We start from the raw sequence: 40,640 nt of genomic DNA, 5'->3' as shown, positions 1-40,640 counted from the left end.
TAGGGATGCACCACCATCGCCCGCGTCGCCGCCTGCCATTCGGCGGCGCGCGCCGCCGCATCGGCATAGGCCCCCGGTACCACCTGCAAATCGGCCCCTTGGGCGCGGATGAGGGCAATCTTGGCAGGGCCAGCAATCTCGGGCACGTAGATCCGCGCGCGGTGGCCAAGCCGCGCCGCCGCATAGGCCACCGCCGCGCCATGATTGCCCCCCGAGGCGGCAACGATCCCCGCCTCCGGCACCGTCGCCTGCAACAGCGTGTTGAACGCGCCGCGCGCCTTGAAACTGCCGGTGTGCTGCATCTGCTCCAGTTTGAGCGCGACAGAGAATCCCCCCAACTCGACCTGCATCACCGGCGTGCGCCGCACATGCGCGGCAATGCGCCCCCCCGCCTCAGAAATCCACCTCTGCCATCCCATCGCTCACACCTCTTTGGCTTTTCTTGATCGGCCAAACCCTATACTCCTGAAATCCAAGACCCAAGCAAGGATCGCCCGCAATGAAAGACGACCGCCTCAGCCAGTTCCGCGATGCCGGTTCCGACCGGTCCACCGCCGAACAGGTGCCTGATACGCCCCAGACCCGCGCCCCGGCCTATCGTCTGGCCTTTGCCGATCCCGATTTCATGTGCCGCGACGAATTGCGCCCCGTGCGGCTGCAACTCGAACTCCTAAAGCCCGAAATGGCCCTGAACGAGCACGGCATCCAGAGCACCGTCGTGCTCTTTGGTGGCGCACGCATTCCCGAACCGTCGCAAAAGCACACGGCGCGCACCAAGACGCTCGCTGATCTCTCGTCCTATTACGACGAGGCCCGCAAATTCGCGCGGCTGATGACGGAAAAATCCATGGCCGCCGACGGGCGCGACTATGTCATTGCCACCGGCGGCGGACCGGGGGTGATGGAGGCGGGCAATCGCGGCGCGGCGGATGCGGGCGGCGCCTCGATCGGCCTCAATATCGTGCTGCCGCATGAACAGGCCCCGAATGAATATGTCACCCCCGGCCTTTGTTTCAACTTTCACTATTTCGCCATCCGCAAGATGCATTTCCTGATGCGTGCCCGCGCCATCTGCGTCTTTCCCGGCGGGTTCGGCACGCTCGATGAGATGTTCGAGGCGCTGACCCTCATTCAGACCGACAGGATGAAGCGCGTGCCCTTCCTGCTCTTCGGTGCCGCCTTCTGGCAAACCATCATCAATTGGGCGGCGCTCTCCGAGGCCGGCACGATCAGCGCCGAGGATCTCGAGCTCTTCCAATTCGTCGAAACGGCGGATGAGGCCATGCAGATCATCAACGATTGGCCCCAAGGCTGAGAGGCCAAAGCCGCATGTGTGCTTTTTCTTGGCGCAAATACTCAAGTCGCGCCGCCGCCCCGCAGAGCGGCGGTGCCCCTCAGATGATCTCATCCTCGTCAAACAGCGCCGCCGCCTCAAGATGGGCGCTGATCCCCTCAGCCGCGGCCTCGGCGCGCGGCGTCTCCGCCACATGGCAGAGCGCATCGCCCTCATAGACCACCGGCAGGTTGGTGCGCCCGATGATGATGCCGGTCACATCGGCCACCACCTCAGTCTCAACATCGCCAAAGGCATTGGCCACCGCCCCCAGCACGGTGCCCGGCTGCACCGCATCGCCCACCGCCAGATAGCCCCGGAACAGCCCGCCACGCGGCGCGCGATACCAGCGCGAGCGCGCGGCGCGGATCGGCACACCGCGTGCACGCGGCACGCCCTTGGCGCCAATCATGCCCAGATGCTGCATCACCCGCAGGATACCGCTCACCCCCGCCCGCGCCGCGAATTCGTCAAACCGGAGCCCCTCGCCCCCCTCGTAGAGCAGCACGTCAACACCCGCCTGCTCGGCAGCCATCCGAAGCGAGCCCTCGCGCAGCTTCGACTCCATCATCACCGGCGCACCAAAGGCACGGCCCAACTCCTCCAGCCGCGCATTGCCCGGCGTCAGCCGGATTTGCGGCAGGTTGGTGCGGTGAATCGCCGCCGAATGCAGGTCGATCCCCACATCGGCCCGCCGCACCACCTGATCCATGAAAATATGCGCCAGTTGCGAGGCCATCGAGCCTTCGCTCACCCCCGGAAACACCCGGTTGAGATCGCGCCGGTCTGGCAAATAACGCTTGTGATTGAGAAACCCAAAGGTGTTGACGATGGGCACAGCCAGGAGCGTGCCCGCCATCGAGCTGAGCGGTGCCGCCTTGAGCAGGCGGCGCATGATCTCGACCCCGATCACCTCATCGCCGTGAATCGCCGCCGACACAAACAGAACCGGCCCGCCGCGCCGCCCATGGATCACCTCAACCGAGAGATTGACCGGCGTATGATTAGAGAGCGTGCTCACAGGGATATCGACCCGCGCCCGTGTGCCCGACTCAACGGACACTCCACCGATCTCAAAGGGTTTTCGCCGCGCCATGGCATCCTCGTTTTCTCTGATGCCAAGGCTTAGGCAAATCACGTCAGCCTGTCCATGGGGCTTGCAGACCTGCGCGGCTCTGGTCTTTGCGCGGGATGCATGGCACATCGCTCCGCAACGTCGCCAAGCCGAGAGGCCCCCAATGACCACCGCCCTGCATGACGCACGCCTCCGGGCCGTCTGCGCCGCCGTGCGCGACACGGGCGCGCGCACGCTCCTTGATCTGGGCTGCGGCGCAGGCGATCTCATCCTGCGTCTGGCGCGCTTGCCGGACCTCTCCCGCCTGACCGGGATCGACATTGATCTGGCCTCGCTGCGCGCGGCACAGGCGCGGCTGGCGGACCTGCCCCCCGAGGCCCGCGCCAAGGTGCAACTGGCGCAGGCCTCGATGACCGCCGCGCATCCCAATCTGCGTGGCTATGACTGCGCCTGCCTCGTTGAAACCATCGAACACCTGCCGCTTGGCGATCTCAACCGGCTGGAACACGCGCTCTTTGCCGATATGCGCCCCGGCCATGTGATCGTGACCACGCCCAATGCGGAGTTCAATCCGGTGCTGGGCGTGCCCGCGCACCGCTTTCGCCATCCGGGGCATCATTTCGAATGGCACCGCGCGCGGTTCGCAGGCTGGGCCGAAGGCGTGGCGGCACGCCACGGCTACACAGTCACCCGCCATGACATCGGCGAGACCCACCCCGCCTTGGGCGGGGCAAGCCAGATGGCGGTGTTTGCGCGGCTGGGGTGAGGGAGAATCATGAGCTATATCCGAGCGAGAAGCCGCGCGGTGCCCGTCCGCCGGGTGGGCACTGAAACGGCCCCGGCAAGCACTTAATTCCTGCCAAACACGTCCGCGTTTTCAGGAGACTGAAACGTCGCAAAAGCGCCCGCCCGGTGGGGCGGACGGGCGCTGCGCGGCGGCGCTACCGCGCCTTGATTCCGCGCGGGGGATGCTTGGGGCCAAGCTCAGTCAAAGACCAAACTACCCCTTCAAACTGGTCTTTCTCAGATACGGCAACACCTTCTCAAAGCTGCCGAACTTGGCCTCCGCATCGGCATCGCTCAGGCTGGCCGGGATGATCACATCCTGCCCCACGGTCCAATCCGCCGGTGTCGCCACGCCATTGCGCGACGTGGTCTGGAGCGCATCGAGCGCGCGCAGCACTTCCGCGAAATTGCGCCCCACGGTCATCGGATAGGTCATGCTCAGCTTCAACTGCTTGTCCGGCCCGATGATAAAGACCGAGCGCACCGTGGCACTGTCATTGGGCGTGCGCCCATCGGGCAGATAGGCCTCGGCGGGCAGCATGTCGAAGGCCTTGGACACCTCCAGCCCCGCATCGGCGATGATCGGGAACCGCGCGGCACTGCCGCCCACCTTCTCGATGTCGCCCTTCCACTTGCGATGGTCCTCGACCCCGTCCACCGAGACGCCGATCACCTTGCACCCGCGTTTCTCCCATTCTTCGGCCAAGCGCGCCACAGCGCCAAATTCGGTGGTGCAGACAGGGGTGAAATCCTTAGGGTGAGAGAACAGAATCGCCCAACTGTCACCAATCCAGTCATGCAGTGATATCGTGCCCAAATCGGTCTCTACGGTCAAATCCGGGATCACATCATTGATACGAAGGCCCATAGCAGCATCCTTTCTCGTGTTGTTTCAGTCGTCGGCGGCAATTTGATCAAATTACGGCCTCCGCTAGTTTCCAACCTTGCAGGTCGGCATCACCCCTGACAGAGTGCCGCCAAATCACTGGAGGTCAATACCATGATCGAGAAACGTCAATTCTACATCAATGGCGCTTGGGTCAATCCCCTCGCGGCAAAAGATCACAAGGTTATCAATCCCTCGACCGAAGAGCCCTGCGCGGTGATCTCTTTGGGCGGTCAGGCCGACACCGACGCCGCCGTCGCCGCCGCCAAGGCGGCCTTTCCGGCGTGGATGGCCAGACCACCCGCGGACCGCATTGCCTATGCGGAGAAAATTCTCGAGGCCTACAAGGCCCGCGCCGAGGACATGGCACAGGCCATCAGCCTCGAAATGGGCGCGCCCATCGACATGGCCCGCGAACAGCAGGTCGGCGCCGGAAGCTGGCACATCGCCAATTTCATCACCGCCGCCCGCGATTTCGCCTTTGACGAACCGCTTGGCGATCACGCGCCGAATGACCGCATCATTCACGAGGCGGTGGGCGTTGTCGGCATGATCACCCCGTGGAACTGGCCGATGAATCAGGTCACGCTCAAGGTGATCGCGGGTCTCGTGGCCGGTTGCACCATGATCCTGAAACCGTCTGAGGAATCACCGCTCAATGCCGTGATCTTTGCCGAGATCGTCGATGCGGCCGGCCTGCCCAAGGGCGTGTTCAACCTCGTCAACGGCGATGGCGTGGGCGTCGGCAGCCAACTGACCGCGCATCCCGATGTCGACATGATCAGCTTTACCGGCTCGTCGCGCGCCGGGCGCATCATCTCCAAATCCGCCGCCGACACGCTCAAACGTGTGAGCCTTGAATTGGGCGGCAAGGGGGCCAACCTGATCTTTGCCGATGCCGATGCCAAGGCGGTCAAGCGCGGCGTGATCCGCTGCATGAACAACACCGGCCAATCGTGCAACGCGCCGACCCGGATGCTGGTGCAGCGCGAGATTTACGACTCTGCGGTCGAGATTGCCGCCGAGGCCGCAAACGCGATCACCGTCGGTTCCGCCCAAGAGGCCGGTCGCCACATTGGCCCGGTGGTCAATGAGGTGCAGTTCAACAAGATTCAGGACCTCATCCAACAGGGCATCGACGAAGGCGCGCGGCTGGTTGCAGGCGGCACCGGGCGTCCGGACGGGCTCAACCGGGGCTTCTATGTGAAACCCACGGTCTTTGCCGATGTCACCAATGAGATGACCATCGCGCGCGAGGAAATCTTTGGCCCGGTCCTGTCGATCATCCCCTTTGATACCGAAGAGGACGGCATCCGCATCGCCAATGACACGCCTTACGGCCTCACCAACTATGTGCAGACCGGCGATCCGGCACGGGCAAACCGACTGGCGCGCAGCTTGCGCTCGGGCATGGTGGAAATGAACGGCCAATCGCGCGGCGCCGGCTCGCCCTTTGGCGGCATGAAACAATCGGGCCACGGGCGCGAGGGCGGCAAATGGGGCATCGAGGATTTCCTCGAGGTCAAATCCGTCTCGGGCTGGACCCCCGGCGCCTGACCGCGTGACCGGGCGCGCGTTCGTCTTGCACCTGCCGCGCGCCAGTGCGCGGCGCGAGGCGGCGCGCGCCCTTCTCGCCTCCTGCGGGCTGGAGGGCGAAATCTGGTCCGCCGTCGATGGATCGAGCCTGTCGTCCAACGAGCTTTCCGCGACGGTCGGAGCGGGCATTTTCGCGCCCCCTTATCCCTTCGCGCTCAAAACCAGCCAGATCGGCTGCTTTCTCAGCCATCGCCAGATCTGGGCCGAGATTGTCCGGCGTGATCTCGACTATGGGCTGATCTTCGAGGATGACGCGGCGATTGATCCCGTGGTTTTCGCGCGCGCTCTCGCTCTGGCGCGGGCGCAGATCGACGATCTGGGTTACATCCAGTTCCAGACGCAAGCCCTGCGCGGACCTGCGCGACTGATCGACACCAATGGCGGCTGCGCGCTCAGCCTGCCCTTGGTCAGCGGGCTGCGCAGCACGGCGCAGATGGTCGGTCGTGACGCCGCCGCCCATCTGCTCAGCCTGACCGAGACCTTCGACCGCCCGGTTGATTGCCTGATCCAGAGCCATTGGCACACGCGCCTGCGCCCCGCCGGGATTTACCCCTCGGGCGTATCCCGCAACGCCGAGACGGTCGAGCGAAAGCCCCCGCTCACACAGATCTGGGCGCGCTACCTCTACCGCCGCGCCATCCGCCGCGCCGCACGTCACAGCCCAGCCCCGATGACGGGCGGCCTCGTGTGATCTGCCTGCCTATTCCGCCGCACATCGCCCGGGATTGTTGGGGTGGGTTGTCCAGTTGGCATATTCCTCCCGCACCACCTCGCCAGTGCGCGGATCGACCATACCCGCCGCCATTCGCTCCATCGTGATGCAGCCCTCGATCGGGCAGACATTGACGCAGAGGTTGCAGGCGACGCACTCGTCATCCTTGACGGTAAAAACCCGATCCTCGGACATCGCAATCGCCTGATGACTGGTATCCTCGCAGGCGGCATAGCAGCGCCCGCAGTTGATGCAGTCGTCCTGATTGATCTTGGCCTTGGTCACGTAATTGAGGTTGAGGTCCTTCCAGTTGACCACATTCGGCACGGCGCGCCCGACCAGTTGGTCAACAGAGGTAAAGCCCTTGTCATCCATATATTGCGACAGGCCCGAGATCATTTCCTGCACGATCTTGAACCCATAGGTCATCGCCGCCGTGCAGACCTGAACATTGCCCGCGCCTAGCGCCATGAATTCCGCCGCATCGCGCCAAGTGGTGACACCGCCAATGCCGCTGATCGGCAGGCCCGCCGTGGCGGGATCGCGCGCAATCTCGGCCACCATATTCAGCGCGATGGGCTTCACCGCAGGCCCGCAATAGCCGCCATGCGCGCCCCGCCCGTCAATCGTGGGCTCAGGCGCAAAGAGATCAAGATCGACGCTCGTGATCGAATTGATCGTGTTGATCAGGCTCACGGCATCGGCGCCGCCTTCCTTGGCGGCCTGCGCGGGCTTGCGGATATCGGTGATATTGGGGGTCAATTTCACGATCACCGGCAGGTTCGAGTGCTTCTTGCACCAATAGGCCACCTGCCCCACATATTCCGGCACCTGCCCCACGGCGCTGCCCATACCGCGCTCGCTCATGCCATGCGGACAGCCAAAATTCAGCTCGACCCCATCGCATCCCGTATCCTCGACCCGCTGCAATATCTCGCGCCAGGCGTCCTCGTTCACCGGCACCATCAGGCTCGCAATCAGCGCACGATCCGGCCAATCGCGCTTGACCCGGCGCATCTCTTCCAGGTTCACCTCCAACGGGCGATCCGTGATCAACTCGATATTGTTGAGGCCCAGCAGACGCCGGTCAGCGCCATAAATCGCCCCATAGCGCGGCCCGTTCACATTGACCACCGGCGGTCCCGCCTCACCCAGTGTCTTCCAGACCACGCCGCCCCACCCCGCCTCAAACGCGCGGCGCACGTTGTATTCCTTGTCCGTCGGCGGAGCCGAGGCCAGCCAAAACGGATTGGGTGACGTGATGCCGATGAAGTTGGTTGTCAGGTCCGCCATGGCTCAGCCCTCCGCCATCAAGGTTGCGTGGATGTCTTCAGCAGCGTCACGGCCTTCGGCCACCGCCGTCACGGTCAGGTCATCGCCCCCCGCCGCACAATCGCCCCCGGCCCAGACGCCAGGCAGAGAGGTGCGCCCGCGGTCTGAAACGGCGATCTTGCGCCCATCGAGCGCGGGCAGATCGGCCCCTTCGAGCGCCTGACCTATCGCCTTGAACACCTGATCGGCGGCAAGGCGAAACCGCTCGCCCGTGGGCCTCAGATCATCATCGCTATATTCAAACTCGACCTCGCGCACCGCGCCATTGCCATGCACCGCGATGGGCGTGGCATTGGTCACGATCCGCACGCCCTTTGAGGCGGCCAAATCCTGTTCATAGCGGCTGGCATTCATCCGGTCGCGTCCACGCCGGTACACCAGCGTGACATTGAGCGCGCCCAAGAGTTTGGCCTGCACGGCGGCATCCACCGCCGTCATGCCGCCGCCGATCACCACCACATCACGTCCCACCGGCAGGCGGCTCAGATCCTCGGCCTGCCGCAACTCCGCAATGAAATCCACCGCGTCACGCATCCCCTCGCGATCCTCGCCTGCGAGGCCCAGCGCATTGACCCCGCCCAGCCCAATCGCCAGGAACACCGCATCGTGGTCCTGGCGCAACTGATCCAAGGCAATCTCGCGCCCCAGACGCTGCCCCGTGGCCAGAGTGATCCCGCCGATCTGCATCAGCCAGTCGACCTCACGCGCCGCGAAACTGTCGGTGCTCTTGTACGCCGCGATGCCGAATTCATTAAGACCACCGGGCTTGGCGCGCCCATCATAGAGCGTCACGTCATGGCCCTTCATCGCCAGACGGTGCGCACAGGCCAGACCCGCAGGCCCCGCCCCCACTACCGCGACACGCCGCCCTGTCGGCGCGGCACGGCGAAAGGGATGCACGCCCTTGTCCATCAGCCTATCCGTGGCATAGCGCTGCAACCGCCCGATCAGCACCGGCTGCCCCTCGGCTGCCTCACGCACACAGGCCTCTTCGCACAGCGTTTCCGTGGGGCAAACGCGCGCGCACATGCCGCCAAGGATGTTCTGGCTGAGGATCGTCTTGGCCGCCGCCTCGGGCGTGCCGGTGGCGATCTGCCGGATAAAGAGCGGGATGTCGATCGAGGTGGGGCAGGCGGTGATGCAGGGCGCATCATGGCAGAAATAGCAGCGATCCGCCGCCACCAGCGCCTCGTGATCATCAAGCGGGGGATGCAGATCGGTGAAATTGCCCTGCAAGGCGGCGGCATCAATCCGGCCTGCGACGATACCGGGGGCGAGTTGGCGATCTCTCATGGCGTTCTCCGGTCAAGGATGGCTGAGGATCAGTATTCCACGATTCTAAATTTTATCAATTGGTAAAATTTATGACAGACTGAAAAACCTGCGCCGCCGCAAGATACGGTGCGAGCCGATTAAAATTTCGGCAGACGCGCTGCAAGCCACGCAGAACCGTTACCCCAACGCGGGCCTATTCCCACTCCAATTCCGTAAAGGCCGCCGTCACGTTGCGTTTGTGAAAGAGGTCAAAGAGCGCCCAGCGTCCCGCCTCGCCTTGACCGACCGTCTCAATCGCCTCACCCAACCGCAACCCCTGCGACACCGCCGCGCGCGTCTCGTCGCGCAAAACCTCCAGATAGCGCCGCAGATCAGCCGCCCCCTCGGGCCACTCCAGAACCGGCCCGCCATGCCCCGGCACGATGCGCGCGGGTTCCGGCATCCCCATCGCCTCCAGCACGCGCAACCACCCCAGCACCGAGCCATCCAAGGCCGGGCTATGCGCGTCAAACACCAGATCCCCAGTGAAAAGCGTCGCCGTTTTCCGGTCGAACACCGTCACATCGCTCTCGCTATGCGCTGTTTCCCACGCCACCAGATCCAGCACGCGGCCCCCCAGATCGACCTCGGCACGCTCACCGATCCCCTCGCCCACCTCCGGCACCCGGCTACCGATGAACCCCGCTCCCATGAGCCGCGCAAAGGCGGTCTCATAGGTCTCGGCCCGCGCCGCAAGCGCCTGCCCCAGCTTGCGATGCCCGACGATCTGCGCGCCCGCCTCAACCATGACCGCAGCCCCCATCACATGATCGGGGTGCATATGCGTCAGGATCATATGCGTGATCGGTTTGTCCGTGACCTGCCGCACCGCCAGATAAACCGCCTCGCCAACCGCGCGGCTGCCTCCGGCGTCAATCACCGCGACGCTGTCATCCCCGATAATGAATCCGATATTGGCGACATCGCCCAGATTGTCCGGCGTCACATCTTCCACCTGCCCGCGATGCACATAGACGCCCGGCGCGGCCTCCTCGAACACACGCCCGCTCTCGGGCCGCGCCACGCAGTCAAACGCACTCGCCCGCAGCGCGGCGCCCCAGTCCGGCGCGATCTCCTCGGCCCGCGCCATGGCCTGCGCACAATCCACCGCACCCACCGGCAAAAGCCGCGTCTCGCACGTCTCGGGGTTGGCCACCAGACAGAGGCTCAGCACGATCTCGAACATCTCGGAGCCCTCGCAAAACTGCTACCAAAGGTTGATACAATTTGCGCGGGATCTGTGCTATTGTCCAATGGTGCGAGTATGCCCGATCCGGAGGTGCCGATGACCCGATTTCCCCTGACCGCCCTTTGCCTGAGCCTCACGCTCGGGACCGCCGCGCTGGCCGAAGAGCGGCGCAATCCGCTACAGGATGGCGAGACATGGGACTATCTGCGCGCCGACATTCTCGACGCAGGCAAGGCGCTCAGCCCCGGTGCGATCTTTGCGGTCGATGCGCCCTACCGCGCCCATGACGCGGCCACCGTGCCCGTGGTCGTCACCCAAACCGATCAGAGCGTGGGGCCGATCACCACGCTCAAACTCGTGGTCGATGAAAACCCGGCCCCGCTTGCCGCCGAAATCACCTTTGGCCCCGCCATGGCCCCGCTCAGCTTTGAGACACGCGTGCGGGTCAATGCCTATTCCAACCTGCGCGTCGTCGCCGAAACTGCCAGCGCCAGCTATATCGACGGGCGTTTCGTCAAGGCCGCCGGGGGCTGTGCCGCCCCCGCCACACGCGATCCCGAGGTGGCGCTTGCCCATATGGGTGAAATGCGCCTGCGCCATTTCGATACCGCCCCGGTACAGATCGGCAGCCGCCGCGACGCGCAACTGATGATCCGCCACCCCAATTACTCGGGCCTGCAACGCGACCAGATCACCCAGCTCTTTGTGCCTGCGCATTTCATTCAGGATCTGACCGTCTGGCAAGGGGACGAGATGCTCTTTTCCCTGACAGGCGGCATTTCGATTTCCGAGGATCCGGTGTTCCGCTTCAGCTATACCGACAACGGCACGCCGGATCTGCGCATTCGGGCCGAGGATACCGAGGGCAATGTGTTTGAAGACCTGCTGCCCAAGGCCGGCGCGTCCTGATCCGCGTCACTTGAAACAGACGATCTCGGCCTCCGCCTGCGCCCGGCGCAGCTCGGCGACAATGCCCTCGCTCACTGGCCCCGCCTTGAACATCGACATCCGCTCGCCATTGCCCTGACGCAGCGCCAGAACTGTCTCAGCCGACACATAATCCTTATACGGCAGGATCGCCGCAATCTCGTCGATGGAACAGGCGCAGCGCCGCAACATCTCGCGCGTATTGCCATTCGCCGCCATGCAGCCAAAGACATAATCCGCCCGCACCTCAGTGGGATAATCGTTGAGTTGCTCCGCCACGCTCTGCGCCAGCCCCATGCCGGGCAAGAGACACAGCAGGACCGCCAGAGACCTCATTCCACAGCCTCCCTCAACGTCAGCGTCGAGGTGAAATAGCGCCCGCCAGTGTCACGCTCCGGCGTCTCGGCGCGCATCGAATGATACCAGCCTGGCACGGCTTCTGAGACATCGAACACCACGCGCAATTCGGAAAACGGCCCCAGCCGCGCGGCATTCTCATCGCCGACAAAGGGCGCCAGCACCACCTCCTGCGCGGCATGGCTCTCCCCGGCCCAACTCACCTCTACCGGTGCAATCCCCACCGGTGCCAAAAGCGACTCCTTGATCCGGTTGCGGATATAGAATGTGCTGCCCCCTGTCGCCTGCGCCAGATCGCGCACCAGCCGTTCGAGAAAGAACATCGCCATCGGATTGCCCACGCTCGCGTCAAACCCCGCCACCGGCTGTTGCCCCGCGTCCAGAACATGCATCAGCTGCGCGGTGCCGCCCTCTTCGATCCGCAGCTCATAGGCCTGCGCCCCCTGTGTCTCGGGTGGCGTGGCCTCATTCACCGTCTCGCTCTGATAGTGCAGCGCATCGCCCGGCGCAAAGGCCGCCAGCGTGCCGGTGCGAAAGATAAGGTCATACCCCTCATGCGCCGTGCCCGCCACGACCGGTGCCGACGCCAGCATCAGGCTCAGAAAAATCCCTGTCACGCCCCGCATCAGGCCCGCAACCGTGCCCCGCCCAGCGGCTGGCAGGACCAGCGCGCAATGCGCCATCTTGGATGTGTCGACGCCCATCTGCTCAACTCCGGAATTGCCTCAGCCATGCATCTTTGCGCGCTTCGGTCAGTATATTGGAACGCCCGCTCCTCACAGACCTCTGGTTGACGCGCCAGACAGGCCACAAACAACAGCTCGATCATGGTCATTCTCCCGCATTCTGACGAGGGCCCCCGCCATATGCTCAGATATGATCTCAGTGTCACTCAGGTCCAGCCCCGGACACAACCCTTTCATCCTTGGATTGCACTAAAGTCGTAGGGCTCTACGACCATGCCAAAGTTGACATGTGCGGGATCGGAATATCTAATCACCCTATCTGCACTGATCTAAGAGGAGGATAGACTATGGCATGGAGCAAGCCGGTTCTGCGTGAACTGAACTGCGGAATGGAAATCAACATGTACGGCCCCGCCGAAGAAGGCGACGGCGTCCTGTTCTAAACGACCCGTTCGGCTGCAGCGAGGTAACAGGTGTTTAAGGCTCTGATACTGGGTGCTGCGGCCGGCGGCGGTCTGCCACAGTGGAACTGTGGCTGCGAGAATTGCAATCTCGCCCGTTCGGGGCATATCCCTGCCTCGACCCAATCCTCGCTGGCCGTCACCATGGACGGCGCATCTTGGGTGATCCTCAACGCCTCCCCCGACATTCTCGCCCAGATTGCCGCCAATCCGGCGCTGCATCCGCGTAGCCTGCGCGATACACCCATCGCGGGCGTGCTCTTGACCAATGGCGATATCGACCATGTCGCGGGGCTGCTCAGCCTGCGCGAGCAACAGCCGTTCACCCTCTACGCCACCGGCGAAATTCACAGCGTCCTCGCCGCCAACCCCTTGATGCAGGCGGTCGATGCGACCCGCGTGCCGCGAACCCCCATCGCGCTCGATCAGCCTGTGACCCTGTTGCCCGGCCTCACCGCCACGCTCTTTGCCGTCCCCGGCAAGGTGCCGCTCTATATGGAGGGCGAAACCGTGCAAACCGATCTTGAGGGCGAACAGACCACCGGCGTGCATCTTCAGACCGAGGGGCGCAATATCTACTATATCCCCGGCTGCGCCACTGTCACCGACCGGCTCGCCACCCGCCTGCGCGGTGCCGATATGGTATTCTTCGATGGCACGCTCTGGCGCGATGACGAGATGATCACCATGGGCCTCAGCCAGAAAACCGGGCGGCGCATGGGCCATATCTCGATGAGCGGCCCCGACGGCTCCATTGCCGCCTTGCGCGATCTCGGAATCGGGCGCAAAATCTACATCCATATGAACAACTCGAACCCTGTCCTGCGCCCCGACGCCCCCGAACGGGCCGAGGCCGAATCGGCCGGTTGGACGATTGGACAGGACGGCATGGAGATCACAGCATGACCGCCACCCGCGACGCCTTTGAGGCCCGCCTGCGCCAAATCGGGGCAGAGCGCTATCATGACCGCCACCCGTTCCACCACCTGCTGCACGGCGGCCAATGCACCCCCGATCAGGTCCGCGCTTGGGTCATCAACCGCTATTACTATCAATCCCGCATCCCGATGAAGGATGCCGCCTTTCTCAGCCGGGTCGAGGATGCCGACCTGCGCCGCATCTGGCGCTCGCGGATCGAGGATCACGACGGCACCGCCGAGAATGAGGGCGGGATTCGCCGCTGGCTGCGGCTGGCGCAGGCGGTGGGGCTCGATCCCGATTACGTGGCCTCCGCCCAAGGCGTGCTGCCCGCCACCCGCTTTGCGGTCGATGCCTATGTCGCCTTTGTCCGCGAGAAACCGCTGCTCGAGGCGGTCGCGGCCTCGCTGACGGAACTCTTCGCGCCCAAGATCCACGCCGAACGGATCGAGGGGCTCTTGGCCAATTACGCCTTTGCCGATGACTCCAGCCTCGCCTATTTCCGAAATCGGCTGAAAGAGGCACCCAAGGACGTGGCATTCGGCCTCAAATGGGTGCTCGACCGTGCCGATACGGCGGAAAAACAGGAGGCCGCCGCCGCAGCCCTCATCTTCAAGACCGATGTGCTCTGGTCACAGCTTGACGCACTCTATTCCGCCTATGTCGATCCCGCCCGCATCCCGCCAGGCGCATGGCACCCCGGTGAGGGGCTGCTCGCCAAAGGCGCGGCATGACCCCCGACGCCATCCCCCGCCTGCCGCGCGGCGTGCGCCTGCACTATGACCGCGTGCGCGCGGATTGGGTGTTGCTCGCCCCCGAACGCGCGGTGCGTCTTGACCCCATCGGTCACGCCATTCTCAGCCGGGTGGACGGGGCGCAGAGCTTTGGCGCGCTCACGGCCGATCTCGCCGCCATTTTCAACGCGCCGCTTGATGATGTCACCCGTGACAGCGCCGAATTCCTCGACGGCCTCGCAGAGCGCCGGTTTCTGGAGGTGCGCTGACATGGCCAATCCCCCCATCGCGATGCTGGCCGAACTGACCCACCGCTGCCCGCTCTCCTGCCCCTATTGCTCCAACCCGGTGGAACTGACCGCGCGAGACACGGAACTTGGCACCGCTGACTGGACTTCCGTCTTTCAACAGGCCGCCGATCTGGGCGTGCTGCAACTGCATCTCTCAGGCGGCGAACCCGCCTCGCGCCGCGATCTCGAAGAGCTGGTGACAGCCGCCCGTGACGCGGGCCTCTACACCAACCTCATCACCTCCGGCATTGGCCTGACCGAGAAACGTCTGGCGGCGCTCGACGCCGCCGGTCTCGACCATATCCAATTGTCGCTCCAAGGCACCGATGCCGAAATGGCCGACCGCATCGGCGGCTACAAAGGCGGCTTTGACCGCAAGATGCAGGTGTCCAAATGGATCGCCGCCATCGGCTTTCCGCTCACGCTCAATTTCGTCATGCATCGCGGCAACATGCACCAACTGCCCCGCGCGATTGAAATGGCGCAGGACATGGGCGCGCGCCGGATCGAGGTGGCGACCGTGCAATTCCACGGCTGGGCCATGCTCAACCGTGGCGCGCTCATGCCCGACCGCGCGCAGGCCCGCGAGGCCAGCCGCATCGTCGCCGAGGCGCGCGCCGCCCTCAAGGGGCGTCTGGTGATCGACTATGTGCCCGCCGATTATCACGCCGATTACCCCAAGACCTGCATGGGCGGCTGGGCCACCACCGGCCTCAACGTCGCGCCCGACGGTCTGGTCTTGCCCTGCCACGCGGCGCAGACCATCAAGACGCTGAGCTTTGACAATGTCCGCGACCGCCCCTTGGCCGAGATCTGGCACAACGGTGCGGCCTTCAACGCCTTTCGTGGCACCGACTGGATGCAGGAACCCTGCCGCTCCTGCGAGCGCAAGACGATTGATTTCGGCGGTTGCCGCTGTCAGGCCATGGCCATCGCAGGCGATCCGGCGGCGACCGATCCGGTCTGCATCAAATCCCCCCATCACGCCCGGATGCGCGCGCTGGCCGAGGATTTCTCAGGCCAGTCCGACGCGGCCCTGACATGGCGGGTGATGGAGAAAACACCGGGGTAAGGGGCGATTCAGAGGGCTTGAAACGACCTTAGCCCCAATCCCCAATGCGCGGAATCAAGGGGCCGCAGGCACCGCCGCGCAGCGCCCGTCCGCCCCTCCGGGCGGGCGCTTTTGCGACGTATCACCCTATTGATAACGCAGGAGTGTTTGGCAAGCATCAAGTGCCAGCCGGTGCCGTTCCAGCGCCCACCCGGCGGACGGGCACCGCGCGGCTCTTCAGAGCGCAGTCACAAAGGACGCAGACGCCCCCTCACCCCACCTTGCGCTGTCGCCAGAGCGTGAACAAACCCGCCCCCACGACCAGCGCTCCGCCCACGGCCACATTCATCCGGATCGTTTCGCCAAAGATGAAAATCCCGATCCCGGTGACAAAGAACAGTTGCAGATAGGCAAAGGGCTGCACCGCACTCGCCTCCGCCACCTCATAGCACTTGATCAACGTGTAATGCCCCGCCGCCCCGGTGATGCAGAGCGTGATCATCCAGACCCAGGCATCGCCTGTCATCGGCTCCCAGAACCAGATCCCGGCGAGGGTCATGGCAATCGACCCGACCGTCCCGGTCCAAAAGAAACTCGTCGCCGCCGTATCCCGGCGCGCCACATAGCGCGTCAGCAACCCGTAGAGCGCGAACATCAGCGCCGCGATAAAGGGCACGATCGCCTTGGGGTCGATCACGCCCACCCCCGGCTCCAGAATGATCAGCACGCCAACAAAGCCAACCCCGATGGCTGCCCAGCGCCGCCAACCCACCCGCTCGCCGAGCACCGGGCCGGACAGCGCCGCGATCAACAGCGGATAGCAGGCAAAAACCGCATGCACCTCGATGAGACCCAAAAGGGTAAAGCCGTAGATCATCACACAGATTTCCGCGACCAGCAGCACGGCACGAAACCCCTGCATCAGCGGTTGCGATGTGGTGGCAGCGGCCCGCAGCCCCCCGGCCTTGCGCGCGGCGATCACCATCACAAAGGCGGCAAAGAACCAGAACCGGATCATCACCACCATCAGCACGTTGTATTCTTCGGCCAGATGCCGCGAAATACCGTCCTGCACGGCAAAGATGACCGTGGTCAACACCATCAACCAGATGCCCAAGCGGGTGTTTTGCAGCGTCACAAGAGGTCTTTCACGAGCGGTCTTTCACGAAATATCTTTCCGGGCCATGGTCATGTGCCGTTTGCGGCCATATCCTTGACCCCGCGTAACACAAAAGCCAGCGGCCTCAAGCCCCCGTCGCACGAACCCCGCCGCCGTATAGCTCGCGGCGGTTCCCCCAACCACCGTGTGCCGCGCCACCTCCGCCATCAGATCCGGCTGCCACATCTCGGGGTTCTTGGCCGGCGAAAACCCATCCAGAAACCACGCATCTGCCGTTTCCTGCCAAGGGTTTAGCGTCTCACGCGCATCCCCTTCGATCAACGTAAACTCCAGATCCGGCAGGCTGATCCTTTGCGAACGCCCCTGCCAATACGGTGCCAATTCCGCCGCAACCCCCGCCAGTTCCGCAAAGCGGCCTTGTGCCCGGCGCATGTCTTGCGGTGCCATCGGATAGGCCTCAAAGCTGGTGAAACAGAGCCGCCCAGCCACGCCTGCGGCGCGCCACGCCGTAAGCGCGGTCAAGAGGTTCAGCCCCGTGCCAAAGCCCAGTTCCGCAACGTGAAACCCATCGCGAAACCGCGCTGGCAGGTCATTGCCGCCCAGAAACACATGCCGGGTTTCCGACAAACCGTTGTCGAGGCTGAAATAGGGATCATCGAACCGCACCGACACCGGCACATCGCCCTCGCGCCAGATCAGGTCTGCGGTCTGGTCCTGCATGGCATGATCCTCTAAAGCATGGCCGAAACGCGCGCGACCATCGCGCGGCGGCAAAGGATTGGCAATGGTCGATATCACGGTGATGGGCGCGGGCATATTTGGCCTTTCGGTGGCGTGGGCCTGCGCGCGACGCGGCGTGCGCGCTCGCGTCATCGACCCGCATGGCCCCGGTGCGGGGGCTTCAGGCGGCATTGTCGGCGCTATGGCCCCGCATGTGCCCGAACTCTGGAACAGCAAAAAGGCGTTTCAGCTTGAGAGCCTGCTCATGGCCAGTGATTTCTGGTCCGAGGTGGCCGAGGTCTCGGGCCACTCGCCCGGCTATGCCCGCCTTGGCCGCCTGCAACCCATCGCCGATGCCGCCGCTCTCAAACTGGCCGCAGAGCGCATCGAGAACGCCGCAACCCTCTGGCAGGGTCAGGCCGAGTGGCGCATCATCCCTGAATCCGGCCCTTGGTGCCCGCCCAGCGCCACCGGCCAGATCATCCACGACACGCTCACCGCCCGCCTGCACCCGCGTCAGGCCTGCGCCGCCCTTGTTGCCGCCCTGCGCGCGCGCGGCTCCGAGGTTGTGACCGACGGCAAGCCAACGGGCCGCATCCTCTGGGCCACCGGCATCGCCGGGCTCGACGCGCTCAGCGCCGCGCATACCCGCATCGTAGGCAACGGGGTCAAGGGCCAAGGCGCGCTGTTGGCCTATGACGCCCGTGACCAGCCGCAGATTTTCGCCAATGAGGTGCATATCGTGCCGCATGAGGATGGCACCACCGCCATCGGCTCGACCTCCGAGCGCTATTATGACGACCCTACCAGCATCGATGCCCAGCTTGACGATGTCATCGCCCGCGCCGTAGCGGCAGTGCCCGCACTTTCCGGTGCGCCGGTGATCGCGCGTTGGGCCGGGGTGCGCCCGCGCTCGCGCTCACGCGCACCAATGCTGGGCGCACATCCCTTTCGACCGGGCGAATTCCTCGCCAATGGCGGCTTTAAAATCGGATTTGGCATGGCCCCCAAGGTGGGCGCCGTCATGGCCGATCTGATGCTCGACGGCATCGACCGGATTCCCGACGATTTCAAACCCGAGGCGTCCTTATGACCCAGCCCACACTCGCAGCTCTCGACCATCTCGTGCTGACCGTGGCCGATATCCCCGCCACATGCGCCTTCTACCGCGACGTTCTGGGGATGACACCCGAGGCATTTCACCCCACCGATGGCAGCACCCGCTGGGCGCTGAAATTCGGCGCGCAGAAAATCAATCTACATCAATCCGGGGCGGAATTCGATCCCAAGGCGGCGCATGTCCAACCCGGCAGCGCCGATCTGTGCTTTCTCAGCGAAACCCCGCTCGAGCACTGGCAGCGGCATTTTGCGGCCCTTGGCGTGACGGTCGAGCTTGGTCCCTTGCCCCGCTCCGGGGCCACCGGCCCGATCCGCTCGCTTTACGTGCGCGATCCCGACGGCAATCTGATCGAGGTCTCGAACCGGGCCTAGAGCGGCACCAAACCGTTCAGGCCGTCTTGACCACCTTGGGCAATTCCACGATCCGCACGGCAAGTTTGCGCTGTCCGCGCTGAAAGGGCAGCGCCGTGGCCGCCTCTTTGCTGTGTTTCACAACCGATTTCAACCAACGTGCTTTCATGGCTCCAACCTCTTGCCTCAGGCCCCAATTCGCAGGGCTCATTGTTTCGTTACCAGCAACTATGCCCCGGGTTTGGGGCCAAGATTTGGCGGAAATCGTGAATATTCAGACAAGATCAGGGCACAGGCACAGCCCGAACAAAAACTCAATCCCTTGAATTCTAATAAAACTTTTCAGACGTTCTCGGTTCACTGCCGACAGCGCCAGACTGCGCCCACAATTTCGGCCCGAATCCCGCCCCAATCAGAGGCGGATCACCGAAATCAGCCGACCATAATCCGCCTCACCGGCATGGGTGGTGCGCCGATAGGAATAGAATCGCTCGGGATCGTCATAGGTGCAATGCCGCGTCCATTCCGCCTGCCCGATTCCGGACTGCCGCAACCGATGCAATCCGAATCCCGGCAGATCGAACTGATACCGTCCGCTCTCCCCATTGGCGAAAAACCGGGCATTGTCCGGATCATCCGCCAGAAATTCCTCGATGAACTCCGGTCCGACCTCATAGGCCGCCTGCGAAATCGACGGGCCTATCACGGCCTTGATCCGGCGACGCTCGGCGCCCAGATCCACCATTGCCGCCACCGTGGCCTCCAGCACACCATCAAGCGCCCCGCGCCATCCGGCATGCGCCGCCCCGATCACCCCGTTTGCCACATCGGCAAACAGCACCGGCTGACAATCCGCCGTCAGCACCGCCAGCGCCACGCCCGGCACATCCGTCACCATCGCATCGGCGCGCGGACGCGTGTCCAAGGGCCCCGTGACCGTCACCACATCCGGCGAATGCACCTGATGCACGGTGATCAGATGATCCGGGGAGATCCCCATCGCCTCGGCCACCCGCGTCCGGTTGATCTGCACGATCTCGGATTGATCCGACGATCCCGGCCCGCAATTGAGCCCCGAGAACACGCCCGATGACGCGCCGCCCCGCCGGGTAAAAAAACCGTGGCGCAGCGGCGCCAAACTGTCAGCGGTCAGTATCTCTAGCGTCATGGTTCCAATCCGGATGGTGGTGTGGTCCCCTCGGGATAGAGACCCAGCACTTTGAAGAGCGTCCCCATTTCCTCCGCCCCGGTCAAGCGCTGATATGCCGCCAGATGCGTTTCCAACGCTTGCCCGCTCAGATTGCGCGCAAGAGCCTGTGCTCGCGCTCCAATCCCCAACCGCTCCAGAAACACCCCCTGCGGTGTCAGCCGGGTGTAGACCGCCGGGCTTGCCGCCCGCGCCAGCGCCTCGAAATCCACATGCGCGGTCAGGTCCGCCAGTCCCGGCGTTGCCAGCGGATCAACCGGCGCATGGCCCTTGACCGCCTGAAACGTATCGCCCAGCGATTGCCAATCGCCATAATCCACGATCAGCGCGGCACCGCCATGCCTCGCGATCCGCGCGCCGATCTCAGCCGCCACAGCTTCACCGGGCCCGCAGGTCTCGACGACATCGCCCTCGCGCGTCTCCGCCAGCCGCTCCACCAGCGCAGACGGTGCCACCGGCCCACTCAGCCCCAGCGCCAAGCGGTCGTCGCTCAGCCCCACAATCCGCTCTCTCCAACCATCCCCGGACCGCTGAAACTGCCGGATCGGCAGCGCATCGAAAAACTCGTTCGCCAGTAGGTAAAGCGGCGCCTCCGGCAGGCTCTCAACCCGCTCATGCCAGATCACATCGCCCACAATCGCCCGGCGCTGCGCCGCGCGCAACACCGCCGATCCCTCGATCAGATGCACCTCCGCCGCGTCGCGAAATCCCGGCACGCGCTGTGTCGCGCGCAGCACATCCGCCATCAGCGTCCCACGCCCCGGCCCCAGTTCGGCCAGCAGGAACCGCGCGGGCCGCCCTTGATCCAGCCAGACCTGTGCAAGGCACAGCCCCAGCAATTCGCCAAACATCTGGCTGATCTCTGGCGCGGTGACAAAATCGCCGCCCGCCCCGAACGGATCACGCGTCGCGTAATAGCCAAACTCGGGATGCATCAGGCACGCGGCCATGTAATCCGCCACGCTCATCGGCCCCGCCTCGGCGATCCGCGCGCGCAACTGTGCCTCAAGCCCGCTCATGTCCCCCCGCACGCCGCGCCCAGAGCACCATGCCAATCCCAAAGGCCACCATCGGCAGCGACAATAGCTGCCCCATGGTCAGACCAATCTCGCCCATCTGCACCGCCCAGCCCAGCGGATTGCCCGCACTCACGAATTGCGCATCCGGCTGGCGCACGAACTCCACCATGAACCGCGCCACACCATAGCCTGCGAAAAACAGCCCCGTCAGCGTGCCGGGCACCCTCAGCGCGCCGCGCCGCCAGCCCAGCCACAACAGCACCGCGCCAAGGATCAACCCCTCCAGAGCCGCCTCGTATAGCTGCGAGGGATGCCGCGCACAAAGCCCCACAACCCCGGCACAGTCCTGCGCCGCCGCCCCCGGAAAGACCACGCCCCAAGGCAGGTCCGTCGCCCGCCCCCAAAGCTCGCCGTTGATGAAATTCGCGATCCGCCCCAGCAGCAATCCCACCGGCGTCACCATGCAGAGCGCATCCGCCACCGACAGCCACGCAATGCCCTGACGCCAGGAAAACACCACCACCGCCAGTACCACACCCATCAGCCCGCCGTGAAACGCCATCCCGCCTTGCCAGACCGCTAGAATCTCGCCCGGATTGGCCAGATAATAGCCCGGCTGATAAAACAGCACATAGCCCAGCCGCCCGCCCAAGATGACGCCCAGAATGACCCAAGTGAGCAGATCCTCGACCTGTTCGGGCCGCATCGGCGCGACACCTCCCGGCCAGAGGCCCGGTCGCTTCACGCTCGCCACCACCAACCGCCAGCCGATCACGATTCCCGCGATATAGGCCAGCGCATACCAACGCAGCGCAAAGTCGATGCCAAAGAGCGAAATCGAGAAGATCTCGGGCGCGATGTCGGGAAAGGGGATCATGGCTTGCATAGGCGCCTGTCTGCCTCTGCCATCAGGCCAAGTCAACCTTGTGATCTGGCCCGCCCGACACATATAAGAGAGCAGATGCAACGCCGGAGAAACCGATGCAAACCCGTAACAAAGTGCTCGACGACCTCAGCCAGTTGATGACCAATGCCATGGGCGTCGCCCAGGGCGCGCGGACCGAGGCCGAGACCGCCATGAAATCCCTGATCGACCGCTGGCTCGCCGACCGCGATTTCGTAACGCGCGAGGAATTCGACGCCGTGCGCGCCATGGCCCAAAAGGCCCGCGAAGAAAACGAAGCCCTGAAGGCGCGCATCGAGGCGCTGGAGAAGTAAGCAGAGCCCAGCGCACCAAACCAAGCCCGTAGGGTGTGTGCCAACCCACCAAACCCTCACGCCGACCAAACTCCACGCCGCGCGGTCGCCGGGCCGCGGTCTGGCGAGGCAACCTCTGTGGCTGCCGCTTTATGCCGCCAAATCACCGGCCTGTTGTATAAAACACGCCAACATTCTAACTGCATAAATTCCCCATCTGAATCATAATGTTGGCATGTTGGGCAAAACGATAGATAACGCGCTTCTGGCGCTGCAACAGCAGATCATTCAAGGGGCGGAAAAGGTTTGAGACACGTCGAAGCGCGGCTAAAGGCGCGCGGTGTTGCTTTGCCTCGCCACCGTCAACCAATCCAAGACGTCTTCGGGTGGGGTCTGGTGCGTGTCACGTTTTGAAGTCGCGCCACAGGGCATTGTGGCCCATATGCACCGTGTGCGGCTGGGAGTAGCTCACAAGTGGGCCGATAAAGTGACGCGTCATCTCCGATAAAGGGCGGGGTTTGTAAGGCCCGAAGTACGGTTGTCGTTCTAGTGCGCTACTTTTGGCCGGGAGCGATAAATTCTTGCATCCGCACTCTCAAACAATGGCAAGTTCTTTTCCCAACTGTTTGATATTCCATCAACGGCTTCTTCAAGAGCTTTTTCAAGCTCTGCGATGCGTCCATCCGCTTCTTCCATATAGGACATCATGGCCTTAAGCGCCCTGAGCAACGATTTCCGTTGCTCTGACGCGCGTTCAATTGATACTCCCGGCTTCGGTAGATCAATTCCACGCGCCTTTTGATGCTCTATCCATTCGATCATTGCTTGCTGTGTGTTGGCGAGCGCTTCATCCCTGCTTTCGCCGTCCGACATACAGCCTTGAAGATCAGGCACCAAGCCTACAAACCCTCCTCCATCTTCATCGGCAAGTGGAAGAATGATGATCACATACTCATTCATTTGAATCTTCCTCAATTTCACAATGCGCTGCGATGTAGCTCACAAACTTGCGAACGTATACAGCCTTAATTGGTCGGTTTGATGGCACAGTCAATATACCTTCAAGATGCTTACTCGTCACCTTGTAGTGACTTCCCCCACCGCTAGGCGGATCACAGCTTATCCCTACATATGCGCAAACCTTTTCAAAATCGCTGATTTTCCAATCAGCCTTTGAATTGTTCTGCATTCTCTCTAGTATCTTTTTAGCACTTGCCACTATGCACCAAAATTTTCTTTCCGGTAAAGTGTCCGAACGCTTCCCTCAAAGTCAAGCTGCCCGCGGCCAATACCCTTTCAAATTCCGGTCGACAGTGCCATCCATCGCATTCGACACCATATTGCATGCCCGTTCGATATTGAAAGCAGCGGTTGCCTACAAGCTATGCGGCATGGTTGGCACCCACCACCGCTCTCCCGTACGCTCAAACCGCACACCCGTACGTCCCCCCAATCCCCTCCCCTGTCGCCTTCTCTTGCGGCAGCTATCATTCCATCCACAAGATATTGCCTCTCCCCCCAACAAATAGCTTTACAGGCTGCCCGAAACCCCGCACCATATCTGGTATGGGCGAGGGGAATGGCCCCCGTCCGTAGAGCAGGCACCTAGCGCTAGGGGTGCAACGCCACCCCCGCGCTACAGCAAATGAGGCGGCGCCATGGCACTTTCAGAGCAGTTCTTGCAGGACGATATCCATCCCATTGATATCGTTGAACATATTGCCGAGCATCACGAGTGGGAGTTCGACCGCATCGGCGATGACCAGATCGCCATGGCCGTCGAGGCGCAATGGCGCACCTATTCCCTGACCCTCGCCTGGTCCGGATATGACGAAACCCTGCGTCTGGTGTGCACCTTCGACATGGACCCGCCCGCCGACAAGCTCCCCGTTCTCTTTGAAATCCTCAATGAAATCAATGATGAATGCTGGACCGGCGCCTTTACTTGGTGGGCCGAGCAGAAACTGATGGTCTATCGTTACGGCCTCGTCCTCGCCGGTGCTCAGGTCGCCAGCCCCGAGCAGATCGACACCATGCTGCATGCCGCCGTTGCCAATGCCGAGCGGTATTACCCCGCCCTGCAACTCGCGATCTGGGGTGACCAATCCCCCCGCGACGCCATGCAAGTCGCCATTGCAGAGGCCTACGGGCGCGCGTAACACTGTCCCCGCGATTGCACTCACAGACGCGGGGATACCACCATGAACATGGACAATCTGGCCCAAAAAGGCCTTGTTTTATTGGGCTGCGGCAAGATGGGCAGCGCCATGTTGCAAGGTTGGCTGGCGGGTGGGCTGCCGCCCGCATCGGTCTGGGTGATGGATCCCAACCCCTCCGACTGGCTGCGCGGCACCGGCGTGCATCTCAACACCGACCTGCCCGCCAGCCCCGCCATCACCCTTGTCGCGGTCAAGCCGCAGATGATGGGCGCGGCCCTCCCCAGCCTCGCCGCCATGGGCAATGGCACCACGCTGTTCATCTCTGTCGCCGCCGGCACGCCGATTGCCGCCTTCGAGTCCGTCTTGGGCGCGCAGACCCCGATCATCCGCGCCATGCCCAACACCCCCGCTGCCGTGGCGCGCGGCATCACCGCTATCATCGGCAATGCCAATGCCAATGCCGCCCATCTCGATCTGGCCGAGGCGCTCTTGCGCGCGGTGGGTCAGGTGGTGCGGCTCGACCATGAGGACCAGATGGACGCTGTGACCGGCCTTTCTGGCTCTGGCCCCGCCTATGTGTTCCACATGATCGAATGCATGGCGCAGGCGGGCGAGGCGCAGGGCCTCTCGCCCACCCTCGCCATGCAACTGGCTCAGGCCACCGTCGCCGGTGCGGGCGCCTTGGCCGAGGCCGCAGACGAAACCCCGGCGCAGTTGCGCCAGAACGTCACCAGCCCCAATGGCACCACGCAGGCGGGGCTGGAGGTGCTGATGCACCCTGAGACGGGCCTGCCGCCCCTGATGCTGAAAACCGTGGCGGCCGCCACCGACCGCTCCAAGGCACTGCGCAATGGCTGAAATCACCTTTGACGACTTTCTCGCCGTGGACATCCGCGTCGGCCGCGTGACCCGCGCCGAACCCTATCCCGAGGCCCGCAAACCCGCGATCAAGCTCTGGGTCGATTTCGGCCCCGAACTTGGCGAAAAGAAATCGAGCGCCCAGATCACCACCCATTACACACCTGAGACCCTGATCGGACGTCAGGTGCTGGCCGTGGTCAATTTTCCGCCCCGCCAGATTGGCAAGTTCCTGTCAGAAATCCTCGTGCTGGGGCTGAGCGATAGCAATGGCGATATCGTTCTGATACGCCCCGACCAAGACATTCCCATCGGAGAAAAACTGCATTGAAACGGATCCTTCTGACCCGCCCCATGCCGGACCGCGTGCTCGACGCCGCCCGCAGCCATTTTGAAGTCGAGACCCGCGACGACAACACCCCGCTCAAGCCGGGGCAGATGCGCGGCGCACTGGCGCTCTACGATGGCATCCTGCCGACGCTGGGCGACATGTTTCAGGCCGATGTCTTTACCGAGGCCGAGAATTCGCGTTGTCGCATCCTCGCCAATTTCGGTGTGGGCTATAACCATATCGACGTGGCCGCCGCCCGCGCTGTGGGTATCGCCGTGACCAACACACCCGGTGCCGTGACGGATGCCACCGCCGATATCGCGATGACCCTGCTCCTCATGACCGCACGCCGCGCAGGCGAAGGCGACCGTTTGGTGCGCACGGGCAAATGGCCGGGCTGGAATCCCACACAGATGCTGGGGATGCATGTCACCGGCAAGACGGTGGGCATCATCGGCATGGGCCGCATTGGTCAGGCAATTGCCCGGCGCTGCCATTTCGGCTTTGGCATGCAGGTCGTCTATCACAACCGCTCGCCCAAACCGCTCGATTTCGACGCCCGCCAGCTTGGCTCGATCGAGGCCGTGGCCGCCGAGGCGGATTTCCTCGTCGTCGCCGTCCCCGGCGGGGCCGAGACCCGGCACCTGCTCAATACCGCCGTGTTCGAGGCCATGCGACCGACCGCGCATTTCATCAATATCGCCCGCGGCGATGTGGTGGATGAGGCGGCGCTGGTCGCCGCTCTGCAACAGGGCCGCATCGCCGGGGCCGGACTCGATGTCTACGAGCGTGAACCGATTGTGCCGGATGCGCTCAAGGCACTGGAAAACGTCGCGCTCCTGCCGCATTTGGGCACCGCAGCCCTCGAAGTGCGCGAGGCGATGGGGTTGATGGCGGTCGAGAACCTACGCGCCTTCTTTGCCGGGGAAACCCCAGCCAATCTGGTGAACTGACTTTGAAAAAGGTGGCTCGTGCTCCTGTCAGAGCGCGGGCGCTTACTCGATCTGCCGCCCGCTCAGCACCTCGAAGGGCTCGAGCCGGTCGCCATTGATCCACGCATAGCCGCCTGCATCGGTGCGCACCATGGCATAGGGCGTCCAGCCGGTGCTGCGCCACCAGCTTTCATAGTCGTTCGTTTCGGCACTCACGCGCCATTGGCCATCGTCACGGCGGCCATCGCCGAGCATATAGACCGTGCGGCCATCGGCCTCAAAGAACTGCCGATAGTCGGTGCCGGACCAATTCCCGACAATGGTGTTGCCAGACAACAACGCGGTGATTTCGGCGGCGCTCATCTGCGCGGTTTGCGCGGTGACCGGCCAGCCAAGGGTGAGCATTCCGGCGCTCACAAAACCCAGAACAAGACGGCGATTCATGATCACACTCCTTTGTTGCAGCGCATACTATCGCAAATCCTGCGGTGGGGTGCGACTCGATTCTTTTTTTCGCTGCGCCGGGATTGCCGCAACGTCACCCTCAAAACGCCACGAAATTCTGCAGACTCCAACCATATCGTGAGACAGCTCATAGAAAAATTAATACACTTCTGCCAAACAGACCGGATGATTGACATGTCCTATCCCGCCTATTCCCGCGCCGAACGTCTTGCTGACGGGGCGGTGCATATTGTCGGCCTGCTGGCGGCGCTCACCGGTGTGGGCGTGCTCTTTGCCATGTGGGCGCTGCGCATGGATGGGGTCACGCTGGCTTCGACCATCGTCTATTCCGGCGCGCTCTTGTTGATGCTGGGCGCCTCTGCGGCCTATCATCTCTATGCCCATACCGCCGCCCGGCCCATCCTGCGTCGCCTTGATCACGCCGCGATCTATGTGAAAATCGCGGGCACCTTCACGCCGCTCAGCGTGCTTTTGGGCACCGCCTTTGGCTATGTCGTTCTTGCGTTGGTGTGGCTGCTCGCGATCTTTGGTGCCGTGACCAAGATCAGGGCCAAACCCGGCCAGATGCCGACCGGCTGGATGCCCTATGTGGCGCTTGGATGGATCGGGGTGGCGCTCTTTATCCCGCTCACTCCGATTCTGCCGGGTCACAGCCTCGGGCTTCTTCTGGCGGGCGGTCTGCTCTACACCTTCGGTGTCGTGTTCTACGCGTGGGAGAGCTTGCGCTTTTCGAATGCCATCTGGCATCTCTTCGTGGCTCTGGCCACGGCGTGTTTCTTCTTCGGGATTGCCTCTGCGCTCGGCGCACGCCTCTGAGTCATCGGCACGCGCACCGCGTGCGTACAAAAGCCGCGTACGTTTGGTACATCCTGTACCTTCCGGTCAGGCGTGTTTGCCCGCGATCAGCAAATCAAAAACGTTGCTGTTCCGACAGTAATCCGGGGTCGCCGTCGCAACCTTGTTCTCTTCCAACCAATGGCCACAAGCCTCGGGATTTGAACAGCCGGTGCAGGCCAGAACCACATCGCTCAAGGCCTCCATCGTCAGATGGCCTTCCATGATTTTCTGTTCTAAATCAACGCCCAAGCTGCTGGCCATCTGATCCACCAACTGCGCGTGACGTTTCAAGGTCGTCGTGCTTTGCATGCCAATTCCCCTTTGCTGCCACGCCAGTTTGCCTTCGAAAGCCACGCCGCACCTTGACCTAGATCAATCCGGGCTCTCCTCCAAATAGGCACGCACGCAGTCCTGCACATGGCGAAACCGGTCACCACCCAGCTTTTTCCCGCCATACCAACGGGTTACGACAACAAGATGATCGCGCAAATCGGCGCGTTCCAGCATGCGCAGGATCACCTGCCCTGCGCCAGCCTCGCCATCATCGCCCTTCAGCGGGGTGCCGTCTCTGAGCAAAACAGCCCAGGTGTTATGCGTGGCGCGGGCAAATTTCTTGTCTTTTTTCAACAACTTGAGGAATTCATCCACGGCGTCCCGGTCGCAGGCCACCCCGCCCGAGACCGCATAGCTCGATCCCCGGTCACTGACGACACCCTTCAACTGCCGCATTACAGCCCGGCCGCCACCCGCCGCACGGTTTCAATCCGCTGCGCATTCGGCGGATGCGTCCCAAGAAAGCGGTTCCCTGGATCAGGAATTTGTGTAAAGTATTCAGCACCTTTGACCGGATTGTAACCGGCTCGATGGGTGATGATCGTGCCCAATCCATCCGCCTCCAATTCAAAATTCTTGGAGTAACTCCGCGCACCAACCCCGGCCCCAATGTCGACCGCCTGATCCACCATGGTCTGACTGGCGCCCGTGATCGCCGCCAATCCCCCCAACAGGATTGCTCCCGCCGCAGCATTCTGTTGCTGACGCGGAATATGCCCCGAGATGTGGTGTGCCGCCTCGTGCCCCATGACAAAGGCCAGTTCGTCACGATTGCGCACCTGTGCAATCAGCGGTAGCGTAAAGGCCAGAATGGGCTGACCGCTCTTATCCAAAGTCTGATAGGCATTCGGTGGTTGCCCCGGTCGGTCATCCACAACGATCCGGAAGTCGCAGTTCTGACCGGGTGCCCGGGCGCGGCACTCCCGCTCTGCAACAGGCTCAACCCGTTGAACAACCGAAATAAATTGATCCACCTGCGCCCGCGTCGGGGTTGTCGCCACTGGCCGCGATGTGCCTTGCGGTGCCGGGCGGCTGACAGGCCCCTGTTCCACAACCTCGACGCAACCGACGAGCGCCAGAAGACCAAAAACAGACATCCACCGCATCACAACACCCCTGCCAGTTCCAAGATCAGGGCCCAACCTATCAGGGTTTTGCGACACTTACAGCCCTTTTGCATCCAGACTCCTCCCCCTTGCAAAGACCCGCCAACGCAGTACTCTATGGATATGTTTTCCATCGAACACGAGTTTGACTCCACCGTGATAACCCTCGTCGATGAGGGTACTGCGCCCTTGGGCGAAGATGTGATAATAAATGCGTTTGAAGAATGTGTGACCATCGAGCAATATGATCCGCGCACGGACGGCATGCAAAAGATCACCCTGTCCATGGCCCAATTGAGAGACCTCAGAGCGGCGCTTGATCTGCCTGAAGGGGTTTACATTCAACCCCCTGAAAGCAAATGAAAATCTAACCTTTGACTTGGCTCAGAACCGCGGCCGCAGCCACCGTTGGCGTGACATCTCCCGCCGCGACGCGCGCGGCGTACTCCTGCATCGCAGCTTTGGCAGCCGGTGTTTCCAGTTGCGCCAAGAGACCCTGACGCACCTCCTGTGCGAACCAATAGCGCGCCTGCTCCGCCCGGCGCCCGTCGAAATGCCCGGTCTCGCGCCGCCACTCCACCAGCGCGGTCATCTCGTCCCATGCCCTTTGCAGACCTTCATCCTGTAGGGCCGAAACCGTCATCGCCTTGGGATAGCCGTCGGGATCTTGAGGCCGCTTGCGCAGAAGGCGTAAAGCGCCTGCATAATCCGAACAGGTCCGCAGCGCCGCCAGTTTGAGATCGCCATCAGCCTTGTTCACCAGAATGAGATCGGCCATTTCCATGATGCCGCGCTTGACGCCCTGCAACTCGTCCCCGCCCGCTGGGGCCAACAAAAGCACAAAGATATCAGACATTTCCGCGACCACAGTCTCGGATTGACCCACCCCAACCGTCTCGATCAACACCACGTCAAACCCAGCCGCCTCGCAGAGCGCCACCGCCTCGCGCGTGCGGCGTGCCACGCCGCCCAGATGGCTCTGGCTGGGGGAGGGGCGGATAAAGGCCGCCGGATCGCGGCTCAGCCGCTCCATCCGCGTCTTGTCGCCGAGGATCGAGCCGCCAGAGCGCGCCGAGGATGGATCAACCGCCAGCACCGCCACCCGCAGACCCCGTCCGGTCAGCATCATACCGAAACTCTCGATGAAGGTGGATTTTCCCACCCCCGGCGTGCCCGAGAGGCCGATGCGCACCGCTTGCTTGCCGACACGCTTCAACACTTCCATCAGATCCGCAGCCTGAGCGCGGTGATCGGGTCTCGCACTCTCGATCAAGGTGATCGCCCGCGCCAACGCCCGCCGGTCGCCCGCGATGATCTTGTCTGCGATGTCCGCAATATCCATGCGCTGCCCTTCTTGTCCTCGCGTGCCTTCATGCCTTGGCCCGACGGGCCTTGTCCAGAGCCGAGAGACCTCAACCCTCTGGCCAAGCCTGCGCCGATGCCCGATAACGCGGGCATGACGCCCGCATTACCCATCCATGATGCCATTCCGGCCCTGCTTGACGCGTTGCGCTCCCGTCGCCGCGCGGTCCTTCAGGCCCCGCCCGGTGCGGGCAAGACCACGGTCGTGCCGCTCGAGATGTTGCAGGCCGGACTGACTGACCAACGTATCCTGATGCTCGAGCCGCGTCGCCTTGCGGCCCGCGCCGCAGCCGAGCGGATGGCGCAGAGCCTTGGGCAAAACCCCGGTGAAACCGTCGGTTACAGGGTACGCGGCGAGGCGCGTGTGGGGGAGCAAACCCGCATTGAGGTGGTGACAGAGGGGATATTGACCCGCATGATCCAATCCGATCCCGAGTTGCGCGGCGTGGGTGCGGTGATCTTTGATGAATTTCACGAACGCTCGCTCAATGCCGATCTGGGGCTGGCTCTCTGTCTCGAGGTCGCGGGCGCGCTCCGCGACGATCTGATCCTGTTGGTCATGTCCGCCACACTCGATGCCGCGCCGGTTGCGCATCTGATGGGCGACGCCCCCATGATCACCTCGCAGGGGCGCACCTATCCGGTTGAAATCCGCTGGCGCGACCGTCCCCGGTCCAAGACACACCGCTTTGAAGAGGCATTGGCCGATCTTGTGGCAGAGGCCACAGCAGAGACGACGGGCGGCATCCTGGTCTTTCTTCCCGGCGAGGGAGAGATTCGCCGAGTTGAAGCCCTGTTGCGTCCAGGTCTGCCCGGGGACTGCCACCTGCGCCCGCTCTTCGGCGCGATGGAGTTTGCCGCTCAGCGCGCCGCCATCGCCCCGATGGAGCAAGGTCGCAAGGTTGTCTTGGCCACGGCCATCGCCGAGACGTCTCTCACGATCGAAGACATTCGTGTCGTGGTTGACGGGGGCCGGTCCCGTCGGGCACGGTTTGATCCGGGCTCTGGCATGTCACGGTTGGTGACAGAGCCGGTGACCCGTGCCGAGGCGACGCAGCGCGCCGGTCGTGCAGGCCGTGTGGCCGAGGGACGCTGCTATCGGCTCTGGACCAAGGGCGAAGAGGGTGCTTTGCAAGCCTTTCCCCCAGCCGAGATTGAGGCGGCGGATCTGGCCGGTCTGGCGCTGGAACTGGCGCTCTGGGGGGCCGCGCCAGAGGATGTGCCGCTCCTCACACCGCCCAATCCCGGTGCCTATGTCGAGGCTCAGACGCTCTTGCGACACCTGGGCGCTCTGGATGTCGCTGGCCGGATCACCGCGCACGGCAAGACGCTTGCGGCCCTGCCATTGCACCCGCGTCTGGCGCATATGCTGGCATGGGCTGGCCCAAAGGCGGCGTTGATGGCTGCCCTCTTGGCCGAACGCGACCCGCTGGGGCGTGGTGCGCCTGTGGACTTGGCGCTCCGGCTGGCTGCCCTGCGTGATCTTCGCGGGTATGAGGCCCGGCAGTCGCACCCGGTCCACCGTGGCACGTTGGAGCGGATCAAGGTTGAAGCCCGGCGACTGGCATCTCAATCCAGGACTTCACCTGATGCCGAGATGAGTGACGCCGAATGTGCAGCACTTGCCTATCCCGACCGGATTGGCCTGCGCCGCAAGGGCGATGAGCCGCGCTATGTGCTGTCAGGTGGCAAAGGCGCGATCCTGCCAGATGGGGATCCCATGGGACAAGCGCGCCTGATCGTGGCAACCGATCTGGATGGCAACCCGCGCGAGGCACGCGTCCGGCAAGCCCTTACAATTTCCGAAGCCGAGGTTCGCGGGCTATTTGCCGATCGCATCACGTGGCAAGATGTCTGTTTTTGGGACAAACGCGAGCGGCGCGTTGTGGCGCGCGCCCAAGAAAGACTGGGCGCGCTAATTCTGGATGACCGCCATTGGAAAGACGCACCCGAGGATACCATCGCACGCGCCATGCTGGACGGGGTGCGTGATCTGGGACTGTCGTGGTCCGACCCGGCGCGCAGGTTCGTTGCGCGCGTTCAATTGCTGCGCGATGGCGGAGAGACACTCCCGGACATGTCAGAGACAGCGCTGATGGACAGTCTGGAGGACTGGCTCCTGCCCTATCTGACTGGGGTTCGGGCCGCCCAAGACTGGAAACGGTTTGACATGCTCAACGCTCTGCGGGCGCGTCTGAGCTGGGACGAGATGCAGATGCTTGACCACGCAGCCCCGGCACAGTTCACCACACCCCTCGGGCGCAATATCCCGATAGATTACAGCGGCGAGCATCCCGAGATCACCCTGCGTTTGCAGGAAATGTTTGGCCAGACAACCCATCCCATGGTGGGGCGGACACCCTTGCGCGTGACGCTGCTATCGCCGGGAAATCGCCCGGTGCAAACGACTCTGGACATTCCCGGCTTCTGGGCCAGTTCCTATGCGGATGTGCGCAAGGACATGCGCGGCCGCTATCCCCGGCATCCCTGGCCCGAAGATCCAACCCAAGCGGACCCCACATTACGTGCCAAGCCTCGCAACAACGCGTGATTTGAATTTTGCGACATTCAGTCCTATGTATAGTGCTAGAATAATTTTGCCCGAGCAGAGCAAATCATAATGAGCCAAGTCTTTCCTCAGACCGCGCCCGGCGCGGTCATCTTTCCTCCGATTCCACCCAATATGCAGGTGGCGGCCCTATGCTGGCGCAAGCACAAGGGGCGCAAGGAAGTCTTGCTGATCACGAGCCGTGACACAGGACGTTGGGTCGTGCCCAAGGGCTGGCCGATCACCGGGCTCACAGCAGCGCAATCCGCCTTGCAAGAGGCTTGGGAAGAGGCAGGCGTGCTTGCCGATGCGGACAAGGCGCGCTACGTCGGACGGTTCGCGTATGACAAGGGATTGACCAGCGGCACGGCACTGCCGGTCGAGGCGGACCTATTCAAGATCCGCCTGCGCAAAGGCGAAATGAAGGACACCTTTCCCGAGGTGCGAGAGCGGCGGCGCATCTGGGTGACTCCGCGCAAAGCGGCCAAGTTGGTGGATGAACCTGACTTGCAGGAAATCTTGCGCAAGTTCTGATGCCCGCCTATGTCGGCATCAGAACCCAGTAATCCAGATCCAAGAGGACATGCGGCAAGTATTTGCTGTCCGGCCCCCGCAGCGTAAACGGCGCGCCGCCCTTCGTGGCGACCAAGCGTAACCTCAGCGCACCGACCCCCGGCGCGGATGTTTCCGCACGATCCAAAACCTCGGACCACGCCCGCACGGTGTCGCCCGCAAAGCAGGGGTTGGCGTGGCTGCCAGCATTTATTCCCACAATCATCTGCGCATTGGCCAGACCGTTGAACGACAGCGCCCGCGCCATCGAGATCACATGCCCACCATAAATGAGCCGCTTGCCATCGGCACGCGGCGTGGCGTCGAAATGTGTCTTGGAGGTGTTCTGCCAGAGGCGCGTGGCCATCATATGCTCGGCCTCCTCAATCGTCACGCCGTCCACATGGTCAATCTGCTCGCCAATCTCGTAATCGCCACAACGATGTGGCTCTCCGGCGAGGGTGAAATCGTAATGTGTGAAATCGAGCCCCGCAGGAATGATGAGGTCGCCCGCCGCCACGCAGGCGGCAGTATCCGGGACGTGATCTGCGGCGGCGGGCGCCGCTTCATCCCGCTTGCGCACCATGACCCAGCGGACGAATTCCATCACCGGCAGGTCGTGTTGGTTAAACCCGGTGGTGCGGACATAGACCACCCCGGTCTTGCCCGAGGAGTTTTGCTTGAGCCCGATCACCTCGGACTGCGCGCGCAGCGTGTCGCCAGCATAGACCGGACGCAGCCACCGTGCCTCGGCATAGCCCAGATTGGCCACGGCATTGAGCGAGATGTCGGGCACAGATTTGCCGAACACGATATGAAACGCCGCCAGATCGTCAATCGGGCTCGCAGGCAGGCCGCAGACATGGGCGAATTCATCCGACGAATAGATTGCGTGCCGCGCCGGATAGAGCGCGTGATAGAGCGCGCGCTCGCCCCCCGACACGGTGCGCGGCACCGCATGGGGTATCACCTGCCCGATGCTGTAATCCTCGAAAAACCGGCCCGGATTGGTCTTGGCCATGCTCACTGCTCTCCAAGTTTCGTGTCGGCCGAGTAGCTGCCGTCTTTTTCTTTCACCACGGCCTGACCGCACCGCATCACGCCATTGGCCGCGTCAAAGGCATAGGTGGGATCGCCGTATAGCTCCCATCCCTTGTTGAGCGCAGCCGTGACCTTGTGGCAAAACTCCGACGTGTCGTCGGCGCTGAGAAATCGGTAGAGTTTCATGGTTCACCCCGGAAACGGCCAGACACCCAGCCAGTTGTGAATAAAGGTTATCGTCAGGAACATCACCACGGTGATCACCACCAGCACGATATCCCGTTTCGCCTCGCCCGGCGCGGGTCGGACCCAATCCTCGGCCCTGTTGATCATCACCACCTCAACCACGGCCCACACCAGCAGCCCGCCGAACAGCACGAGCGAGGCCAGATCGCCATTGACCAACAAATGCGCCACCGCCCAGACCTTGACCGCCGTCAATTGCGGATGACGCATCGCACCACGCAACCGCCCCTTGGTCGCGCTCATGCCATAGAGAAACACCGCGCCCAGCATCATCAGGTTGTTGATATGCACTGTCCAGCTTGGCGGATACCAGACATTGATGACCTCTGCCTGCCGATAGCCGATGACCATCAGCACCAGACCCGCCAGAATGCCAAGCGCTGCAAGCCCTTTGCCCGCGTTCCCCATCCTTGCGCGCAGATCGGGCACCGCCCGTTTGAACAGATGCGCCGCGATCCAGAGGATCAGTCCGAGGATGAGATAAACCATGGGTGCTACTCCGCTGCCATTTCCCGTATCGCCTGTGCCTTGGCGAGGATGCGCTGTGCCGACACCGCGTGCAAATTCTCGACGATCTGCCCGTCCACCACGGCAATCCCCTGACCCGAGGCACGGCTTTCTTCATAGGCTGCGATCTGCCGTTGAGCCAGTTCAATTTCGGAATTGGTCGGGGCAAAGGCGGTGTTGGCGATTTCAAGCTGTGCGGGATGGATCAGAGTCTTGCCGTCAAACCCAAGATCACGCCCCTGTTCACATTCGAACTTGAGCCCGTCGCCATCACGAAAGCGATTGTAAACCCCATCCACCGCCACGATCCGTGCCGCACGCGCCGCCATCACGATCATCTGCAACCCGGTCCAGAGCGGCATCCGGTCGGCGCGCACCCGGCAGCCCAGATCCTTGATCAGGTCGTTGGTGCCCGCCACCAGCCCCGTCACTTGCCGGTGCGCCGCGATTTCTCGGGCGTTGAAAACGCTGACAGGCGTTTCCATCATCGTCCAGACAGGCAGATCCGACCCGATCACGTCTGACAGATTGTCAATATCCGAGGGCGTATTGACCTTGGGCAAGAGGATCGCATCAGCCCCCGCATCGCGCAAGGCGCGGGCATCCTCCAGCCCCCATTCGGTGGTCAACGCGTTGATCCGAACAATCTTGAACCGATAGCCATACCCCCCCTGCCGCAGGGCATCCACCAGCGTGGCGCGAGCCTCAGCCTTGGCATCCGGCGCCACCGCATCTTCAAGATCAAAGATGATTGCATCGGTGGGCAGGTCGCGTGCCTTCTCCAACGCGCGCTCCTTTGAGCCGGGGATGTAAAGCACCGAACGGTAGGGATGCATGCTGCTGTCCATGGGTCTGCCCTCTTTGGATTCTATCTGCGGTAATAATCTTGCGCAGGCATGGCACTTTTCGGTGGAAATTTTCAAGAGATTTCTCGCCGCGACGCAGCGGTGGACCAGAGTCTGCGGTCCGGGCGCGTTCATTAACCACCTGTTCATCTCTCTTTCGGCATGATCGGTCGCGCGACGGCCGGGGGGCCAACCCAAGAGAAAGGGTGACTGATGATCAAAGCAGTGATGGCCGTTCTGAGCGCAATAGCGCTGACGAGTGCCCCGGCGCAGGCGCAATCGGGGGCCTGCGCCCCGCGCGACATGGTGGTGCAGCGGTTGGCCGATGCCTATGGCGAGACGCGGCAATCCATGGGGCTTGGGGCCAACAACATGGTGGTCGAGGTCTTTGCCTCGGACACGTCCGGCAGTTGGACCATCACCGTGACAGGCAGCGACGGCATCAGCTGTCTGATGGCCAGCGGACAGGCCTATGAGGCCACCACCAAAACCGACCCCAAACCAGGCAAGGGTGCTTAAAACAGCCCGTCCCAGATCAGCTTGATCCCCGTCAGGGTCAGCAACACATAGGTCACCGCAAAGAACGCGCGTTCCGGCATGATCCGGTGCGCGCGCACGCCAATCCACGCCCCCAAGAGGGCAAAAGGGGCGAGGACCAGGTCGATCATCAGCGTCTGCTGCGTGAAGAGGCCCAGCATCCCATAGGGCACTGCCTTGACGATGTTGAAGACGAAAAACATCAGCACGGTGGTCGCCTGATAGCGCGTCTTGTCCAGCCCCCGCGATAGGAGGTAAACCGCCGCAGGCGGCCCGCCTGCATGGCTGACAAAGCTGGTGAACCCCGCAACGAGACCCGCAAACAGGCCAACCCATCCCGGGAGCGGAGACTTCCCCCGACGCATCACGCGCGCTCTCAGCACAGCCTGCCACAGCACGAAGGCCAACGCGATGCCCCCGATCAACAGCCGCAACAGATCCGCATCGGCCATCCGGTAGAACGCCATGCCAAGACCAATCCCAGGCAGTCCGCCGAGGATCAACATCGTCACTTCGACCCTGCCCCATTGCCGCCAATAGGGACGCAAAGTGGCGATATCAATCAGCATCAGGATCGGTAGCATGATCCCAAGAGCCACACCGGGCGGAACGAAAAGCGCCAGAATCGCCGCCCCTGCAAATGACGCGCCCGAGCCGAAACCGCCCTTGGACACTCCGGCCAAGAGGGCCGCGAACACGCCGACTGCAATCACGTCGCCTGTCATCCGTTTGATCCCTAACCCCTGACTCTGCTTGCACTTTCACGGTATACGACCGCATCCCGCTGTCACGCCGAAAATCCGCCGCAGCGCAGCACCCTTGCAAGAGCGCAGAATTCGGACTACGCCCAAGCGCAACTTTTCAACCGACGGAGAATGATCCAATGGCCAGACCCAAGATTGCGCTGATCGGCGCCGGACAGATTGGCGGCACCCTCGCCCATCTCGCCGCGCTGAAGGAACTGGGCGATATCGTCCTGTTCGACATCGCCGAAGGCACCCCCGAGGGCAAGGCTCTCGATATCGCGGAATCCGGCCCGTCCGAAGGGTTCGACGCCGCGCTCCGGGGCACGCAATCCTATGCCGATATCGCGGGGGCCGATGTCTGCATCGTCACCGCAGGCGTCCCGCGCAAACCCGGCATGAGCCGCGATGATCTCTTGGGGATCAACCTCAAGGTCATGAAATCGGTGGGCGAAGGCATCGCCGCCCATGCCCCCGACGCGTTCGTCATCTGCATCACCAACCCGCTCGATGCGATGGTCTGGGCGTTGCAAAAATTCTCTGGGCTGCCTGCACACAAGGTCTGCGGCATGGCCGGCGTGCTGGATTCTGCCCGTTTCCGCCACTTCCTCAGCGTCGAATTCAATGTCTCGATGAAGGATGTCACCGCCTTCGTTCTGGGCGGGCATGGCGACACGATGGTGCCTTCGGTGCGCTATTCGACCGTCGCGGGCATCCCCTTGCCTGACCTGATCGAGATGGGCTGGACCACGCAAGAGAAACTTGACGCCATCGTGCAGCGCACCCGTGATGGCGGCGCCGAGATCGTCGGTCTCTTGAAGACCGGCTCCGCCTTCTACGCACCCGCCACCTCTGCCATCGAAATGGCCGAGGCCTATCTCAAGGATCAAAAGCGGGTTCTGCCCTGTGCGGCCTATTGCGACGGCGAATTCGGACTCAAGGACATGTATGTCGGCGTGCCTACTGTGATTGGCGCGGGCGGGATCGAGCGGATCGTCAACATCAAGCTCAACAAGGACGAGCAGGACATGTTCGACAAATCGGTCGATGCGGTCAAAGGTCTGGTCAAGGCCTGCAAGGACATCGACCCTTCGCTGGTCTGATCACCTGAGATCAACGTGTTTGGGTCAGGGCTGGCATGCGTCAGCCCTGATTCTTTTTGACCCCGGCACATACCGAATTTCCGATTTGTGATCACACGATTTATCCGTGTGATCACAAAATGACGATTTTCACCCTAAAAGCTGCCAAACAACAAAAAACGGTTTATTACGTCACTCAATCTATGCCTATACCTGTCCCAATCGCAGCAAAACGGGACAGTTTGATGAATATCCATGAGTATCAGGCGAAGGCCCTGCTTCGCTCTTACGGCGCCCCGGTGTCGGATGGCCGCGTGGTTCTGCGCGCTGAAGAGGCAAAAACAGCCGCAAGCGCACTTGATGGCCCGCTCTGGGTGGTCAAAGCGCAGATCCACGCTGGTGGGCGCGGCAAGGGCAAATTCAAAGAGGCGGGCGCCGGCGAGGCCGGTGGCGTTCGTCTGGCCCGTTCCGTGGAAGAGGCCGCCGAAGAGGCCAAGCGCATGCTGGGCCGCACGCTGGTGACCAAGCAGACCGGCGCGGCGGGCAAGCAAGTCAACCGTATCTATATCGAAGATGGTTCTGGCATTCAGACCGAGATGTATCTGGCGCTTCTGGTGGACCGTCAGACCAGCCGCGTGTCCTTTGTCTGCTCGACCGAGGGCGGCATGGATATCGAAGAGGTCGCCGAAAAGACCCCGGAAAAGATCCTGTCGTTCAGCGTCGATCCCGCGACCGGCTATCAACCATTCCATGGCCGCCGCATCGCCTTCAACCTTGGCCTCACCGGCGGGCAGATCAAGCAATGCGTCGCGTTGATGGGCACGCTCTACAAGCTCTTCGTTGAAAAAGACATGGAGATGCTGGAGATCAACCCACTGATCGTGTCGGACAAGGGCGATCTGAAATGTCTCGATGCCAAAATGGGGTTCGACTCGAACGCCATTTACCGGCACGCGGACATTGCCGAACTCCGCGACACGACCGAAGAAGACCCCAAGGAACTGGAAGCGTCGAAATACGACCTCAACTACATCGCGCTGGATGGCGAGATTGGTTGTATGGTCAATGGCGCGGGTCTGGCGATGGCCACCATGGACATCATCAAACTTTACGGCGCCGAGCCTGCCAATTTCCTCGACGTGGGCGGCGGGGCGACCAAGGAAAAGGTCACCGAGGCTTTCAAGATCATCACCTCTGATCCGCAGGTCAAAGGCATCCTCGTCAACATCTTCGGCGGCATCATGCGCTGCGATGTGATCGCCGAGGGCGTGGTGGCGGCCGTCAAGGAAGTCGGCCTCAAGGTGCCGCTCGTCGTCCGTCTCGAAGGCACCAACGTCGAAAAGGGCAAGGAGATCATCAACACCTCCGGCCTCGACGTCATCGCCGCCGACGACCTCAAGGACGGTGCGCAAAAGATCGTCAAGGCCGTCAAAGGGTGAGCGCCGGTCCGGGGCCTTTGCCCCGGCAAACGCTCCGGTGGAGCGTTTGAGGCGCGAACGGGCGGAGCCCCGGATCATCCGACCATACCATAACGCGGCCCCGCCGCAGAACTCAGGAGCCAAACAAAATGGCAGTCCTCGTCGACAAACATACCCGCGTGATCTGTCAGGGCCTTACCGGCTCGCAGGGCACATTTCACTCCGAACAGGCCATCGCTTACGGCACCCAGATGGTCGGCGGCGTCACCCCCGGCAAGGGCGGCACGACGCATCTCGACCTGCCGGTCTTCAACTCGGTGCATGAGGCCAAACATGTGACAGAGGCCAATGCCTCCGT

General features: G+C 62.8%; 49 protein-coding genes and 1 pseudogene. 25 read left to right on the top strand and 25 right to left on the bottom strand.

Annotation, left to right across the window (positions count from 1 at the left end):
* The coding region (locus VR71_RS04125) for a pyridoxal-phosphate dependent enzyme (protein ID WP_045681439.1) at positions 1-419 on the bottom strand (419 nt) is incomplete at its 3' end.
* Between the two features lie 80 nt (positions 420-499).
* Between VR71_RS04125 and VR71_RS04120 the strand changes: the two genes are divergently transcribed.
* Positions 500-1,315, top strand: coding sequence for a TIGR00730 family Rossman fold protein (locus VR71_RS04120; protein WP_045681437.1), 816 nt, complete (start codon positions 500-502; stop codon positions 1,313-1,315).
* Positions 1,316-1,394: 79 nt separating this feature from the next.
* On the opposite strand, the gene VR71_RS04115 is transcribed toward VR71_RS04120, so the two are convergent.
* Entirely contained in the window at positions 1,395-2,429 is a 1,035-nt protein-coding gene (locus tag VR71_RS04115) for a succinylglutamate desuccinylase/aspartoacylase family protein (protein ID WP_045681435.1), read from the bottom strand.
* Positions 2,430-2,571: 142 nt separating this feature from the next.
* Here VR71_RS04115 and VR71_RS04110 point away from each other — a divergent pair, with 142 nt between their 5' ends.
* Positions 2,572-3,174, top strand: coding sequence for a methyltransferase domain-containing protein (locus VR71_RS04110; RefSeq protein ID WP_045681433.1), 603 nt, complete (start codon positions 2,572-2,574; stop codon positions 3,172-3,174).
* A 234-nt stretch (positions 3,175-3,408) separates the two neighbouring features.
* On the opposite strand, the gene VR71_RS04105 is transcribed toward VR71_RS04110, so the two are convergent.
* Positions 3,409-4,062 (bottom strand): peroxiredoxin, encoded by a 654-nt coding sequence (locus tag VR71_RS04105; RefSeq protein ID WP_009816351.1) that lies wholly within the window; start codon positions 4,060-4,062, stop codon positions 3,409-3,411.
* Positions 4,063-4,194: 132 nt separating this feature from the next.
* Between VR71_RS04105 and VR71_RS04100 the strand changes: the two genes are divergently transcribed.
* Positions 4,195-5,637 (top strand): aldehyde dehydrogenase family protein, encoded by a 1,443-nt coding sequence (locus tag VR71_RS04100; RefSeq protein WP_045681430.1) that lies wholly within the window; start codon positions 4,195-4,197, stop codon positions 5,635-5,637.
* Between the two features lie 4 nt (positions 5,638-5,641).
* On the top strand, positions 5,642-6,367 hold the full coding sequence (locus VR71_RS04095) for a glycosyltransferase family 25 protein (protein ID WP_045681428.1): 726 nt from the start codon (positions 5,642-5,644) through the stop codon (positions 6,365-6,367).
* Between the two features lie 9 nt (positions 6,368-6,376).
* Here the strand turns inward: VR71_RS04095 and preA are convergent, their stop codons facing one another.
* From preA to VR71_RS04080, 3 genes are all read right to left on the bottom strand, one after another.
* Positions 6,377-7,681, bottom strand: coding sequence for an NAD-dependent dihydropyrimidine dehydrogenase subunit PreA (gene preA / locus VR71_RS04090; RefSeq protein ID WP_045681426.1), 1,305 nt, complete (start codon positions 7,679-7,681; stop codon positions 6,377-6,379).
* Between the two features lie 3 nt (positions 7,682-7,684).
* Entirely contained in the window at positions 7,685-9,013 is a 1,329-nt protein-coding gene (locus tag VR71_RS04085) for an NAD(P)-dependent oxidoreductase (protein WP_045681425.1), read from the bottom strand.
* A gap of 175 nt (positions 9,014-9,188) precedes the next feature.
* Positions 9,189-10,220, bottom strand: a complete 1,032-nt coding sequence (locus tag VR71_RS04080; RefSeq protein ID WP_045681422.1) for a quinoprotein relay system zinc metallohydrolase 2 — start codon at positions 10,218-10,220, stop codon at positions 9,189-9,191.
* Between the two features lie 99 nt (positions 10,221-10,319).
* On the opposite strand from VR71_RS04080, the gene VR71_RS04075 reads away from it, so the two are divergent.
* A complete protein-coding gene (locus tag VR71_RS04075; RefSeq protein WP_296429858.1) occupies positions 10,320-11,132 on the top strand; it encodes a quinoprotein dehydrogenase-associated SoxYZ-like carrier in 813 nt (270 codons plus the stop codon).
* Positions 11,133-11,138: 6 nt separating this feature from the next.
* Here VR71_RS04075 and VR71_RS04070 read toward each other — a convergent pair whose 3' ends face one another.
* On the bottom strand, positions 11,139-11,486 hold the full coding sequence (locus VR71_RS04070) for a hypothetical protein (RefSeq protein WP_045681418.1): 348 nt from the start codon (positions 11,484-11,486) through the stop codon (positions 11,139-11,141).
* Positions 11,483-12,211, bottom strand: coding sequence for a hypothetical protein (locus VR71_RS04065; protein WP_296429857.1), 729 nt, complete (start codon positions 12,209-12,211; stop codon positions 11,483-11,485). Before VR71_RS04065 ends, VR71_RS04070 begins: the two co-directional genes overlap by 4 nt.
* A 329-nt stretch (positions 12,212-12,540) precedes the next feature.
* Between VR71_RS04065 and pqqA the strand changes: the two genes are divergently transcribed.
* Genes pqqA through pqqE form a run of 5 tightly spaced genes read left to right on the top strand, consistent with a single transcriptional unit; the run spans position 12,541 to position 15,668 of the window.
* Entirely contained in the window at positions 12,541-12,636 is a 96-nt protein-coding gene (gene pqqA, locus VR71_RS04060) for a pyrroloquinoline quinone precursor peptide PqqA (RefSeq protein WP_037246620.1), read from the top strand.
* A gap of 30 nt (positions 12,637-12,666) precedes the next feature.
* Positions 12,667-13,560 (top strand): pyrroloquinoline quinone biosynthesis protein PqqB, encoded by an 894-nt coding sequence (gene pqqB / locus VR71_RS04055; protein WP_045681413.1) that lies wholly within the window; start codon positions 12,667-12,669, stop codon positions 13,558-13,560.
* Positions 13,557-14,306: a pyrroloquinoline-quinone synthase PqqC gene (gene pqqC, locus VR71_RS04050; protein WP_045681410.1), complete on the top strand. Its 750-nt coding sequence runs from the start codon at positions 13,557-13,559 to the stop codon at positions 14,304-14,306. The genes pqqB and pqqC overlap by 4 nt, the downstream gene beginning before the upstream one ends.
* On the top strand, positions 14,303-14,575 hold the full coding sequence (pqqD, locus tag VR71_RS04045) for a pyrroloquinoline quinone biosynthesis peptide chaperone PqqD (protein ID WP_045681408.1): 273 nt from the start codon (positions 14,303-14,305) through the stop codon (positions 14,573-14,575). The genes pqqC and pqqD overlap by 4 nt, the downstream gene beginning before the upstream one ends.
* Position 14,576: 1 nt before the next feature.
* Complete coding sequence (pqqE, locus tag VR71_RS04040) at positions 14,577-15,668, top strand: pyrroloquinoline quinone biosynthesis protein PqqE (RefSeq protein WP_045681405.1); 1,092 nt, start codon at positions 14,577-14,579, stop codon at positions 15,666-15,668.
* Between the two features lie 250 nt (positions 15,669-15,918).
* Here the strand turns inward: pqqE and VR71_RS04035 are convergent, their stop codons facing one another.
* Together VR71_RS04035 and mnmD are read right to left on the bottom strand one after the other, a co-directional pair.
* Positions 15,919-16,785 carry a DMT family transporter gene (locus tag VR71_RS04035; protein ID WP_045681403.1) on the bottom strand — a complete coding sequence of 289 codons (867 nt, stop codon included), beginning with the start codon at positions 16,783-16,785 and terminating at the stop codon, positions 15,919-15,921.
* A gap of 24 nt (positions 16,786-16,809) precedes the next feature.
* Positions 16,810-17,487: a tRNA (5-methylaminomethyl-2-thiouridine)(34)-methyltransferase MnmD gene (mnmD, locus tag VR71_RS04030; protein WP_045681446.1), complete on the bottom strand. Its 678-nt coding sequence runs from the start codon at positions 17,485-17,487 to the stop codon at positions 16,810-16,812.
* A gap of 64 nt (positions 17,488-17,551) precedes the next feature.
* On the opposite strand from mnmD, the gene VR71_RS04025 reads away from it, so the two are divergent.
* The gene (locus tag VR71_RS04025; RefSeq protein ID WP_045681401.1) at positions 17,552-18,580 is read left to right on the top strand and encodes an FAD-binding oxidoreductase; all 1,029 of its coding nucleotides are present in this window, start codon (positions 17,552-17,554) and stop codon (positions 18,578-18,580) included.
* Positions 18,577-18,978: a VOC family protein gene (locus tag VR71_RS04020; protein ID WP_045681399.1), complete on the top strand. Its 402-nt coding sequence runs from the start codon at positions 18,577-18,579 to the stop codon at positions 18,976-18,978. The genes VR71_RS04025 and VR71_RS04020 overlap by 4 nt, the downstream gene beginning before the upstream one ends.
* A gap of 16 nt (positions 18,979-18,994) precedes the next feature.
* Here the strand turns inward: VR71_RS04020 and VR71_RS24615 are convergent, their stop codons facing one another.
* From VR71_RS24615 to lgt, 4 genes are all read right to left on the bottom strand, one after another.
* Positions 18,995-19,126 (bottom strand): hypothetical protein, encoded by a 132-nt coding sequence (locus VR71_RS24615; RefSeq protein WP_009816333.1) that lies wholly within the window; start codon positions 19,124-19,126, stop codon positions 18,995-18,997.
* Between the two features lie 243 nt (positions 19,127-19,369).
* The gene (gene pgeF, locus VR71_RS04015) at positions 19,370-20,125 is read right to left on the bottom strand and encodes a peptidoglycan editing factor PgeF (protein WP_045681397.1); all 756 of its coding nucleotides are present in this window, start codon (positions 20,123-20,125) and stop codon (positions 19,370-19,372) included.
* The gene (locus tag VR71_RS04010; protein ID WP_045681395.1) at positions 20,122-21,183 is read right to left on the bottom strand and encodes an SAM-dependent methyltransferase; all 1,062 of its coding nucleotides are present in this window, start codon (positions 21,181-21,183) and stop codon (positions 20,122-20,124) included. Before VR71_RS04010 ends, pgeF begins: the two co-directional genes overlap by 4 nt.
* Positions 21,170-22,069 (bottom strand): prolipoprotein diacylglyceryl transferase, encoded by a 900-nt coding sequence (gene lgt / locus VR71_RS04005; RefSeq protein WP_045681392.1) that lies wholly within the window; start codon positions 22,067-22,069, stop codon positions 21,170-21,172. Before lgt ends, VR71_RS04010 begins: the two co-directional genes overlap by 14 nt.
* 95 nt (positions 22,070-22,164) lie before the next feature.
* Between lgt and VR71_RS04000 the strand changes: the two genes are divergently transcribed.
* Complete coding sequence (locus VR71_RS04000; RefSeq protein WP_009816329.1) at positions 22,165-22,401, top strand: accessory factor UbiK family protein; 237 nt, start codon at positions 22,165-22,167, stop codon at positions 22,399-22,401.
* A 525-nt stretch (positions 22,402-22,926) separates the two neighbouring features.
* Here the strand turns inward: VR71_RS04000 and VR71_RS24610 are convergent.
* On the bottom strand, positions 22,927-23,340 hold the full coding sequence (locus VR71_RS24610; RefSeq protein WP_296429855.1) for a type II toxin-antitoxin system HicB family antitoxin: 414 nt from the start codon (positions 23,338-23,340) through the stop codon (positions 22,927-22,929).
* 698 nt (positions 23,341-24,038) lie between these two features.
* Between VR71_RS24610 and VR71_RS03990 the strand changes: the two genes are divergently transcribed.
* From VR71_RS03990 to VR71_RS03975, 4 genes are read left to right on the top strand one after another with little or no spacing between them, the layout of a single operon-like run.
* Entirely contained in the window at positions 24,039-24,539 is a 501-nt protein-coding gene (locus tag VR71_RS03990) for a YbjN domain-containing protein (protein ID WP_009816328.1), read from the top strand.
* A 42-nt stretch (positions 24,540-24,581) separates the two neighbouring features.
* Positions 24,582-25,397, top strand: coding sequence for a pyrroline-5-carboxylate reductase (proC, locus tag VR71_RS03985; RefSeq protein WP_045681388.1), 816 nt, complete (start codon positions 24,582-24,584; stop codon positions 25,395-25,397).
* Complete coding sequence (locus tag VR71_RS03980; RefSeq protein ID WP_045681387.1) at positions 25,390-25,728, top strand: tRNA-binding protein; 339 nt, start codon at positions 25,390-25,392, stop codon at positions 25,726-25,728. Before proC ends, VR71_RS03980 begins: the two co-directional genes overlap by 8 nt.
* The gene (locus VR71_RS03975) at positions 25,725-26,681 is read left to right on the top strand and encodes a D-glycerate dehydrogenase (RefSeq protein WP_045681385.1); all 957 of its coding nucleotides are present in this window, start codon (positions 25,725-25,727) and stop codon (positions 26,679-26,681) included. Before VR71_RS03980 ends, VR71_RS03975 begins: the two co-directional genes overlap by 4 nt.
* Before the next feature lie 42 nt (positions 26,682-26,723).
* On the opposite strand, the gene VR71_RS03970 is transcribed toward VR71_RS03975, so the two are convergent.
* On the bottom strand, positions 26,724-27,104 hold the full coding sequence (locus VR71_RS03970; RefSeq protein ID WP_009816324.1) for a hypothetical protein: 381 nt from the start codon (positions 27,102-27,104) through the stop codon (positions 26,724-26,726).
* A 195-nt stretch (positions 27,105-27,299) separates the two neighbouring features.
* Between VR71_RS03970 and VR71_RS03965 the strand changes: the two genes are divergently transcribed.
* A complete protein-coding gene (locus VR71_RS03965; protein WP_254656370.1) occupies positions 27,300-27,941 on the top strand; it encodes a hemolysin III family protein in 642 nt (213 codons plus the stop codon).
* A 66-nt stretch (positions 27,942-28,007) separates the two neighbouring features.
* Here VR71_RS03965 and VR71_RS03960 read toward each other — a convergent pair whose 3' ends face one another.
* The 3 genes from VR71_RS03960 to VR71_RS03950 all read right to left on the bottom strand — a co-directional run bounded on the left by VR71_RS03960 (position 28,008) and on the right by VR71_RS03950 (position 29,401).
* Positions 28,008-28,271, bottom strand: coding sequence for a DUF6455 family protein (locus VR71_RS03960; protein ID WP_009816322.1), 264 nt, complete (start codon positions 28,269-28,271; stop codon positions 28,008-28,010).
* A 63-nt stretch (positions 28,272-28,334) separates the two neighbouring features.
* A complete protein-coding gene (locus tag VR71_RS03955) occupies positions 28,335-28,691 on the bottom strand; it encodes a YigZ family protein (protein ID WP_009816321.1) in 357 nt (118 codons plus the stop codon).
* Positions 28,691-29,401 carry a M48 family metallopeptidase gene (locus VR71_RS03950; RefSeq protein WP_009816320.1) on the bottom strand — a complete coding sequence of 237 codons (711 nt, stop codon included), beginning with the start codon at positions 29,399-29,401 and terminating at the stop codon, positions 28,691-28,693. Before VR71_RS03950 ends, VR71_RS03955 begins: the two co-directional genes overlap by 1 nt.
* Positions 29,402-29,524: 123 nt before the next feature.
* Here VR71_RS03950 and VR71_RS03945 point away from each other — a divergent pair, with 123 nt between their 5' ends.
* On the top strand, positions 29,525-29,764 hold the full coding sequence (locus VR71_RS03945; RefSeq protein ID WP_045681443.1) for a hypothetical protein: 240 nt from the start codon (positions 29,525-29,527) through the stop codon (positions 29,762-29,764).
* A 4-nt stretch (positions 29,765-29,768) separates the two neighbouring features.
* On the opposite strand, the gene meaB is transcribed toward VR71_RS03945, so the two are convergent.
* Positions 29,769-30,743, bottom strand: coding sequence for a methylmalonyl Co-A mutase-associated GTPase MeaB (meaB, locus tag VR71_RS03940; RefSeq protein WP_045681382.1), 975 nt, complete (start codon positions 30,741-30,743; stop codon positions 29,769-29,771).
* 96 nt (positions 30,744-30,839) lie between these two features.
* Here meaB and hrpB point away from each other — a divergent pair, with 96 nt between their 5' ends.
* Positions 30,840-33,314 (top strand): ATP-dependent helicase HrpB, encoded by a 2,475-nt coding sequence (gene hrpB / locus VR71_RS03935; protein WP_296429854.1) that lies wholly within the window; start codon positions 30,840-30,842, stop codon positions 33,312-33,314.
* A gap of 69 nt (positions 33,315-33,383) precedes the next feature.
* On the top strand, positions 33,384-33,845 hold the full coding sequence (locus tag VR71_RS03930) for an NUDIX hydrolase (RefSeq protein ID WP_009816316.1): 462 nt from the start codon (positions 33,384-33,386) through the stop codon (positions 33,843-33,845).
* 7 nt (positions 33,846-33,852) lie between these two features.
* On the opposite strand, the gene VR71_RS03925 is transcribed toward VR71_RS03930, so the two are convergent.
* Genes VR71_RS03925 through VR71_RS03910 form a run of 4 tightly spaced genes read right to left on the bottom strand, consistent with a single transcriptional unit; the run spans position 33,853 to position 36,505 of the window.
* Positions 33,853-34,884 (bottom strand): MaoC family dehydratase, encoded by a 1,032-nt coding sequence (locus VR71_RS03925; protein WP_009816315.1) that lies wholly within the window; start codon positions 34,882-34,884, stop codon positions 33,853-33,855.
* Between the two features lie 2 nt (positions 34,885-34,886).
* Positions 34,887-35,090 (bottom strand): DUF1737 domain-containing protein, encoded by a 204-nt coding sequence (locus VR71_RS03920; protein WP_045681380.1) that lies wholly within the window; start codon positions 35,088-35,090, stop codon positions 34,887-34,889.
* 3 nt (positions 35,091-35,093) lie between these two features.
* Entirely contained in the window at positions 35,094-35,639 is a 546-nt protein-coding gene (locus VR71_RS03915; RefSeq protein WP_009816313.1) for an NnrU family protein, read from the bottom strand.
* A 5-nt stretch (positions 35,640-35,644) separates the two neighbouring features.
* On the bottom strand, positions 35,645-36,505 hold the full coding sequence (locus VR71_RS03910) for a CoA ester lyase (protein ID WP_009816312.1): 861 nt from the start codon (positions 36,503-36,505) through the stop codon (positions 35,645-35,647).
* Positions 36,506-36,715: 210 nt separating this feature from the next.
* On the opposite strand from VR71_RS03910, the gene VR71_RS03905 reads away from it, so the two are divergent.
* Positions 36,716-37,021 carry a hypothetical protein gene (locus VR71_RS03905; protein ID WP_045681377.1) on the top strand — a complete coding sequence of 102 codons (306 nt, stop codon included), beginning with the start codon at positions 36,716-36,718 and terminating at the stop codon, positions 37,019-37,021.
* Here the strand turns inward: VR71_RS03905 and VR71_RS03900 are convergent.
* Positions 37,018-37,764, bottom strand: coding sequence for a sulfite exporter TauE/SafE family protein (locus VR71_RS03900; protein WP_009816310.1), 747 nt, complete (start codon positions 37,762-37,764; stop codon positions 37,018-37,020). The two genes, VR71_RS03905 and VR71_RS03900, sit on opposite strands and share 4 nt — an antisense overlap.
* Positions 37,765-37,922: 158 nt before the next feature.
* Here VR71_RS03900 and mdh point away from each other — a divergent pair, with 158 nt between their 5' ends.
* The 3 genes and pseudogenes from mdh to VR71_RS03885 form a co-directional block, all read left to right on the top strand.
* A complete protein-coding gene (mdh, locus tag VR71_RS03895; RefSeq protein ID WP_009816309.1) occupies positions 37,923-38,885 on the top strand; it encodes a malate dehydrogenase in 963 nt (320 codons plus the stop codon).
* 224 nt (positions 38,886-39,109) lie between these two features.
* On the top strand, positions 39,110-40,303 hold the full coding sequence (gene sucC, locus VR71_RS03890; protein WP_009816308.1) for an ADP-forming succinate--CoA ligase subunit beta: 1,194 nt from the start codon (positions 39,110-39,112) through the stop codon (positions 40,301-40,303).
* Positions 40,304-40,431: 128 nt separating this feature from the next.
* A pseudogene (locus tag VR71_RS03885) lies at positions 40,432-40,640 on the top strand (hypothetical protein); the annotation flags it as partial.

It is taken from the genome of Roseovarius sp. BRH_c41 (assembly GCF_000961715.1).
Lineage (GTDB): Bacteria > Pseudomonadota > Alphaproteobacteria > Rhodobacterales > Rhodobacteraceae > Roseovarius.
This window is presented reverse-complemented; position numbering and strand designations above follow the sequence as displayed.

Coding starts and splice junctions, on each gene's coding strand:
- pqqA (WP_037246620.1), top strand. CDS start 12,541: ATGGCATGGAGCAAGCCGGTTCTGCGTGAACTGAACTGCGGAATGGAA.
- pqqC (WP_045681410.1), top strand. CDS start 13,557: ATGACCGCCACCCGCGACGCCTTTGAGGCCCGCCTGCGCCAAATCGGG.
- VR71_RS03900 (WP_009816310.1), bottom strand. CDS start 37,764: ATGACAGGCGACGTGATTGCAGTCGGCGTGTTCGCGGCCCTCTTGGCC.
- VR71_RS04075 (WP_296429858.1), top strand. CDS start 10,320: ATGACCCGATTTCCCCTGACCGCCCTTTGCCTGAGCCTCACGCTCGGG.
- VR71_RS03925 (WP_009816315.1), bottom strand. CDS start 34,884: ATGGCCAAGACCAATCCGGGCCGGTTTTTCGAGGATTACAGCATCGGG.
- VR71_RS03960 (WP_009816322.1), bottom strand. CDS start 28,271: ATGCAAAGCACGACGACCTTGAAACGTCACGCGCAGTTGGTGGATCAG.
- mnmD (WP_045681446.1), bottom strand. CDS start 17,487: ATGCAGGACCAGACCGCAGACCTGATCTGGCGCGAGGGCGATGTGCCG.
- pqqD (WP_045681408.1), top strand. CDS start 14,303: ATGACCCCCGACGCCATCCCCCGCCTGCCGCGCGGCGTGCGCCTGCAC.
- sucC (WP_009816308.1), top strand. CDS start 39,110: ATGAATATCCATGAGTATCAGGCGAAGGCCCTGCTTCGCTCTTACGGC.
- VR71_RS04000 (WP_009816329.1), top strand. CDS start 22,165: ATGCAAACCCGTAACAAAGTGCTCGACGACCTCAGCCAGTTGATGACC.
- VR71_RS03980 (WP_045681387.1), top strand. CDS start 25,390: ATGGCTGAAATCACCTTTGACGACTTTCTCGCCGTGGACATCCGCGTC.
- VR71_RS04085 (WP_045681425.1), bottom strand. CDS start 9,013: ATGAGAGATCGCCAACTCGCCCCCGGTATCGTCGCAGGCCGGATTGAT.
- pgeF (WP_045681397.1), bottom strand. CDS start 20,125: ATGACGCTAGAGATACTGACCGCTGACAGTTTGGCGCCGCTGCGCCAC.
- VR71_RS03945 (WP_045681443.1), top strand. CDS start 29,525: ATGTTTTCCATCGAACACGAGTTTGACTCCACCGTGATAACCCTCGTC.
- pqqE (WP_045681405.1), top strand. CDS start 14,577: ATGGCCAATCCCCCCATCGCGATGCTGGCCGAACTGACCCACCGCTGC.
- VR71_RS24615 (WP_009816333.1), bottom strand. CDS start 19,126: ATGAAAGCACGTTGGTTGAAATCGGTTGTGAAACACAGCAAAGAGGCG.
- VR71_RS04120 (WP_045681437.1), top strand. CDS start 500: ATGAAAGACGACCGCCTCAGCCAGTTCCGCGATGCCGGTTCCGACCGG.
- VR71_RS04020 (WP_045681399.1), top strand. CDS start 18,577: ATGACCCAGCCCACACTCGCAGCTCTCGACCATCTCGTGCTGACCGTG.
- VR71_RS04100 (WP_045681430.1), top strand. CDS start 4,195: ATGATCGAGAAACGTCAATTCTACATCAATGGCGCTTGGGTCAATCCC.
- VR71_RS04025 (WP_045681401.1), top strand. CDS start 17,552: ATGGTCGATATCACGGTGATGGGCGCGGGCATATTTGGCCTTTCGGTG.
- VR71_RS03905 (WP_045681377.1), top strand. CDS start 36,716: ATGATCAAAGCAGTGATGGCCGTTCTGAGCGCAATAGCGCTGACGAGT.
- VR71_RS04115 (WP_045681435.1), bottom strand. CDS start 2,429: ATGGCGCGGCGAAAACCCTTTGAGATCGGTGGAGTGTCCGTTGAGTCG.
- VR71_RS03990 (WP_009816328.1), top strand. CDS start 24,039: ATGGCACTTTCAGAGCAGTTCTTGCAGGACGATATCCATCCCATTGAT.
- VR71_RS03920 (WP_045681380.1), bottom strand. CDS start 35,090: ATGAAACTCTACCGATTTCTCAGCGCCGACGACACGTCGGAGTTTTGC.
- meaB (WP_045681382.1), bottom strand. CDS start 30,743: ATGGATATTGCGGACATCGCAGACAAGATCATCGCGGGCGACCGGCGG.
- VR71_RS24610 (WP_296429855.1), bottom strand. CDS start 23,340: ATGAATGAGTATGTGATCATCATTCTTCCACTTGCCGATGAAGATGGA.
- VR71_RS03930 (WP_009816316.1), top strand. CDS start 33,384: ATGAGCCAAGTCTTTCCTCAGACCGCGCCCGGCGCGGTCATCTTTCCT.
- VR71_RS04080 (WP_045681422.1), bottom strand. CDS start 10,220: ATGTTCGAGATCGTGCTGAGCCTCTGTCTGGTGGCCAACCCCGAGACG.
- VR71_RS03955 (WP_009816321.1), bottom strand. CDS start 28,691: ATGCGGCAGTTGAAGGGTGTCGTCAGTGACCGGGGATCGAGCTATGCG.
- proC (WP_045681388.1), top strand. CDS start 24,582: ATGAACATGGACAATCTGGCCCAAAAAGGCCTTGTTTTATTGGGCTGC.
- VR71_RS04070 (WP_045681418.1), bottom strand. CDS start 11,486: ATGAGGTCTCTGGCGGTCCTGCTGTGTCTCTTGCCCGGCATGGGGCTG.
- VR71_RS03915 (WP_009816313.1), bottom strand. CDS start 35,639: ATGGTTTATCTCATCCTCGGACTGATCCTCTGGATCGCGGCGCATCTG.
- VR71_RS03950 (WP_009816320.1), bottom strand. CDS start 29,401: ATGCGGTGGATGTCTGTTTTTGGTCTTCTGGCGCTCGTCGGTTGCGTC.
- VR71_RS04065 (WP_296429857.1), bottom strand. CDS start 12,211: ATGGGCGTCGACACATCCAAGATGGCGCATTGCGCGCTGGTCCTGCCA.
- VR71_RS03965 (WP_254656370.1), top strand. CDS start 27,300: ATGTCCTATCCCGCCTATTCCCGCGCCGAACGTCTTGCTGACGGGGCG.
- VR71_RS04010 (WP_045681395.1), bottom strand. CDS start 21,183: ATGAGCGGGCTTGAGGCACAGTTGCGCGCGCGGATCGCCGAGGCGGGG.
- VR71_RS04105 (WP_009816351.1), bottom strand. CDS start 4,062: ATGGGCCTTCGTATCAATGATGTGATCCCGGATTTGACCGTAGAGACC.
- preA (WP_045681426.1), bottom strand. CDS start 7,681: ATGGCGGACCTGACAACCAACTTCATCGGCATCACGTCACCCAATCCG.
- VR71_RS03910 (WP_009816312.1), bottom strand. CDS start 36,505: ATGGACAGCAGCATGCATCCCTACCGTTCGGTGCTTTACATCCCCGGC.
- VR71_RS03970 (WP_009816324.1), bottom strand. CDS start 27,104: ATGAATCGCCGTCTTGTTCTGGGTTTTGTGAGCGCCGGAATGCTCACC.
- hrpB (WP_296429854.1), top strand. CDS start 30,840: ATGCCCGATAACGCGGGCATGACGCCCGCATTACCCATCCATGATGCC.
- lgt (WP_045681392.1), bottom strand. CDS start 22,069: ATGCAAGCCATGATCCCCTTTCCCGACATCGCGCCCGAGATCTTCTCG.
- VR71_RS04110 (WP_045681433.1), top strand. CDS start 2,572: ATGACCACCGCCCTGCATGACGCACGCCTCCGGGCCGTCTGCGCCGCC.
- mdh (WP_009816309.1), top strand. CDS start 37,923: ATGGCCAGACCCAAGATTGCGCTGATCGGCGCCGGACAGATTGGCGGC.